Below are 41,734 nucleotides of genomic sequence, written 5' to 3'. Positions count from 1 at the left end.
TAATGGAGGAGCTAGATAATATCGGCAATACCACTTCATTTAACGGACAACAACTCCTAAACGGCACATTCTCAAACAAAGAATTTCAAATCGGTGCTTATTCAAACGAAGTAGTAAAAGCAAGCATTGGTGCTACGACTTCGGATAAGATTGGACTTACACGTTTTGAAAGCTCAAAACTCATCACTGCTGGTGGCAAGGTTTCACTTACATTTATTAATGTTGATGGCGTAAATAACGTAAAAGTCGCAGCTGCCGTAATCTCAACTGGTTTAGGTAACGGACTGGGCAAACTCGCTGAAAACATCAATAAGGTATCAAATGAAACTGGTGTCAGGGCTACTTACGATGTAACATTAAGAGGTAGTAAGGCAATAACCGCTGGTAACCTTTATTCAATCACAATCAATGGCGTAAAAATCGGCGACCTAGCTGTAAAAGACGGCGACAGCAATGGTGCCTTAGTAAATGCGATAAACTCAGTAAAAGACCAAACAGGCGTAGAAGCGTCAATAGATCCACAAGGCAGAATGGTGCTAACAAGTCGTGATGGACGTGCGATAAATATTACGGGTGGAGATAATGCAAAAGCGAAAAAGATAGGTGAAGCTCTCGGTATGCAAGGCAAAATTGCAGAACAACTTTCAAGCTCAATGTTTGTAGGTCGTTTAAACCTTGTAAGACTTGACGGCAGGGATATTAAAATTTCAGGTGGCAGTCAAGCAAATGGTGCGTATTCGGCTGCGTTTAGTCAAGACGGCGGCAACCAACAATCAGTTTCACTTCGTGATATCAGGGGACAAATAGACAAATCCGTTGCTGCTGCAATGGGATTTCAGCGTATGTCGCTATCTGATATGACTTCTAATCAATCAGCTGGCGTAATGACACTACGTGGTGCTATGGCAGTTATGAATATCGCTGAATCAGCACAAAAAACACTTGACTTCATTCGCTCAGACCTTGGATCAGTGCAAAATCAGCTTGTTGCAACCGTTAGCAATATCACGGTAACTCAGGTCAATGTAAAATCAGCAGAGAGTCAAATCAGAGATGTTGATTTTGCAGCTGAGAGTGCAAACTTCTCAAAAAGAAACATCCTAGCACAATCAGGCAGCTACGCAATGAGCCAAGCAAACTCAGTGCAACAAAACGTCCTAAAACTGCTACAATAACTACAAATTTCTAGCAAACTTTGGTTTGCTAGAAATTCTTTTCATTCTTAAAACCCAATTTTTATATATACTGGTTTTTGATAACAATTTTGCCTGAAATTTAAAAAGTGTTGTTTTTTAAAAGAATGTGGCTTTTAGAACAAGCAAAGCGGATTAGGGTTATAACTTGCAAACAAAATTTTGTTTATTTTGCAATAGAGCTTCGCTTGAAATTTAAAAAGTGTCGCTTACTCTATTTTAAGGGAGAAGGGGGCTTGAATTGCGAAGTCGCCCCCTTCTCCCTTAACAACCCTTATCCCCGACAACGCTTCTAAGGTGGCGAACATCTGCCGATTTTCAATCGGCGTTCGCAGGTTTAGATTTTTTACGTTTCAACATTTTTAAAATTTTAGTCTAAAAAAATATGCTGTTTTTTGAGAATTTTTGTGGTTTGAAGTAGAACTTTGCATTTTGTTAAGGGGGCTTCTTTTGCGTTCTACTTCTAGAACGAGCGAAGCGAAGTAGGGTCGCTCCCTTCTCCTTTGCCGTAACTCGCAGATCACAAAAATGGTATCGTAATACCATTTTTGTTGCTGTCTGCTCCACCTTCCCCACGACAACGCTCTTTCGTGCGAACACCTGCCGATTTTCAATCGGCGTTCGCTGGTTTTTATTTTTTTACGTTTTAGCATTTTTAAATTTTGTGTTTTTCGCAAAAAATTTCGCCATTTACCAAGTAAAAACGCTCTTTTATTGCTATGCTTTTGCAGGTTTTAACTGGCAACAAGTCGGCTTTTACGTTCTGGCGTTTTTAAAAATTTAAAATCCAGCGAGAAAATCCGCATAATTTTTCTAAATTTTAAAATTTTACTGAGTTATTAAATATATATTTACTATTTAGCTATATAATTTCGCAATTAATAAATTTTATTATAAGGAGAAAAAATGTTAGTTACAAAAAAAGCACCTGATTTTACAGCTGCGGCAGTTTTAGGCGATAATCAAATCAAATCAGATTTTAACCTATACAAAAATTTAGGCAAAAACGGAGCGGTCGTGTTCTTTTATCCAATGGACTTCACGTTCGTTTGCCCTAGCGAAATCATCGCATTTGACAAGAGATACGACGACTTTAAAGAGCGTGGCATAGAGGTTATTGCGGTTTCAACAGATAATCAATTCTCACACTTTGCGTGGAAAGAGACACCGGTAAATAAAGGCGGTATCGGCAATGTCCGCTTCCCAATCGTGGCTGACACAAATCACGCTATTTCACGTGGTTTTGACGTGCTTATTGAAGAGGTTGGCGTTGCACTTCGTGGTTCGTTCTTGCTTGATAAAGACGGCACAATCCGCCACGCAGTCGTAAATGACCTACCACTTGGCAGAAACATTGACGAGATGATAAGAATGGTAGATACAATGCTATTTACAAACGAGCACGGCGAAGTTTGCCCTGCTGGCTGGCACAAGGGCGATGCAGCTATGAAACCAAGCACAGCTGGTGTGGCTGAGTATCTTTCAAAACACGAAGGCGAACTATAAATTTTTAAGGCAGGATAACCCTGCCTTTTTTAATACTTCTTAAATAAAAATTTCAAAAGCAAAATTACATTATAATAAGCCAAAATTTTTCAAGGATAAAAAAATGATGTTCGTAAATGGCTTTTTTAACACCAAAATTTCTCTTTTTAACGAGCTTGAAGCCGATTTTTTAAAGGACGGATTGGAGTTTTGTAAGGAGGTTAGCTTTGAGCTTGATAGCGATGAAGTTACTATGTTTTTAAAGGATATCTATCTAGCCTTAGTTAGCGATGAGCTTGATAATTTAAAGCTAAAAGATGATTTTGAGGTGCTTGTAAGTAAAGCAAGTGGCGTTATTAGGCTACCCGAGCACGTTTTTTTAAATTTTCTCATTCAATACGCCAAAAAGAGCGAATTTGGCATTAGAGAGCTGGTTTTTAGGATTGATTTTATCATCAAAGGATTAAAGGCTAGAAAGGTCGTTTCAGCCCAGCCATCGGTGCTAAATTTAAACAACGATATGTTTTTTGAACACCCAATTAACACCTTTAAAAAGATAAAAGACCTAGAAAAAAGCGTTACATTTTTAAACCTTTATGACGGCGTAAATATCCAAAACGACGGCACGATCTTAAATATCGGCGAAGACAGCGTCACGCTACAAACGACGATAAATCAAATCCTAGCGATGAAGCAAGAGGGCAACGCCTACATTTTAAAAAACGACTACTTTTTAAAGCACATAAAGGCTGATATTAGCGATTTTAATCTCTCATCAAAAACGATTACGCTTACGAATTTTAAGCGTGTTGAAAAGATGAGTGCCAGCCTTAGAAAGCACCAAAGGGTGCATCCAAATAAATTTACAAGAGTCACGCTAAAAGGCGAAAACAGCGAACTTCTAGGCAACCTTTATGATATTTCAAAGGGTGGGCTTAGCGTGTTAAGCCAAGAGGACGTGAAATTTCATCCGCACGAAAATATCACGGCGACCTTTGAGCTTTGTGTGAGCGAGGATAACTGCGTTAAAATCACGCTTGATTTGACGCTAATCGTGCAGATAAGTCAGAACGGATTTATGCGTTATTGTATGCAAAATCGCAACCAAATCACGCCAGAGCTTGATAAATTCATAGATAAAAGGGTGCAAGACACGCTTGATGAGCTAAACGAACTTCAAAGCTCATACAGATGAGTGGCGAGCTTTGGCTAGGCACGAGCGAGAATAAGCCGTTTTTTTATAAAAGTAAAAATTTAACCACACACGCTCTAATCATCGGTATGACTGGCTCAGGTAAAACTGGGCTTGGTATCACGCTACTTGAAGAGATTTGTCTTAAAAATATCCCAAGCTTTGTCATTGACCCAAAGGGCGATATGGGCAATCTTTGCCTAGCGTTAAAAAACACCGATGAGTTTTTGACTTACACAAATGATAAAAGTAGGGCTGAAAATTTAGCAAATAGCCTAAGACTAGGGCTTAATGATGATTTAGAGCGAGTTAGCGAGTTTAAAAACAGCGTGGATTTTACCATTTACACGCCAAAAAGTAGTAGCGGGGTCGGCGTGGCACTCTTAGGCGATTTTGTGCCACCACAAAATTTAGATGATGAGGCGATGATAAATTATGTAAATTCGCTTACAAGCTCCATTTTATCGCTACTTTCAATCAACGCTGATGATGCGTCAAAAGAGCATATTTTAATCTCTAAAATTCTATCAAACGCCTTTGAAGAGGGCAAAACTTTAAGCCTAAGTGAGCTAATCTTAGCCATAAATGAGCCACCATTTAGTCAAATTGGCATCTTTGATATTGAGAAATTTTACCCAGCAAATGAGCGTTTTAAGCTTAGCGTTAGGCTAAATTTACTCATTGCAAGTGCAAATTTTAAAGCCTACACAAACGGCGAACGCCTAAACATAAAAAATATGCTTTTTAACGGCACGAAGGCAAAATGCAACATTTTTAGCATAGCCCACCTAAACGACAACGAGCGAATGTTTTTTGTTACGTTTTTGCTAAACGAAATTTTAGCTTGGATTAGAACCACAAGTGGCACGGACGAGCTAAAAGCGGTGCTTTATATGGATGAAATTTTTGGCTATTTCTCGCCAAATGCAAATCCACCCTCAAAAACGCCGATGCTCACGCTTTTAAAACAAGCTCGTGCTTTTGGGCTTGGCTGTGTTTTAAGCACCCAAAATCCAGTGGATTTAGACTACAAAGGGCTTAGCAACATAGGCACGTGGTTTATTGGTAGATTAATCACCGCTCAGGATAAAGAGCGTGTAATTAGCGGACTAAACGGCGATAAAACCGAGCTTTTTAGCCAAATTTCAAACCTAGAAAAAAGGCAGTTTTTAATAAAAAATATCCACGATGACGCCCTTAAAATTTTAAACACTCGCTACGCACTTAGCTACCTAAAAGGTCCGCTAACTGCCGATGAGATTAAAAATTTAATGAGCCAAAAACGCCAAAATTTTAGCCACAAAGATGAGCAAAATCAAAGACCGCTCATCTCAAACGAGATAAAACAGCTCTTTGCCAGTGATAAAAATGAGCTAAACGCCTATTTTTTAGGCACGGCAAGGGTTAGATTTTATGATACAAAGCTTAATATTGATACAAATTTAGACCTTAGCTTTTTAGGCGAGGCGTGTGAGAATTTTAGCTGGGATAATGCTAGTAAAAATCCAGAGCTAAATTTCACACAAATGCCACAAAATGCGACTTTTATGCCATTGCCAAGTGAAATTTTACGCCTTAAAAACACCAAAAATTTACAAAGTGATTTAAGGGATTTTATCTACCAAAACGAGGGACTTTATCTTTACGCCTCGCCTCGCCTTAACTCAAATCCGGGCGAAAGTAAGCAGGAGTTTTTAGCCAGACTAAGCCTTAATGATTCAAGCAAAGAACAAGAGGCGTTAGAGCAGAAATTTAAGGCTCAAAAAGCAAGGCTTGAAGATAAATTAGCAAGTGCAAGACAAAGACTTGTTAAAGAGCAAAACGACGCAAAAACAAGCACGATTGACGCTGTGGTTAATATCGGAGCTAGTTTGATCGGTGCATTTTTTGGCAAAAAGAGCGTTTCAAAAATCGCAACTAGCGTAAAAAGCACAAATCGCCTTTTAAAAGAGCGAAATGATGTCAAACTAAGCGAGGCTGGGGTTGATGAAATTTTGGCTCAAATTGATGATTTAGAGCGTGAATTTGAGCTAAAATTAGCTGAGATTAAGAGCAAAAATTTACAGATAAATCAGATAAAAATCGCCCCAAAAAAGAGCGATATTTTTATCCAAGATGTGGTTTTGGTTTGGATGTAGCTACTTTTTTGAGAGCTTGATTGCGTTTGCTAAATCGGCGATTAGGTCGTTTGCGTCCTCAACGCCGATAGCTAGGCGAAGTAGGTTTGGCTTTATGCCGATTTTTTCTTGAAGCTCGGCTGGATAAGACTCGTGTGTCATTGATGAAGGCTGACAAATCAGGCTCTCAACACCGCCAAGGCTCACTGCTAAATCAAATAATTTTAGCGATTTTGCAAATTTTTTGTAGTCGTAATTTTGATTTAGCTCAATTGAGATTAAGGCACCGATATCGCCAGCTTGGCTCTTTTGGACTTTTGCCTCATATTCAGAGCGTGAGCCAGCGTAATGAACAACATCAATGGCTTCGTTTGATTTTAAAAATTCAATGATTTTGTGCGTATTTTGCATCTGTCTATCAAAGCGAACGCTTAGGGTTTTTAGCCCACGAATGAGCGAATAAGCATCGGTCGGGCTTAAATTTGAGCCAAGCGTGTTTTTAATAAACCTTAGCTTTTCACCAAGTTTTTCATCATTTGTCGTGGCAATACCAGCGATAACGTCAGCGTGTCCGCCGATATATTTTGTAGCAGAATAGACCACGACATCTACGCCAAAGTCAAGCAGTTTTTGAAAATACGGCGTTAAAAATGTGTTATCAGCGACTACTAAAATTCCCTTTTTGTGAGCTAGCTCCACGATTTTTTTAATGTCAGTAACCCTTAAAAGCGGATTTGAAGGCGTCTCAACAAAAATCATCTTAACATCTGGCGTTAAATCATCTTCTGTGATTACATTTAAATCATCAACTAGCTCGTATTTTATGCCATTATCGGCAAAAATCGTGTGAGCGTATCTAAACGTCCCGCCATAGACATTGTTGTTTAAAAGCACCTTATCGCCACTTTTTAGCAGGTGAAATGCTGCCGTAGTCGCTGCCATACCAGATGAGAAGCTAATGCAACACTTAGCGCCCTCAATCTTTGCAAATAGTGTCTCAAAGGCGTCGGTTGTCGGATTTAAGCCGCGCGAGTAGCAAAATTTGCCAAACTCATCAAGCCCATCTTGTGCAAATGTGCTTGATAGATAAATCGGTGGCACGACAGCCTTGTGCTGGTCGGTGTGAGCCGAAATGCCTTTAACCAAAAGTGTGTTTAGATTCATTATCTCTCCTTAAAATTTCATCGCTGAAATAAAATTTACAATTCTATCGTTGTCGTTATAAAAAAACTCATCGCTCGTGCCATCAAAGATGATATTGCCCTTGTCTAAAAATAAAATTCTATCCGCCGCACGCCTTGCAAATTCCATATTGTGAGTTACGATTATGATTGAGCGTTGCTCTTTGCTTAGATCAAAAATCACCTTTAAAACCTCCGCTTCAAGCTCTGGATCAAGCGCTGATGTCGGCTCATCAAGCAGTAAAAAATATGGCTTCATCGCTAAGGCTCTAACAATAGCCACCCTTTGCTTTTGACCGCCTGAAAGCGTGGCTATGTAGGCATTTTCTTTTTGCGATAAGCCGACCTTTTTTAGCAAATTTCTAGCAGTTTCTACCGCTTCATCTTTTGGAATTTTTAGCACATTTATCGGTGCTTCAATGATATTTTCAAGCACGTTTAAATGTGGGAATAGGTTAAAATCCTGAAAAACCATACCAGTGTGGCTACGAAACGGCAACTTTTGTCGCTCTTTAATCGGTAGTGAAAAATTTAGATAAAATCCACGAAGATACATCTGACCGCTATCTGGGGTTTCAAGCAGATTGATACAGCGTAAAAGTGTTGATTTGCCAGAGCCAGAGCTGCCTAAAATCACCGTTGTTTGCTTGTCGTAAATTTCTAAATCTATATCTTTTAAGACGTGATTTTCGCCAAAAAATTTATTAATTTTTATAAGTTTTACTGACATTTTTATCCTAAAAATTTTGATGAGCGTTTCTCTAAATACGACTGCAAAAACGTAAGGGCTGTGCAGATGATTAGATACATAATCGCAACTAAAACATAGAGCAAAAACGGCTCAAATGTCCTTGCTGCAATGCGTTGAGCGACCATAAACATATCAACCATCGTAATTGAAGCAGCCAAAGATGTGTCCTTAACCAAACTTATGAATGTGTTTGAGAGTGGCGGGATTGAAATTCTCATCGCTTGTGGGGCAATGATTCTTCTTAAAACCATAAATTTACCCATACCAAGCGAGAGTGCCGCCTCCCACTGACCCTTTGGCACTGAAAGTATAGCCGCTCTAATCGCCTCTGATGCGTAAGCGCCGACATTTAGGCTAAATGCGACAATCGCCGCACTCCAAACGTCAAACTGAATGCCGACCTTTGGCAGTCCGTAAAATACGATAAAAAGCTGAACGAGCATAGGCGTGCCACGAAAAATCCAAACATAAAAGCCAAAGATTAGCTTTAAAATTTTAATCTTTGAAAGCCTTGCAAGTGCCGTGATAATGGCGATAATAAGCCCAAAGGCAAATGAAATAATGCTAAGTGGTATCGTGATTTTTGCCCCAGCTACCGCAAGTGGGATAATCGCCTCAAATATAATTTCAAATGCCCGTTCTATGACCTATCCTTTTTATTGTGAAATATCTTTGCCGAAGTATTTTATTGAAATTTCCTTTATTTTTCCATTATTTTGTAACTCTTTTATCGCTTCGTTGATTGCATTTACTAAATCTGTTTCGCCTTTTTTAACAAGTCCAGCCGAAAGTATCGCCTCATCGCCGTTTTTTGCGATTTTTATCGGCGCGTCTGGTTTTTGTTTTAAATAATCATAAAATGTAACATCATCATTTATCGTAGCGTCGGCTCGTTTTGTGATGATTAGCTCCACAGCCTTGCTAAAACCATCGGTGGTTACGATATTTGCACCATAGCTCTCGGCTAGTTTTGCCCAGTTGCTAGTGGCTGAATGAGCTGAGCTTTTACCCTTTAAATCGCTAAAATCCTTAATATCATCGTTGTCTTTATGAACGACAATGGCACTTCTTGATTTTATATATGGCAGGGTGTAGTCGTATTTTTTCTTTCTGTCTTCATTTATTGTTACTTGATTAAACACGACATCTGATTTACCAGCATCAAACGCCGCTAACATAGCGTCCCAAGGTGCTTCAACAAACTCAACCTTAACGCCCATTTTTTCGCCCACCGCACGAGCGACCTCCACATCATAGCCCACTAGCTCGTCCTTTTCGTTGTGATACGAAAATGGCGAATACGTGCCTTCTGTGCCGACCCTTAAAACGCCCTCTTTTTTGATACGCTCAAAGGCACTTTGGCTCTTTGCTTCATCGTTGCCACAAGCTACAAAAAATAGCGACACACTTGCTAAAAATAGCGTTTTTGCTAGAATTTTTAGTTTCATTTTTTATCCTTTTTATTTACGTTTACTTTACGTTTAAGTGATTTTAGCAAAAAGTCATTAAACTTGGCTAAAATTTTAAAAATTTTCTAACTTCATCGTTAATAAATTCTAAATCTCCGCTCTTTTTGTTTAAAAATGCCGAGCGGTTAAAGGTTCGCTGTCTTTTTGCAAGTTGAGCTGTGTGCGTAAAAATCAGCGTTTCAAGCTCATCTTGGCTTGAAATTTTACCGCTAAAAAACTCGCCACACTCCTTTAAGCCGATTGATTTAAGTGGCTTTAAATCGCTATCGTAATGCTCAAAAAGCCATTTTGCCTCATCAAGAAGTCCATTTTTTAGCATATTTTTGGTGCGAATTTCTATCCGCTCCCTGATTTTTGGCACGTCCCATAAAATTTCAAAGATTGAAATTTCGCCTAAAATCGGCTCTTTTGTGTTGTTTTTAAGCCATAAACTCGGCTTTTGGTCGCTAAATTTATAGATACAAAACCACTTTTGAAGGCGGTAGGTGTCATTTTGGCTAAATTTCGCCCCAAATTCCGGGTCAATTTGCCTGATTAGCTCGTAAATTTGGGCGTTATCTGGCGTGTCATATTTTGGCACATCTGGCGTTAGTCCGCTCATCATCGCCTTTAAATAAAATCCGCTCCCGCCGGTGATTATTAAAATTTTGCCTTGATTTTTGGCGTAATCTTTTGCTTGTTTGTAAATTTCAAAAAACCTGCCAACGCTAAAATTCTCATCTGGATTAATTAAGTCAATGCCAAAATGTTTAACGCTTTTTAAATCATCTTTGCTCGGTTTTGCACTTGCGATGTCAATGTAGCGGTAGATTGAGAGGCTATCAAGACTTAAAATCACGCCGTCAAATTCACGTGCAATTTGCAAGGCTAAGTCGGTTTTGCCACTTGCTGTTGTGCCGATTATGCAAAATTGTCTAAACATTTTAAACCCTTTAAAAATGAAAAATTATACTAAATTTAAAGAAAATCCGAGTAAAATCCGCTAAAAACTCTTGGATAAAAATGCAGAAATTTCTAAATTTATTAAAAGATATCAGCGATTTAATCGTTTTTAAACACTCAATTTTTGCCCTGCCGTTTATTTTTACGGCGATGATTGTGGCTAGTTTTGTTAAAACTAACTCGGCGTGGTTTGGTTTTAAACTGCTAGTTTTAGGCGTTTTGTGTGCTGTGAGTGCTAGAAATTTTGCGATGGCGTTTAATCGCTACGCCGATAGAGATATTGATAAGCACAACCCACGAACAGCCTCTCGCCCTAGCGTTGATGGCAGGATTGGAGCAAATAATCTGCTTATTTTTATCGCCCTAAATGCCCTTGTTTTCGTGCTTGTTGCGTATTTTATTAATGACTTGGCATTTTATCTTAGCGTGCCAATTTTAATCATTCTAGCTGGTTACTCAATTTTTAAGCGTTTTAGCCCACTTGCTCACGTGGTTTTAGGCGTTAGTTTAGGACTTGCACCCATTGCTGGGGTCGTGGCTGTTGCTAATGAAATTACGCTTTATTCGGTGCTTTTATCGCTTGGCGTGGTCTTTTGGGTGGCTGGATTTGACCTGCTTTATTCGCTTCAAGATTTAGAATTTGACGTTAAAAACGGACTTTTTAGTGTGCCTAGCATTTATGGCAAGGACGCTACGCTTTTTATCTCAGCCTTGTTTCACGCTCTTGCTGTGCTGTTTTGGCTACTTTTTTGCTGGGGTGCTGGGCTTGGTGGATTTGCCTATTTTGGCGTGGTGCTAAGTGGGGCGATTTTATGGCAAGAACACCGCATTGTAAGGCGTGATTTTAGCAAGATTGACAGGGCATTTTTCACGCTAAATGGCTATCTTGGCATTATGTTTTTCATCTTTGTTTTGGTTGATTTATTATGAGATTAGTCCCGGCTAGTTTAGAGATTGAATTTTCGCTTGATGATGATAAAAATGAGCAGTTTTTTATTGAGTTTAACTCAATGACAAGAAGCGAAGAGGACGCACTTGGAGCGTGGCTAAAACGTGCAAAGGCAAGGGGCGACACAAAGGAGAGCGACCAAGTGCTTTTAACACTTTTAATTGAGCTTCATCGCAAGATTGACGAGCTTAGCGATACGCTAAAAAATGAGCAAAAAAGCAGGATTAAGCTTGAAAATAGGGCAAAAATCACTGGCATTGGCTTTGAGGGCATTAGTATTGATGAGCCAAAATTTCAAAGTGGCAAGAGCTATTATGCTAGAATTTTAATGCCAATATTCCCAAAGCGAACGATAGCGATTTATCTAAATGCAATTGATGAAAAAACGGCAAAAATCACGATGATGCACGGCGATGATGAGAGCGATTTTAACGCTTATGTAACGGCACGTGAGCGCGTGATGATAAGACAAAACAGAGAGTAAAGGAGAGAATTTGGATTATATTTTATTTTTGGTGTTTAGCGTGATTTTAGCGGCACTTTTGGGCTTTATTTATCTAAAAGAGATTGAGACTAAAAAGAAATTTTCAAGGTTTGAAAAGGTCATTGAGGGTGTGATTCAGGAGAATTTTGCCTTAAAAAAACAGCTTTTATCGCTAACAAGCACAAATGACGGCAGCGTGGTGGATTTAAGCGTGCTTGAAAGACAGCTTGATGAGAAGATAGAGAGCCGTTTGAGCGAGAAAATTTTGCCACTTTTTAACTCGCTAAAAAGCATTGAAAGCACGATTGATGAGTTTCAAAGTGAGCAACAAAGCCGAATTTACAACCTTGAAGAACGCACCAGAGATATAAACAAAATCACGCCGCCAAGTATGCAAAGCGAGGAGGAGCAGATAATCCGCCTATTTAACGACGGCAAAAGTAGCGAAGTCATCGCAAAAGACCTAAGGCTTGGGATCGGCAGGGTTGAGTTTGTGCTAAAAATGCATAGGTTGATTTAGTTTTTAGCGTGATTAAGTGCGTTAAATTTGCGTTAAAATTGTGGTTTTTTGATAAAAATTTGTGCGGTTTTTGGTAGAAATTCGCTTTTTTTGGTGTTGCTTGCTGTGTTTTAGGAAATTTTGTGTTTGATTTGAAGTAGAACTTCGCATTTTGCTTTTAGAACGAGCAAAGCGAAGTAGGGCTGCTTTTGTTGTAACTCGCAAATAAATTTTTGTTACTTAAAAACGTAAATTTTTGACTTGGCTTGCAGTAGAACTTTGCATTTTATTCAGGGTGTCGCTCACTTTATTTTAAGGGAGAAGGGGGCTTGAATTGCGAAGTCACCCCCTTCTCCCTTAACAGCCCACAACCCCGACAACGCTTCTAAGGTGGCGAACACTTGCCGATTTTCAATCGGCGTTCGCAGGTTTATATTTTTTAAGTTCTAGCGTTTTTAAATTTTTAATTAAAAAGCAAAATTTACAAACTAAAATTTATACGGCTTTTATCACGAGAAAAGCGAAGTAGGGTCGCCCCATTCTCCATTTGCCATAACTCGCAAACAATCAAAACAATGTCGTAACATTATTTTGATTTTCGTTTGCTCCCCCACGACAACGCTCTTTCGTTGCTGTGCTTCGCACAGGTTTTAATTGCCGACAAGTCGGCTTTTTACGTTTTAAAATTTTAAACTAAAAATTTATGCTGTTTTTGATAAAAATTCACGTGATTTTTAGCAGAACTTTGCATTTTGTTAAGGTGGCTTTTTGTGTTTTGCTTTTAGAACAAGCAAAGCGAAGTAGCGTCGCCTCCACTTTTATAGCTCGCAGGTAACAACATTCTTTTATTATTGTGTTTTTGCAGATTTTACGAAATTTTAACCTAAAATGCCGTTTGCCATAGGTTTGGTGCTTTAAGTTACGCACACAGATAAAAAAACGGCAAACAAGAGCGTGGGTAAAAATCACAAATTTCGCGATGATTTTTGTGTTTTAAAATTCGTTACGATTTTACACATTTTTAGGGTGGGTTTTTGTGCGTTTTTTTGGTGATTTGGCTTAAAATTCAAAATTTTAGCCATTTTGCCGATAATAATTTTTACTAAATGACACAAGATTTACAATTATGTTGTAAATTTGTAAATATAAAATTTACAAAAAGGATAAAAAATGAATAAATTGTTAAAATATTCACAGGTCGCATTAATCGCAATTAGCCTAAGTGCCTGTGGCGGAGGCGGTGGAGGGGGCGGAGGCGGCCCGTCAGCACCCACAAATACCCCCGCTACCCCCCCCCATACCCCAAACACGCCACCTGATAATAACGCCAATTTAGGTGGCTCTGGCGGGTCAAATTCTGGTGGTAATTTAGGCGGTGGTTCTAGCGGTGGCACTGGCAGTGGGGGCAGTGTAGGTGGTGGCTCAAATTTCAGCGGTAGCAGTAACACCACTGCTAACACGACCCCACCAAATAATCAAGGTGGTGCCGTAACTCCGCCAAGTGGTGGCAACACAAACCAAACTCCACCAAACAGCAATCAAATCACGCCACAGCCACCGCAAAATTTACCAAAAGCAAGTGTAGAAAATTTACGCCCAGCCTTAATTTATTCAATAAACGATGAAGATAAGGTTATGAAAATCGGCGTTATAGACACCGATTTTGTTGAGCCAAGAAATGTCTATTTTAATTCACGAGACCCAAATAAAGATGTCGGCGACACCTACAAAGATGAAAATGGGCAAAATAGGCTAATCCTAAATGAGGGTAGCTATAAAAACGCCAACGGCATAAAAAATTCTCACGGCACACAGGTTTCTGCAATTATTGCAAGATATACCAAAAATATGCCAATTTATGGCTACACGGCAAAAAGCACCGACAAAGAGACCGCCGTAAGTGCTACAAATCAGGAATTTATGGACGCAGATGAGAGTAATGTGCGGATTATAAATAACTCTTGGGGTTCATTACAAGACCTAAAAAATCCAAGCAGTGCAGATGATTGGAGAAAAATACCAGCTGCAAAAAATGGATTGTTTGAATATATCGCAAAACAGGCATCTACAAATAGCATTATTGTTTTTGCCACTGGCAATGAAAATAAAGATTATGCTTCGCTTGAAAGCCACATACCAGTGATTTATAACGATATAAACGCTAGAAAGGGCTTTATTGCCGTATCGGCTACTACTTATAACCAAAAAGCACCTTATGCAAATAAGCTTGGCTCGTTGGCTAAGGTTTATGGCATATCAACGGATGGCAGACATACGCTATTTCAAAACACGCTTGGCGGAGAGAAAATTTGCGAAGGCACGTCCTGTGCTGCTCCAGTCGTATCAGCAGCAGCTGCTAATGTTTGGGAGAAATTCCCTTGGATGAGTAATCACTTAGTCGTTCAAAGCATACTCTCAACGGCAAATCAGCTTGGGCAGGGCGATAATGTAACGACCGAGCCACGAGATGACGTCGGCTGGGGCGTTTTAAATCAAGCAAGGGCTTTAAAAGGACCAGCTAGATTTGATAAAAGGCTTTTAGCCGATGATGAGAAAAACTTCGTAGTAGCCGACTTTAACTACCGAAACTACACAAAAACTAAAAACGGCTACACAGCAAAAGACCGCTTAACATTTTCTAACGACATAACTGGCGACGCTGGGTTTAAGAAAAAAGGCACTGGCATTTTATACTTTACTGGCTCAAATTCTTACACTGGCGAAACGATCGTAGAAAATGGATATTTGCAAATTGAAAAAGAGCTAACAAACTCAAAAGTAACGATCCAAAACAGCGGGACGCTAATCGCAAGAAACGACAACCAAAAAGTTACAATCGGCAACAACAACGGCTACACACTCACAAACAACGGCTCACTTGAAGTTTTCGGGCAGGGGCTAACGATAAATGGCAACTACAAAGCAGGGGCAAATTCACGCACAGCCATTGACATAAACACTGCCCAGCTTGAAGTAAAAGGCACAGCAGATATGGGGAATTCTCGCATTTTAGCCCACATAAATAAAGTAGAGCAAGTCCCACAAAACGGACAGCAAGAAAAGACAATTTTAACAGCTCAAAATTTAACAAATTACAGCAATTACTACACCATTTCAGACTACATAAATCCGTATATTAAGATTGATGAGCTAAAAACTGAGGGCAACCAAGTCAAGGTAAAATTCACAAGAAACAGCACAAATTACGTAGCAAGAGCGATAGCATTTAGCACGACAAGCTCGCTAAATACGGCAAATAACCTTGATACCGCTCTAAACGAAGTCGCTGCAAATTCCAGCAGTCCACTTAGTGCAAACGCCCTTTCTATCATCACGGCAACGCCATTTGCAATAACTCAAACCCTACAAACACTCTCGGCTGAAATTTACGCTTCAAGCCAAAACGCCCTGCTAAATCAAAACCACCAAATAAGCCAAAAAATGGCAACTCGCACCCTTAGCGATGAGAGCGGATTTTATAGCAGTTATGACTACAACCGATATGAAATTTCAAGGCAGGGTTTTGCTAGTGGTGATACAAAGAGCCATTTAACAAGCGTTGGCGTGGATAAAAGTGTTGATGATTTTAAATTTGGAGTTAATTTAAATCGTGGCGAGATAAAGTCAGAATTTACTAATCTTGCTGGTAGCTCAAAAATTACAACAAACGGCGTAAATTTCTACGCAAAAGCTGATTTTAGCGACTTTTATACGCTTTTTGGCACTGGCGTTACTTGGCTAGAAAATAGCGTCAAACGAAACCTAATCATCGCTGATGATGGCTCACAAATAAACGTAAAACAAAATGGTAAAATTTATAATCTCTACGCCGAGGCTGGATATAGCTTTGGCTTTTTTACGCCGTTTCTTGCTTACGAGCTAAATATGTTTAGGCAAAATGGCATTGATGAGGGGCAAAATTTTGGCATTAAAAGCGAAAAAACTTCAAACGACATCAGCTCATATTTAAGCGGAGTAAGGGCAAATTTTAACGCGCAAAATTTCAGCTTTAACGCCGCACTTACCTACATTTACACGCCAAATGCCGACTTTGACTTTAAGGCAAAATTCGTTGGTGGCAACAGCGACATAACGATAAAAGGCATAAATGTCGCCAAAAACCAAGTGGGGCTAAATTTTGGCGTGGGTTACTCATTTACGCCTAGTTTTGGGGTGTTTAGTAGCTATGCTTTAAATAAAGGCAAGGATACAAAGTCGCAAAATTTAAACGTGGGCGTGAAGTATAAATTTTAAACTTCACAAACGCCAAAAATAGGCTGAAATTTTTAGTCAATTTTAAAAATTTTAGCCTATAATGGCAAAAGGTTGTTTAAAAAAGGGAGAAAATGCTAATAGACGCACACGGCAGAGTTGTTGATTATCTGCGTATTTCAGTCACTCAGCGTTGTAATTTTCGCTGTAAATATTGTATGCCAAAGACCCCATTTGAGTGGGTACCAAAGGAGAATTTGCTCAGTTTTGAAGAGCTGTTTTTGTTTGTTAAGGTCTGCATTGATAGCGGTGTGAAAAAGATTCGCCTAACTGGCGGAGAGCCACTTTTGCGTAAGGATTTAGACCAGTTTATAAAGATGATAAACGACTACAAGCCAGATATTGATTTAGCCCTTACGACAAATGGCTTTATGCTTCGCCACTACGCAAAAAATTTAAAAGACGCTGGGCTAAAACGCATAAATATGTCGCTTGATAGCTTAAAGCCAAAAGTCGCGCAGCAAATCGCTCAAAAAAGCGTCCTGCACGAAGTTTTAGCTGGATTTGAGACGGCACTTGATGCGGGATTAAAGGTTAAGCTAAACACCGTTGTCTTAAAGGGCGTAAATGATGATGAGATCATTAATCTACTGGAATTTGCAAAATTTAAAAATTGCCAGATTAGATTTATTGAATATATGGAGAACCACCACGCAAACGATGAGCTAAAAGGGCTAAAATCAGATGAAATTTTAAGCATAATCGCTTCAAAATACGAGTTTAAAAAAGATGAGAAATTGCCAAATGCACCGGCTTCGCTTTACACACTAAATGATGGCTACACATTTGGCATTATTGATCCGCACAAGCACGATTTTTGCGAGAGTTGCAATAGAATTCGCCTAACTGCCGAGGGTTTTTTAATCCCTTGCCTTTATTTTGAAGACGCAATGAGTATCAAAGACGCCGTTAGAAAGGGCGATATTGTGGGGGCTAGTGAAATTTTACGCAAGGTTTTAGCAAATAAACCTGAGAAAAACAAGTGGGAGCTTGGCGAGAAAAACGAAACTTCAAGCCGTGCGTTTTATCAAACGGGTGGCTAATGCTTGAAATTGTTGAGAGTTTTTTAAGCATTCAAGGCGAGGGTAAATTTCAGGGGCGTTTAGCCATTTTTATCCGCCTTTTTGGGTGTAACCTAAACTGCTCCGGCTTTAATGTAAGTCAAAAATCGCCAAAAACGAATGAAATTTTAACTGGTTGTGATACAATTAGGGCAGTTTTTAAGTCGCATTTTAGTGCTAAAAAGTATAAAAGTGCCGATGAGATTATGAGCCTAATTTATCAAAAATGCGAGAATTTAAACGCAAAACCGATGATTGTAATTACTGGCGGAGAGCCGTTAATTCATCACAAAAATGAAATTTTGCTTGAAGTTTTAGAGCGTTTAATTAAGCAAAATTTCATCGTCCAGTTTGAAACAAACGCCACGATAAATGTTGATTTTACCAAATTTAGCATTTATAAAAAGTGCATTTTTGCAATGAGTGTAAAGCTAGAAAATAGCGGCGAAAGCAGAGCAAAACGCATAAAAGCACAGGCGATTAGGCAGATAGTTAAAAATGCGGACAGCTTTTATAAATTCGTGCTTCGTGGCGATGAAAACGAGTTAAATCAAATAGATGAAATTTTAAAAATCGCACAAAATGAGGTCTGGCTAATGCCAATGGGAGCTGATATTAAAGAGCTTGAAAAAAACGCCTTAAAAGTAGCACAAATGGCGATAGCTAGGGGCTTTTGCTACTCGGACAGGCTTCACATTAGACTTTGGGATAAAAAAGAGGGTGTTTAATGATTATTAGAAAAATGTTTAAATTTGAAAATGCACATATCGTTAGGGATTGTAGCTCAAAAAGGTGCAGGACTAGCATTCACGGACACAGCTACAAGGCTGAAATTTTGCTAAGCTCAAACTACCTTGATAACGCTGGTATGGTTTATGATTTTGGGCTGATGAAGCAAGGCATTAAGTGCATAATTGACAGCTTTGACCACGCCACGACGATATTTTCAGGCGACAATGATGAGTATAAAAATGACCTAAAAAAGCACTCAGAGCGTTGGATAGAAATCCCTTTAAATCCCTCTGCTGAGCAGTTTTGCAGGATATTTTTTGTCATCATTGATAGGCTATTAAGTGCCACAAAAATGCAAAACGGCGAAAGAGATGTAAAAATTCACAGCGTCATAATCCACGAAACCGACACCGGCTACGCCCAGTGCTTTAAAGAGGACGCTTATAACGCTAAAATGGGCGAGATAAATCTAAATGAAATCATCTTTTCAGAAGCGATAATTAGCGAATGGGAGGATAAAAAACTCTTTGAAAAGATAAAATTTAAAGATGAAATAGTAAATCCAAAGGACGTTTAATGGCTAAAATTTTTAAAATTCTCACGCTTTTTGTGCTATTTTTTAGCGCGTGTAGCGATGAAAAGCCACAAATCGTGGAGCAAAACGAAACAATCCCAGCCGATGTGCCAATCTCACAAAGCGAAACAAACACGACTATTGATGAAAATTTCCCACCAGAGCCGGTAATTGAGGGCGGACAATGAACGAAAACCTAGCCCCACTTTACGCACAAGTCCTGCCAATTCACAGCGGGATGATGCACCTGCTTTTAACGCTAGTTGCTATCTATCTCATACTCACGCAGTTTGGGCTAAACACCAAAAATTACGTGCTAAGAATTCGCTATTTTTTGCCAATTTATCACGCCATTTTAGCAGTCATCGTTTTTAGCGGACTTTTGCTTTTAACTGCCCTAAATTTTGGCGTTTCAGAGCGAGTTTTGCGTATGATTTTAGCTGTTATTTTACTAATCGCCCTAAGTGCGGTCGGCTTTAAACGGCTAAAAATTTACGCACGGCAAAAAGAGCTAGTTAAATTTAGAAAATTTGCTCTTTTTCAGGGCATTGCAGAGATTTTTTTAATACTTTTTGCAGGGCTTAGCTAATGCAATTTTTATACGATAAAAACGCTGGCGATGAGCGACTTTTGGTGCAAAATGAGCCGTTTTTGCACTTAAAGGCAAGGCGAGTTAAGGTCGGCGATAGACTTGAAGTCCGTAATTTAAAAGACGGCAAAAAATACCTTTATGAGATTAGGCAAATTGAGCGAAAAAGTGCCGATTTAGAGCTTGTTTTTGCTAGTTTAAATGAGCGTGAGAGTTACGATTTTAGCGTGGCTTGGGCTGTTGTTGATCCAAAAACGATTGAAAAAACCCTGCCATTTTTAAACGAGCTTGGAGTTGGCAAATTAATCTTTGTCTATACGAAATTTTCACAGGGCGATTTTAGGCTAGATTTAGAGCGATTTGGGCGAATTTGTGCGTTATCGTGTGAGCAGTGCGGGCGAGATAGTTTAATGGAGTTTGAAATTTATAAAAGCGTTGATGAGTTTTTGGCAAATTATAACAACGTTGCGATGATAAATTTTGACGGCGAAAGTTTAGAAAATTATAAAAATGAGCTACTTTTTATCGGTGCTGAGGGTGGTTTTAGCAGTGATGAGGTGGCTAAAATCAAGCGTAGTTTTGGGCTAAAAAGCAAAAATATCCTAAAATCACAAACTGCCATAACCGCTGTTGCTAGTAAATTTTTAGCCTAAATTTATATTTGTTAATGTATAATCACGCCTTACCTAAATTATAGCTTATAAAACACCAAAAAGGAAAGATTATGAAAAAAGAGATCCACCCAGAATACGTTGAGTGCGTTGTAACTTGTGCTTGTGGAAACACATTTAAAACAGCTTCAAACAAAAGCGAAATCAGAGTTGATATCTGCTCTGAGTGCCACCCATTTTTCACCGGTAGCGAAAAAATCGTAGATAGCGCTGGTAGGGTTGAGAAATTTAAGAAAAAATACGCTTTAAAATAAAATTTGATATATTTTATCCCCACGCCAATAGGCAATTTAAAGGATATCTCGCTTCACGTGCTTGAAATTTTGCGTGATTGCGAGATAGCACTTTGCGAGGATACAAGAGTTAGCAAATCCCTAATAAATCTATTAAACGAACGCTTTAATGCGGGTATTAAAATTAAAAATTTCATCTCACTTCACACGCACAATGAGAGTGAGTTTTTTAAAAATTTAGACGCCGATTTTTTTAGCAAAAATGTCGCCTACATAAGCGACGCTGGGATGCCAGGTATTAGCGACCCCGGCGTTAGTTTGGTTAGATACGCTTTAAAAAACGGCATTGAGTATGAAATTTTAAGCGGAGCAAACGCAGCACTCTTAGCAGTCGTCGCAAGTGGTTTGGTGGATAAAGAATTTACATTTTTGGGGTTTTTGCCAAACACCGGCAAAGATAGAGCCGCCGCAATCCAAAACGCCCTAAATAACGCCTATCCTTGCGTGATTTATGAGAGCCCAAAACGCATAACCTCGCTGATTGATGAAATTTTAAAAATTGATGAAAATAGGCAAATTTTTGCCATAAAAGAGGCGACAAAAAAATTTGAAGCAAAGTTTAAAAATACCCCAAAAGCCCTGCTAGATGAGTTAAAAAATGCAAATTTAAACGGCGAATGGTGTGTTGTCGTTGATAAAAGTCAAAATTTAAGCACACAAAAAATCACGATTGATGACATAAATCAATTAGAAATTCCACCCAAAATCAAGGCAAAATTGCTAAGTAAATTAACTGGCGAAGATGTCAAAAAAATCTACAATAAAATAATAAAATAAGTTAGTTTTTACTTGCTTTTTGCTATCATCACGAGATGATAATTTACGGAAAACAGCTATTTTTACACATTTTAGACAAGCACCCAAAAAAGATAGAAGAAATTTATCTTGCAAAAGAGTGCGATAAGGCGTTATTTTCACGTATTGCGCGTGTTGGAGTGAAAATTTTACGCATTGATAACCAAAAGGCACAGGCACTCGCTCACGGCGGTAATCATCAGGGATTTTTAGCCAAGGTTAGCGAGTTTAAATTTGCCGATGTTAGTGAGCTAAAAAAGCTAAATTTCATCGCTCTGCTTTGGGGGGTTAGCGATGTGGGCAATATCGGCGCTATCGTTCGCTCAGCCTACGCACTAGGTTGTGAAGGCATCGTGCTAGTGGCTAAAAATGTAAATGTAGAGGGCGTTTTACGCACCAGTAGCGGAGCTGCTTATGAGCTGCCAATAGCCGTTTTTGATGACGGACTTAGCCTTATAAATGAGCTAAAACAGGTCGGTTTTGGCATTTATGCCACAGCAAAAGGCGGTAAAAGCGTGAGCGAGATAAAATTAAAAGATAAAATCGCACTTTTAATGGGTAGCGAGGGCGAGGGACTGCCAAATAAAGCCACCCAAAAAGCCGATGAGTGCATTGGCATAAGGCTAAAAAACGACTTTGACTCGCTTAATGTAAGCGTTGCGTTTGCGATAATTTGCGACAGGATTATAAATGAATGATTTAAATATTTTAAAGGACGTTGGATTAAAAGAGGTCGCCAGAAAGACCCATATTCAGCCTGAATTTTTGCAATACATAATAGACAAAGACTATGAAAAACTCGTGCGTGTCAATGTCGCTGGATACATTAAAATTTTACAGCGTGAATACAGCCTTGATTTAAGCGAGTGGTTGGAGCAATACAACCAGTTTTGCAAAGAGCATAAAACAAGCGAAGCAGCAAAGGCGAGTGTCAGCCCAAAATTTGAGGTCTATACGCCAAACGGACACCACGCAAGACTATCTGGCAACTCGCTTGGTTGGCTACTTTGGCTTATCATCATCGTTGGTTTTATCATCGCTTCATATTTTTTTGACGCTCATAAATATATTGAGCAAATTCCAAACATCTTTGAGGATAAAAACCGAAGCGCGACCTACTCAGACGCAAGCGTCGTAAAAGAGGTGAGTAAAAATATCAGCATTTTTGATGAAAACAGCACTCAAAATGATAAAAATTTAAGCTTTGTAATCTCATTAGAGCCAACAAAACAGCTACAAAATATCTTAAATAAAGATGAAAATTTAGCCGAGCAAAACACAACACAAATCACAATAAAAACCGATGAAGTAAATGCAACAACCACGCAAGAAACACCGGAGATAAAAGCCGATGAAGCCCCAAAAATAGGCACTTTTGTGGCAAAGGGTAGCACCGCTTTAATCGTGCCAAAAGGCAAGGTTTGGCTTGGCGTGATTGACCTAAAAAATGGCAAAAAAACATCGCTAACCACACAAAAAGAGTATGAGCTAAATTTATCAAACGAAATGCTAATAGCTTGTGGCAACGGCAATATCGTGCTAAAAATCAACGGCGAAGATAAGAGCTTTGATCCGGGCAGAGCGGCTAGATTTTTGGTAAAAGATGGCGAAATTCGCTTTTTAAATTACGATGAATTTTTATCTTTAAATGGCGGTAAATCGTGGTAAAAAGGGCAGTAATTCTTACTTTGTTTTTGCTTGGTTTTGCATTTTCAAGCGAGTTTGTAACGCTAAATTTTAATGCCAAAAACGCAAACTCAAAGACGCTTTTAGTAAAAGCGATAAATTTAAGCCTAGATGAGATAAACGCAAGGGTCGCATTTATCAATGAATTTTCAAACGAGCCATTTTTTTACTCACTAAATCTTTGGCGAGATAAGAGCCTTGATTTAAATAAAATTTACGCAAATTTCATAAAACACGGCATAAAAATTTCAAATATCGCAAAAAGTCCAGATGTTTTTGACTTTACGCTTGACGCTAGAAATTTAAAAATTGCCATCTTAGAGCCAAAATTTAACGAACCAGTCGTGCTTGATAGGGCAAATTCTAGCTATTTTATAAACCTAAACAACGCAACAAAACTAATCATCACACCCACACAAAGTAGCGAGTGGCTAGCATTAATCAGGCTTTATGATGATAATCTAAATCAAATAGAGCTTATCCAAAAAGATAGCCCAGTGGCTAGATTAGAGCTTGATTTAAGGGGTGCAAGTTACGCATTAATTAGCGATAGCATTGATATAAACAACATTAAAGGCGGATTAACACTAAATTTCAAGAAGGAGTGAAATATGTTTGATGAGATTCGTTTTAACACAATTGAGCGTTTGCCAAATTACGTTTTTGCCGAAGTAAATGCCATAAAAATGGCAGCTCGTAGAAACGGCGATGACATAATTGACTTTTCAATGGGTAATCCAGACGGCAAAACCCCACAGCATATAGTTGATAAGCTCTGTGAAAGTATCGCAAAGGACAAGACGCACGGATATTCAGTCAGTGCTGGAATTTACAAGCTTCGCCTTGCAATTTGCAACTGGTATAAGAGAAAATACGATGTAAATTTAGACCCAGAAACCGAAGCAGTCGCTGTAATGGGCTCAAAAGAGGGCTTTGTGCATTTAGTCCAAGCTATCACAAACCACGGCGATGTCGCTGTCGTGCCAGACCCAGCCTATCCAATACACACACAGGCGTTTTTAATCTCTGGCGGTAATGTCGCAAAAATGCCCCTTGTTTATAATGAAAAATATGAGCTTGATGAGAATCGCTTCTTTGATGATTTGATTAATACATTTAAATACTGCTCGCCAAAGCCAAAATTTGTTGTCGTAAATTTCCCACACAACCCAACCACCGTTACAATCCAAAAGAGCTTTTATGAGCGTTTGGTCGCCCTTTCAAAAAAGGAGCGATTTTACATTATCTCAGATATTGCTTATGCTGAGCTTACCTTTGATGGCTATAAAACGCCAAGCATTTTTGAGGTTGAAGGTGCAAAAGATGTCGCCGTTGAGTGCTACACGCTTTCAAAAAGCTACAATATGGCAGGCTGGCGTGTCGGCTTTGTGTGCGGTAATAAACGCCTAGTTGCCGCACTTAAAAAGATAAAATCGTGGTTTGATTATGGTATGTTTACCCCAATTCAAGTCGCCTCAACAATCGCACTTGATAGCGAGCAAAACTGCGTTGAAGAGATACGCCAAACTTACGAAAAACGCCGAGATGTGCTAATTGACGCATTTAGCGGTGCTGGTTGGGATATAGTTAAGCCAAATGCGAGTATGTTTGTCTGGGCAAAACTACCAAAAGAGGCGGCTGGTATGGGGAGTTTGGAATTTTCAAAACAGCTTTTAACAAAGGCAAATGTTGCTGTTAGCCCGGGCATTGGCTTTGGCGAGGCTGGCGATAGCCACGTGCGTATTGCGTTAATTGAGAATGAAAACCGCATACGCCAAGCAGCAAGAAACATAAAAAAATATCTAAAAGAGATATAAATTTAGCAAAAAGAGTTTTAATGAACGTAGCAATTTTAGGTGTCGGAGTAGTTGGCGAGCAGGTCGCTAAAATTTTGGTGCAAAATGCCGAGCTTATCAAGGCAAGAAGCGGTAAAGAGATACGCCCAGTCATCGGCGTGGTTAGAAATTTAGACAAAAAAAGGGACGTTAGCATACCGCTTACAACGGACATTGACGCCGTTTTAGCACGCGATGACATTGATGTTTTTATTGAGCTTATGGGCGGTGTTGATGAACCTTACAGGGTCGTAAGCGAAATTTTAAAACGCAAAAAAGCGATCGTAACGGCAAACAAAGCCCTCCTAGCCTATCATCGCTACGAGCTTGAAAAGATAGCAAGCACCACGCCTTTTGGCTTTGAAGCAAGCGTGGCTGGTGGGATACCTATCATAAAAACCCTACGTGAAGGGCTTAGTGCAAACCATATCTTTGGCATTGAGGGCATAATGAATGGCACTAGCAACTACATTTTAACCTCAATGATGAGAGGTGGTGCTAGTTTTTCTGACGCCCTAAAAAAGGCACAAGAGCTAGGCTATGCCGAGGCTGACCCGACCTTTGATATTGGCGGATTTGACGCCGCTCACAAGCTTTTAATTCTAGCAAGTATCGCTTATGGCGTAAATTTAAAACCAGAGCAAATTTTAATTGAAGGCATTGATAGAATAAACAAGGCTGACATATTTTTTGCAAACGACTTTGACTACACCATAAAACTTCTTGGCATTGCAAAAAGGGGCGAAAATTCGGTTGAATTAAGAGTTCATCCAACGCTCGTGCCAAAGGATAAGATGATAGCTAAGGTTGATGGCGTGATGAATGCCATTAGCGTTAAGGGCGACGCCGTGGGCGAGACGATGTTTTATGGTGCTGGTGCTGGCGGTGCTGCAACGGCAAGTGCGGTCATAAGCGATCTAATAGACATAGCTCGCGGCGTAAATCCGCCAATGCTAGGCTACAAATCGCCACTAAAACCGCTCACGCTTTTAAACAGCGATGAGATAAAAACGAAGTATTATTTACGGCTAAGCGTTGATGACAGGCTTGGCGTTTTGGCAAAAATCACAAATTTAATGAGCGAAAATTCTCTCTCAATTGATAGCTTTTTGCAAAAACCACGCCAAAATTTAGAGCAAAACGAACCAGCCACGCTATTTTTTACCACGCATTTAAGCCGTGAAGCGGACGTTAAAAGAGTGATAAACCTGCTAAAAACGCAGGATTTTATCAAAGAAGAGCCATTTATGTTAAGGATTGAAGATTAGCGGATTAGCCTCGTATCTTTTTGGCAAAAGTAGCGAAGATGTTGCTTGTGCGTATTTAAACGAGCTTGGCTTTAAAATTTTAGAGCGAAATTTTTACTCAAAATTTGGCGAGATTGATATCATTGCCCTTGATAAAAGTGGGATTTTGTGCTTTATTGAGGTTAAGGCAACAAGTGGCAATTATGATGCGATTTTGCGTTTAACGCCCAAAAAATATGAGAAAATTTTAAAAACGATAGATTTTTATATCTTAAAAAATGGTCTAAATCACGATTTTGAGGTGGCATTTTTAGTTATTAATAAAGAAAATTTTGAGCTGATAAGAAATATTAGTTTATAAAAATTATTATTTAGATAAAATTTAAAAATTTTAATGTATAATGCGAACTTTAATTTAAACAAAGGAGAAAAAATGGGAAAATACATTGAACTTACGTCAGAGAATTTTGACATCGCAAAAGAGGGCGTTGCCCTAGTTGATTTTTGGGCGCCTTGGTGCGGACCTTGCCGAATGCTAGCCCCAGTTATTGATGAGCTAGCGGCTGATTTTGAGGGCAAAGCAAAGGTTTGCAAGGTAAATACAGATGAGGTGCAAGATTTGGCCGTTGAGTTTGGTATCCGCTCAATCCCTACGATTTTATTTTTCAAAAATGGCGAAGTCGTAGAGCAAATGGTCGGTGCTCAGTCAAAACAAGCCCTAGCGGACAAGCTTAATTCACTTCTTTAATGAAGGCAAGAAATAGAGGGAGTCTGCTCCCTCTAACTTACATTTTTGGCTCGTTCTTTGGAGCCGCTATGATAGCTGTGGTCTTTGCTTACAATAATTACCGCTTTTCGCAATATAAATTCATAGACTTCTCGCAACTAATTTTTTACCAAAAAAGCGAAATTTTCGTGCCACAAGATGAGCGTTATCTGCTCGTTTTATTTAGCTCAAACGGCACAAAACTATCTGAAATTTTGCCTAAAAATGGTAAAAATTTAAGCGTCATCGCCGTTGATTTTGCGCAAAAACGCCTTGATAGCAACGCCACGCTAAACTATGTAAGTGCCGATATAAACACCATTTTAAAGCTACTTTGGACGCTAAATATCAAAGAGCTACCAAGTAGCGTTGAAATTTTGCACCAAAAGGGCAAAATTTACAAACAAGACTCAAAAATATTTAAAGGATAAAAAATGTTAGATTTAGCAATAATTGGCGGCGGCCCTGCTGGGCTTAGCGCTGGACTTTATGCCACTCGTGGCGGACTTAAAAATGTCGTGATGTTTGAAAGGGGAGAGCCGGGCGGTCAAATCACTGGCAGTTCTGAGATTGAAAACTATCCGGGGCAAAAAAATCCGGGCGAGAGCGGATATGACTTTATGAGCACTTGGTGGGCTCAATGTAGCCATTTTGGGCTTATTCATCGCCAAAAAAGCGTCGTTCAAATCACACAAAATTCTGATAAAACATTTACGATTAAGCTTGAAGGTGGTGAGAGTGAAACCGCAAAAGCCGTCATCGTAGCCACCGGCTCAACGCCAAAACGCGCTGGATTTACTGGTGAGGATAAATTCTTTGGCAGGGGCGTTAGCACGTGTGCTACTTGCGATGGATTTTTTTATAAAAACAAAGAAGTCGCCGTGCTTGGCGGAGGTGACACGGCTGTTGAGGAGGCGATTTATCTAGCAAACATCTGCTCAAAAGTGCATCTAATCCACCGCCGAGATGAATTTAGAGCAGCTCCCGTGACGCTAGAAAAGGCACGCAAAAACGAAAAAATTGAGTTTATCACGAGTGCCACCATAAACGAAGCGTATGGCGATAACTCTGGACTGACCGGACTTAGCCTAAACACCAAAGACGGCGTTAGGGATTTAAAGGTGCCCGGCGTTTTTACATTCGTGGGGCTAAATGTCAATAATGACGTTTTAAGGCAAGATGACGGCTCATTTTTGTGCGAAACTGACGCAAATGGACAGGTTAAAGTGGATTTAAAAATGCGAACAAATATCGGCGGACTTTTCGTGGCTGGTGACCTTCGCATAGACGCACCAAAGCAGGTAATCTCAGCTGCTGGCGACGGCGCTGTGGCAGCACTTTCGGCGTTAAATTACATTGAGAATTTACACTAAAATTTGGAGCGAAATTTGATAGACAAAAGATATTTTAGATACGTTTTTGCGTTTTTTATGGCAGCCGTTATGGCGGCGATTATGTCTGGCGTTCTTACGTTTATTAATCTTGGTTTTGTTGAGAATTTCGCTCAAATTTGGTTTATTGGCTACCTAAAATCCTTCGTGGTAGCCTACCCTTGCGTGGTTTTTATCGCACCGATAGTGCAAAAACTCACACAAAAAATTTGCAAGTGATTTAAAAATTTCTCCTTTAAAAACAATCCCCACGTAAAAACCATAAAAAGTCACAAAAATATTTAACAGAAATTTAATCATTTTTTAAATAGGGGGGGGGTATAATTACGCCTTAAATTTCATACAAGGAAGGTAAAATGTTAAACAAGGTCGCAAATAAAATCGCCCTTATCATTTTGGTGCTATTAACGCTATCGTTTGGTGTTTTTGCAACGATAAGCTATCAGCAAAATAAAAACTCAATCATAGAGCTATCCGAAGATGCCAAGTCAGCACTCACACACTCGGTTCATATCTATGCTAGTGAATACATCGGAACTAGAATAGCAGCGGTTGAAAATTTTGTAAGCTTTATAAACAAAAATCCAGGGCTTATGCAAGATAGAGAGCTTTTAAAAGATAAGCTAATGACGATGACCCCATTTGGTGGGGATTTGGTAGAATTTATCATCGGTTTTGAGGATAATGGAGAGCTTTTTGACGCTGTTTTTAAACCAGGTGGCGCGGAATTTGCTAATTTTACAAAAGAAAAAGACAACTACGACGCAAGAACTCGTGGCTGGTATAGACAAGCTGTCGCAAAGGGCGGTCTAATCTTTACAGAGCCATACACCACAAGTGCTGGAAAATTTGCGCTAACCATATCTAAGCCTATCATCATAAACGGAAAGGTTGCTGGTGTTGCAGGAACGGATATCGTTATCTCTGATATGGGCGCTTTGCTTGAAAAGATGAAAAATAGCGAAAATAGCGTTGCAATTATAACAGATATCAATAGCAGAAAAATGTTTTATCACCCAAATAAAGAATACATTTTATCTACAAGTAGCCAAGCGACAGAAATAGTAACTAGCTTTATTGATAACTTTAATAAAAATGGTGATAACAGCTTTCACTACACAAACGTAAACGGACAAGAAGCTGTCGCTGCTTGTATGAAATATGACGTAGCAAACTGGCTAATCTGCTCAGCAAACCCGATGAGCGACTATGATGGAATTTTAAATGCCATATTTAAAAACCAAGCTCTTTTCTCAATCATCTTCATCATAGCCATAGTAGCCATACTAGTATTTGTAATATCAAGATCACTTAAACCCCTAGCTAACATCACAGACGGCCTAAATTCATTCTTTAAATTCCTAAACTATGAAGTAAAAGAGCCTTCACTTATAAAAGTAAGCACCAAAGATGAATTTGGAGTAATGGGCAACCTAGTAAATGAAAATATCAAAAAGATACAAGATTCAACAGCACAAGATGCACAAGCAGTAGCACAATCTGTATCAACAGCAGACGCAATAGGTAGAGGAGATCTAAAAGCAAGAATCACTCAGAACCCAGCTAACCCAAGCCTAGTAGAGCTTAAAAACGTTCTTAATAAAATGCTTGATACCCTTGAAGCTAAAGTAGGTTCAGACCTAAATGAAATTCAAAAGGTATTTGATAGCTTTAAAAGCTCAAACTTTATAGCTAGGATAGATAATCCTAGAGGAGAGGTAGAAAAGGTTACAAATGTATTAGGTGATGCAATAGCTGGAATGCTCCGTGACAACCTAGACAAAGCCGAAATCCTGCAACAAAAGGCGCAAATCCTAAGCGACTCTATGAAAGAGCTAACCGATGGTGCAAATTCACAAGCAAACAGCCTACAAGAAAGCGCGGCGGCAGTGGAGCAAATGTCAAGCTCAATGTCGGCAATTAGCCAAAAAACCCAAGACGTAATCCGCCAAAGTGATGAGATAAAAAATATCATCACGATAATACGTGATATCGCTGATCAAACAAATCTTCTTGCACTAAACGCCGCCATTGAGGCTGCACGTGCTGGTGAGCACGGACGTGGCTTTGCAGTCGTTGCCGATGAGGTGCGAAAACTAGCCGAGAGAACCCAAAAATCGCTTGGCGAAATAGAAGCCAACACCAACGTCCTAGCCCAATCAATCAACGAAATGAGCGAGTCAATCAAAGAACAAGCTGACGGCATAAATATGATAAATCAAAGCGTGGCTCAAATTGATAACCTAACTCGTGCAAATGTCGGCGTAGCAAACCGCACAAACGAAGTAACCGCCGAAGTTGATGATATGGCAAAAGCTATCGTCGCTGACGTAAGAAAAAAGAAATTTTAATTAAAGGGGCAATGCCCCTTTGCTAAACTCACGATTGTAATAAATCTTATCGGTAACGATAAAGCAAGGCTGTGAAGCCATAATGGCTGAAAATAGGATTTTAGCTATTTGTCGTGCTGTACTGTCGCTTAAAATTAGCTTTATTTCATCATCGGCTAAGTTATAAATTTCAAACTCTTTAAGGTCAATTAATATGATGGGTGCTATAGTTCCGTACCTAAGGTCGCAACAAACTAAAATACAAAACTAATATATTTTTGTATTTTTAAAAAAGTTGATTTTTATGTGAGATAATAATTATGGATAAAAAAGACATACACAAGAAAGCATGGGATGAGGCAACATTAACTAAACTAAATGTATTTGAGGTGTTATTGTTTGAATGGCTAAATATAGTATTAGAAGCAATTAAAAAATTTAATAATCATAAAGAAATTGCTATATATGACTTATGTTGTGGAGCAGGGCATGATATTGATGGCAAAGAGGGATCTCCATTAAAAATTATAAATATACTTACTAAAAAGATGTTGGATGGCAATATAAAGATCAATGTTTATTTAAATGACAAAGAAAATTATAAGATAGATAAATTAAAAAAAATTTTATAGCAAAAAACAATATTGATAAAAAGTTAATGAATAAGAATGTTTTTATTAATTTTTCGTCTTGCGATATCTCTGAATATAGCCTAAATAAAAATGCTTATTTTAATTTGATATTTTTAGATCAATATGGTATTGAACATTCACAAAAAATTAGTGAATTTATGAGCAAGGGGACTGATATTTTAATGTTTATATCATCTGCCAATATAAAAAGATTCAAAGATATGGATTCTTTTAAAAAATTTTTGGGTAATGATATAGGCAAAATTAGTTTTGAGGGAATGACAAACTACGAAACTCATAAAGTGGTAGCTGGATATTTTAAGCAGATGTATCCAAAATATTACATAGGACAATTTTCATTAGTAAAAGATAACAAAAATACAAATGGATTAATATTTTTCTCAGAGCATAGAAAAGGGCAAGAAAAATTTCTAGAGGCTGCGTGGAGAGTTGATCCGATAAATGGAGAAGGCAATAAAAATCTACATAATGATTTTGACAAGCAAGAAGGCTCTTTATTTTTTGATGAAAATTCTCCTACTTCAAAAATGGAAAACTATAAACAAGATTTAATAGAATTTTTAAAAGAATACAGAAGTAATGTAGAGATTAAATATTTTAGTTTAGATATGGGTTTTTTAACGAAACATACTACTCCAATACTCAAAGAGCTAGAGGCAAATAAAAAAATAGAAAGAACAGGTGGCAAAGAAAAAGCATTTTACTTAACTGAAGAAAATGAAAAAATTCAAATAAGGTTTAAACAATGAAACCAACAAAAATAGAATGGGCTGAAGCCGTGTGGAATCCAACCATTGGGTGCAATAAGGTAAGTAGCGGATGCAATAATTGCTATGCTGAAACAATGGCTAAAAGACTTCAAGCAATGGGGAAATGCAGACTATAAAGATGGTTTTCAATTTAAAATGCTAAAAGAAAGACTTAATGAGCCTAAAAATAATAAAAAACCAACACTTTATTTTGTAAATTCTATGAGTGACTTGTTCCATGAAAAGATGGAAATTTCTTTTTTAGACTCAATAATGGAAACAATAGTCCAAACGCCATATCATCAATATCAAATTTTAACTAAACGACCACATAGAATGAGAGAGTATTTTATAAATAAAAATATTCCTGAAAATGCATGGCTTGGAACCACAGTAGAATCGCACCAAGTCAAAAATCGAATAGATTTAATAAGAGATTTAAATGCCACTATAAAGTGGCTATCTTGTGAACCACTAATAAACGATCTTGGTAATCTAAATTTGGATGGCATAGACTGGGTTATAGTTGGTGGAGAAAGCGGTTTTAATGCTAGACCGATGAAGGAGGAATGGGCTATCAATATAAGAAACCAATGCAACAAACAAAATATAGCATTCTTTTTTAAACAGTGGGGAACTTGGGGTAGTGACGGAATAAAAAGAAATAAAAAAACAAATGGTTTTTTATTGGATGGAAAAATTCATAAAAATTATCCAGAATTAAAATCAGTATTGCAATTTTAAGTTTAGACAATTATTTACTCAACAATACAATAAAGTGTTAAAAAATCGCCCAAATTTGGATTACTATACGTAGTTTTTGTCATACTCATAGTATAAAAAATTACGCAAAAATTTGCAAATAATTAGCTATTTAAAATCAGCTTTATTTCATCATCGTTTAAGCCATAAATTTCAAAGACTTTTGCGTCAATTTCGTTTGAAATTTCATCTACTCTTTTTTCGTTTTGCTCTATTTTTTCGCTTATTTCTATTTTCTCAACGGCGTTTAATTTATCAAAATGCCTTTTAAATTTCTCATTTTGCGATTTTAAATTTATAATCTCATCTACTAAAATTTCAAACTCTTTTTCTTGCTGGGCAGATATTTTTGGGATTGGTAAATTTTGTATATTTTCTTTAAAATATCTCACGCTTTCGCCAAGTCCGCCACCAGAATAATAAAGTTTAAAAAACATTGCAACAACATCAGAATTTAAAAGTGAGCATATATACTTTAAATTCGTGCCGTTTATCATATAAATTGTGTTTTGCGTATAAAAATTTTCTTTATCAAAGAAAAAAGATGGTGTTTTGGCTATATCGCTATAAACAATCTTTTCTTTCTCAAATTCCGCCAAATACGCACAATTTCGCAAATTATACGGCGTTTTGCCTTTATCCGTTCGCTTTGAAAGGGCTGGCTCAAATTTATCAAAATGCGCTTTTAGGGCTGGATAGTCATCTATATTTATAGCAGGCGTATTTTCATAGCCGTTGTGCGTGTTGATTAGATAAATCCCAGCCCACTCATAGCTATATCTTTTGATATCGCGCCCTCTTAAAATCGGCTTGATAAGCTCTTTTGTGCGGTTTTTCTCATCAATGCTAAGGCAGGAATTTAAAATCTCATCTTTTGTATTCTCATCTATAATAAAGGCTTCGTTTAGCCCTGTTAAAATTCCACGATAGATATTTATATCCCACTCTTTTAGCGGTGTGCCGATGTGTTCTATCTTTTGTTTTAGGCTTAGCTCCGCTGGATTTAAAAAGTTAAATGCGTTTTTATTTAGCTCGTTTTGATTTAAAAGGCTAAAATCCTTTAAATTTGGCGAGTAAAATTTAAACGATATGGGCTTGGTTAATGCTTTAAAATGCTCTTGTAAAGTTTTAATTGGTTCATTTATTTTATTAATTTGTTCATTAATTTTGTTAATTGGCTCATTGATTTTATTTATAATTTCTTTAAAGTTAGGCAAATTGATTTTTGGTATTTGAAATAGTGAATTCTCCATAGTTTCTATATAAGATAGTATTTGCGTATCATTTGAATATTGTTGCTTTAAAGTTTTTATATTTTCTCTAAAACTACCAACTGTAACTTTACTTTTTCTTAGTATCGTTATACAACTATCAACGGCGGCGTCAGCAAAAATTTTTACGCCGTTAAAGTCGGCGATATCTGTGATTTGGGTGTTGTTTAATATAAACTCACGCAAATTTTGCCCATATTTTGCACGAAAGAATTTATTTGAGCAAATAAAGCCCAAAAGTCCGCCATTTTTAAGCGACTTTATACCAAGCTCGTAAAAATAGACAAACAGATCCGCCGTGCCGTTATAGACGCTATAAATTTCGCTAAGCTTTGGCTTTATATCTTTGATGCTCTCTTGCCTTACGTAAGGTGGATTGCCAATGACTACATCAAATTTAAAATCAAATGGAAAATTTAAAAGCGAGTTTGCCGTGATGATTTTATCGCTTAGGTTTGTTAAGGCTCTGCCCTTTTTTGCGGTTTTTAGCCAAAGCGAGAGTTTAGCTATCTCCACAGCATCAGCGTTTATATCAACGCCATAGAGGTTATGCTCTAAAATAGTCGTTTCTGTGAAATTTAGCAGGGTTATGTCTTTAAAATTATGCAAAGCGTTTTCAATAGCTCTGTGTTCGTTGATTAAAAATTCTAACGCCTTGTTTAAAAATGCACCGCTCCCACAAGCCGGATCAATGATTTTAAGATTTAGCAAAAATTCCTTGTATGCGTTTATGCTTTCAAGCGTTTTTAGCTCATCTTTGTTTGGCTTTTTGCCCTTTATCTCGCTAATTGCGTTAAAATCAAGATTTAGCTCAGCCTTTTTATCATCGCAAATTTTGCCAAGCGTGTTGCAAATAATAAAATCGGTAATAAACTCAGGCGTGTAAAAAATGCCATCTTTTTTGCGTTTTGACTTTGTGATATCAAAGCTCTCACCCCTGATTTTGGCGTTTAGCTCTTCAAGGTCGTTAAGCGAGCTTTCAAAGATATGCCCTAAAATATTTACGCTAATGTCGCTTAAAAAATCATAATCGCTTAAAAACTGCGCCTTTAAAACACAATCATCTATTTTTAGGCTATCAAGCCTTTCATCGCTCGCAAAAAGTCCGCCGTTATAGCGCGCTATGTCTAGTCTGTGACTGCCCTCGTTTATGGCGTTAAAGTAAATTTTATACATATCATAAAGCGAATAATCGGTAAATTTTTGCTCTAAAAACTCCTTTTCTATCTCAGCTATCGTTTTTAGTCGTAAAAGCCCTCTATCCTCGGCAAAAAGGATAAAGATAAAGCGGTCGCAAAGCTTTGATGTTAGGCTTAAAAGCAGGGATTTGTCGGTGTTTTGGTTGTTTTTGCAGATATTTTCAAATAAATTTAGGCGAAAGGCGCAAAAGTCTTTGTAAAATTTCTCGCTGATCTCTTTTTCAAAATTTGCAGATTTTAAGGCTAATGCTTCGCTAACGCCGCTTAGTAAATTCTGTGCCGATAAAATCGTGTGAAGCTTGATAAAATCACGCTTTGTAAGGTTAAATAGGTCAAAACTCTCAAAGGCGGTCTTTTTATCAATGTAAAAGCGTAGCTCTTTAAAGTTGCTTACGATGATAAATTTTGAGGCTTTGTGGCTGTTGTGGTAGTTAAATGCTTGCTCAACCGCTGAAAGGTCGCGGCTATAACGGCGATCTAAATCGCTGGTGGTGCAGTCTTTTAGCTCAATGACGCCAATGATTTTAGCGTCTGCCCCCCCCCCATTTAGCGTGATGACGGCGTCAGCTTTTTTGCCATCTGTCTCATTTTTCTTTTCACGCTCAATGTTAAAATCGGTCGGATTTGTCGTGTTTAGTGTGTATCCGAGCGATTTTTCAAATATATCTCTTAAAAATCCATCTTGATAAATTTCTTCTTTAAAGCCCTTAATTTGCTCGGCTTTTGCTTGATAAGCCTTAAAATTTTCGTATCGTTCGTTTATGATTTTTTCATCTTTTGCTAGTTCATTTAAAATTTTATCTTTAAAAATTGCCATTTTTTACCTTGAAATTTTAGTTTCGTATTTTAACGGATTTTAAATTAAAATATGTAATTTTTTAGTAAAATATCCAAAATTTTAAGGATTTTAATGGATACAATTCAGATTATCGTTTTGGCGTTAGTGCAGGGCATTAGCGAGTTTTTGCCGATTTCAAGCTCGGCTCATTTGGTGCTGGTGCCTGAAATTTTAGGCTGGGGCGATCAAGGTCTTGTCTTTGATGTTGCCGTTCATTTAGGCACTTTAATCGCCATTTTGCTCTATTTTAAAGATAGAATTTTAAAGCTCTTAGGCGATTTTTTTAGCTCCATAAAGGCGAAAAAAGCGGTCGGAGAGAGCACGCTTGTATGGGCTGTGGGATTTGGCACGATTCCTGCTGGAATTTTTGGCTTGTTGCTAAATAATTTAATAGAGCAATACGCAAGAAGCAGCGTAATAATCGCCGTTATGACCATAGTTTTTGGCGTGATTTTGTGGCTAAGTGACCGCAAAGGTGGCACAAAGGGCGAGGCTGATATCACTATAAAAATCGCCCTTATCATCGGACTAGCTCAGGCACTAGCCTTAATCCCTGGCGTTTCACGCTCTGGGGTTACGATGAGTATGGCTTTATTGCTTGGGTTTTCTCGTGTTACAAGTGCTGATTTTTCGTTTTTGCTCTCAATCCCTATCATCTTACTTGCTGGTGGATTACAAGCCGTTAAGCTTACTAAAATGGATACGCATATCGCTTGGGGCGACCTAGCACTTGGCGTGGCTGTAAGTGCACTGAGCGCGTATATCTGCGTAAAACTCTTTATGAGTTTAATCTCAAAAATGAGCCTAACGCCGTTTGTGATTTATCGTTTGGTTTTGGGTGTGTTTTTGCTGTGGTGGTTTTTGTAAAAACTCTTTAAAAATTTCAGCCCTTATGCCGTAAATTTCGTTTAAATTATGCGTATTTACGGCTTCATCGCTACTGCCTATCTTAAAAATCACGCCATTTTTTAAAAACAAAACCCTATCTGAAACAAATTTTGCGTGGCGTGGGTGGTGGGTGGTAAAACTATCGTTTTACCCTCGTTTTTTAGCCACTTTATCATCTCTAAAAGCTTTATTTGATTGCCAAAGTCAAGCCCATTTGTAGGCTCATCCATAAAGATAATCCTTGCTTCTTGGGTTAAGGCTCTTGCGATGTATGTAAGCTGTCTTTCGCCACCGCTTATCTTTGTGTATGCTTCGTTTTTTAGGTGTAAAATGCCTAATTTTTCTAAATTTCTAGTAGCTAAAATTTCATCACTTTTGCTAAAACTGCTAAAAATTGAGCCTTTGTGTAAAGCACCCATTAAAACAACATCAAAAACGCTGTATTCATATGCTGGATTTGAGCTTTGAGGTATGTAAGCAATTAGCCTTGCTAACTCCCTTTTTGTGTAGCTTTTTACGGGTTTTTATCAACTAAAATTTCGCCCTTAAAATCTAAAAAGCCAAGCATAGATTTTAAAAGTGTGCTTTTACCACTACCATTTGCACCCAAAATGCTTAAAATTTCACTGCTTTTTATATCAAATGTAATGCCTTTTAAAATTTCTTTGCTTTTATAGCTAAATTTTAAATCTCTAACTAAAATCATCTGCCCTTTACTCTCATTAAAATCACGATAAAAACAGGTATGCCAAAGAGCGAAGTTACAATGCCAATTGGTATTTCATAGCCTAAGATTAGTCGTGAGAAGTTATCACAAAATAGCAAAAATATAGCGCCAAAAATAGCAGAGTATGGCAAAACGGCTCTGTTGTTTGCCTCATAAATAAAACGTACGATATGAGGCACGACAAGTCCTATCCAGCCTATAATCCCGGCTATGCTAACGCTTAGTGCGCTAATAAAAGTAGCCACTAAAATCACGCAAATTTTGGTTTTAAAAACGTCTATGCCAAGGCTTTTTGCCTCGTCCTCTCCAAGACTTAAAGCGTTTAAAAATTTCGCACAAAAGCATAAAAACAATATGCCAAAACTCATCGGAGCTAAGCTTAAAAAAATCAAATCTTTTGGTACAAAAGATAGACTACCCATTAGAAAATATGTAATGCTTAGCAGTGTGTCGTTTGGGTCGGCTGCGTATTTTAGCACCGAAAGTAGCGATGACAAGAGCGATGAGCTTATCACTCCGCCAAGCACCAAAAGTATCACGCCCCTACCACGCTCATAAATTCCAGCTATTAAAAGTGCAACAACGACAGCTAAAAAGCCAAATAAAAATGTGCTAAGCTGGATAAAAATCGCATCTAGCCTAAAAAACATAGCAAGTCCTGCGCCAAATCCGGCTCCGCTTAAAACGCCAAGAATTGAGGGCGAAACTAGCGGATTTACAAAAATAGCCTGATAGGTAGCACCACAAATGCTAAGCGCTGCTCCGATGATGACACAGGCTAAAATTCGTGGCAATCTAACTTCAAAAATAAGCGTGTGTAAAATTTCGCGCTCTTTTAAATCGCCACTAAAATACTCCAAGTAATCACTAAGCAAAAAGCCGTATTTGCCAAGTGTGAGCGAGATTAAAACACAGATAACTAAAAGCAAAATATGAGCTAAAATTTTCACTTTATGCCTAGAATTTCTCTTGCTTTATCATCGCTAAGATTTATGTCTAAAAAAAGCTTGTAAAAATGCTTTGTTTCTTTTACCAAATCAAGATTAAACACATCTTTATAATTTAAATCTATAAGCCACCTAATGCCTAAAAATCTCATAAACGAAGGCGGTCTATCAAACTAGCTAAATGGCTCTCTTGGGATAAAAAACACCTTTTTGTTTTTAACAGCACTTAAAAGTTACCACTTTTTGTCATTAAAAATTTCATCAAAAAACTGCCTTTGATAAACTAAAATCACATCAGGGTTATAAGCTAAAACCTGCTCAAAACTCACGCCAACCCTGCCATATTCGCTTAAAATCCCGCATTTATGCACGTTTTGTGCCCCGCTTAGCTCAATTAAAATTGCGTGGGCTGAGCCTTCACACTCTGTTAAAAGCCCGTCCTTGCCCTGTGCGTAGTAAATTTGGGCTTTTTAAGATTGTTTTGTTTTATGTATGAGTTTAGCTCATTAGCCATTTTTAGGCTCTCTTTTGCGTAAGCAATAAGAGTATCTGCTCTGTCTTTTTTATTTAAAATTTGCCCTAAAATTTCAAAGCCAAGCACGTAATCATTAAGCGAAGTCGCCTCTAAAAAAAGCATAGGCTTTTTAAGTGTGCTAAAAATTTATTTCATTTTTAGCTGATTTTTTGAGCTTTTATTTACCAAAATAAGGTCTGGATTTAGCTTTAAAAGTATCTCGGCGTTTGGCATTTTACCCTTGCCAAAAAACCGCTAACAAATGGCTGGTTTAAAACCTGCTCTTTTAAATATGGTTTTTCGTAGTTGTTAAACTCAAAATTTACGCCACTAATTGCGTTAAAATCAATGGCGTAAAGCATATATAAAAGCGTTGGCGAACTGGCATAAACACGCTTTACTGGCTTTTGCAAAGCGTAATTGCTAGCAAAACAGCCACAAATTAAAATGGCTAAAAGCAGTTTTTTAAACATTTAAAACCCTAAAATTTATAATTTACATTTGCAAAAAATGTGCGACCCTCTTCTAAATAGCCATCTTGGTATTCGTAATTTTTATCAAACACATTTGAAATTCCAGCGCTTAGCTCAATTTTTTTAGCCGTTTTGTATGAGAGTTTAAGATTTGTAACGCCAAAGCCTGAAATTTTAGCGTCATTAACGTATCTGCCACTCACGCTTGAATACCTTGATGGGCTTAGCTCTTGGCTTATATAAAGGCTAAGATTTGGCGTAAAATAGATATCGGCGTAGATAAAGCCCTTGTGCTTTGGTAGGTTGTAAATTTTCTCATCGCTGTTTTTATATTTTGCGTTTATGTAGGTGTAGTTTGTGCCAAAATTAAACATTTCGTTTAGTGCATAGTTTGCGCTAAACTCAAAGCCAACGTATGTTTGTAACAACCTCAACCACTCCAAGCTCAAACTCTTGTGCTAAAACAAAACAAGCACAAGCGGATAAAAGCAGTGTTTTTCTCATCAAAAATCCTTCTAAATTTTATTTTTATATAGATTAAAAGCCATAAAATAGTTTTAAATATATAAAAACAATTTTGAAATAAAGATAAAAATTTAGGATTTATTTAATTTTGTTTCAATGATTAAAACGATGACAAAAAATATATTTTTATCGTTTAGTTTTGCGATTTTTCTAAGAGTTTGATACTCATCGTTAAATTTTACACCCTCGTTTTTTATGGTATTTAAAAGCAATTTTAAATTGATATCAAACGCCACGCTTAGGCTTTTTAGCGTGTGGTGTTCTAGGGCATTTACTAGACGCTCCATATTGCAAAATGACGGATTTTTGCGTTTTAAGATGATATCAAGAAATTCGTTTGTGAGTTTTATTAACTTTTTTCTTTTTAAAATTATGTGTAAAAAGGCGATTAAAAATAGGGTAATACCTGCGATTTTGTGGGCATTTAAAAGGTTTTGGGTGTAGTTTTCGTTTATGAAATTTAGCCTTGAGATTAAAAGCGTTAAAATAGCCAAAACTAGCAAAATGATGATTGAAAATTTATAAATTATTTTAACTTTAAGCATTCAAAACTCTCCTTAGTAAAGCGTCTAAACAGGCAGTTATAACAGCTCATTTCTTTCGTGCTAACAAAAGCTCACTATAATCGCTATCAAGCCTAAAATTATCGCAATTTTGTGCCATTAGCTCTGCCTTTTTATAATCAAATTTACCCCATAAAAACACACCAAAATCATCAAAAAATTTCACTAAAACGATCTTAAATTTTCTATATCAAGTGTGATGAAATTCTCACCCACTTTTTTAAGCAAAAGCGTGGCTTTATCATCTTTTACGATTAACTTAATTTTTAATTTTATTAAAACCACTTCATCGTGAGCAATTTATTTAAAATTCTCATCAACAACCTCATCAATAAAGCCAGTTTTTAAAAGCTCACAAACGCTTAATTTATCGGCATTTAGCTCAAATTTGCCCTTAACTCGCCCATCGTTTTTACTTAGCCTTAACCCAAGTGCGCTAAGTGCCCCCAATAACGCCAAAACCCTCGTTTTTTAGGGGTTTTAAGTAGATGTTTTGCTCTTTTGCTAAATTTATAGCTTCATCTTTTAAGATAAACTCACTTTTTGCCTTTTTGCCAAAATTTATAACCTTTAAAACGTCTTTAATCTTATCAAAAAATGCCACACAAAGCCCCGGATTTGAGCTTTTTGCACTCTCGTTTATTAATAAATTTGTAGCAAATTTTATCACTTCATCTTTTTCTTGTGTGTTTAAATGGGTGCTAAAACGTATTGAGCTATTGTGCGAAGTATAGTTTATACGCTAATCAAGCAAGAGTTGGTGGCGACTAATAAATGAGCATTTGTTAAAATTCTCATCTATATAATCAGCTATATTTTGTGCCAACATACTAGTTGATTTAACATAGCCTATCTCATCGGTATCATCTATACAAACGTATAAAAGTCGCCCCATTTGACATCCTAATATCAATATAAAAAAGTAATTTTACAGTTTTAAAATTTTAAAGAAGTTTAAGTCCGTGCCAAAAGGCACGGATATTAAATTAGCTTTGTAGCATCAATAATATTTAAATCAAGTCCAAGTGCTTTATTGTCAAGTCCAAGTGCTAAACCTACAAGCTGTGAAAGGTGGATTATTGGCTTTCTGATGCTTGAATTTTGAGCGTCTTGGTAGCGTT

At 37.8% G+C, this 41,734-nt stretch carries 51 protein-coding genes and 3 pseudogenes; 33 read left to right on the top strand and 21 right to left on the bottom strand.

The annotated features are described in order from the left end of the window. From NYG85_RS09720 to NYG85_RS09705, 4 genes are all read left to right on the top strand, one after another. Window positions 1-1,175: flagellin B (locus NYG85_RS09720; RefSeq protein ID WP_284938344.1), on the top strand; the 1,175-nt coding region annotated here is incomplete at its 5' end. Between the two features lie 924 nt (window positions 1,176-2,099). Next, complete coding sequence (locus NYG85_RS09715) at window positions 2,100-2,699, top strand: peroxiredoxin (protein ID WP_284938343.1); 600 nt, start codon at window positions 2,100-2,102, stop codon at window positions 2,697-2,699. A gap of 103 nt (window positions 2,700-2,802) precedes the next feature. Further along, entirely contained in the window at window positions 2,803-3,873 is a 1,071-nt protein-coding gene (locus NYG85_RS09710) for a PilZ domain-containing protein (RefSeq protein ID WP_284938342.1), read from the top strand. After that, entirely contained in the window at window positions 3,870-6,008 is a 2,139-nt protein-coding gene (locus NYG85_RS09705) for an ATP-binding protein (protein ID WP_284938341.1), read from the top strand. Before NYG85_RS09710 ends, NYG85_RS09705 begins: the two co-directional genes overlap by 4 nt. Here NYG85_RS09705 and NYG85_RS09700 read toward each other — a convergent pair whose 3' ends face one another. The 5 genes from NYG85_RS09700 to miaA all read right to left on the bottom strand — a co-directional run bounded on the left by NYG85_RS09700 (window position 6,009) and on the right by miaA (window position 10,310). Next, window positions 6,009-7,151: a trans-sulfuration enzyme family protein gene (locus tag NYG85_RS09700; protein WP_284938340.1), complete on the bottom strand. Its 1,143-nt coding sequence runs from the start codon at window positions 7,149-7,151 to the stop codon at window positions 6,009-6,011. Between the two features lie 9 nt (window positions 7,152-7,160). Further along, window positions 7,161-7,898: an amino acid ABC transporter ATP-binding protein gene (locus NYG85_RS09695; protein WP_284938339.1), complete on the bottom strand. Its 738-nt coding sequence runs from the start codon at window positions 7,896-7,898 to the stop codon at window positions 7,161-7,163. A gap of 2 nt (window positions 7,899-7,900) precedes the next feature. Beyond that, window positions 7,901-8,563, bottom strand: coding sequence for an amino acid ABC transporter permease (locus NYG85_RS09690; protein ID WP_284938348.1), 663 nt, complete (start codon window positions 8,561-8,563; stop codon window positions 7,901-7,903). A 12-nt stretch (window positions 8,564-8,575) separates the two neighbouring features. Further along, the gene (locus NYG85_RS09685; RefSeq protein WP_284938338.1) at window positions 8,576-9,367 is read right to left on the bottom strand and encodes an amino acid ABC transporter substrate-binding protein; all 792 of its coding nucleotides are present in this window, start codon (window positions 9,365-9,367) and stop codon (window positions 8,576-8,578) included. A 67-nt stretch (window positions 9,368-9,434) separates the two neighbouring features. Then, window positions 9,435-10,310, bottom strand: a complete 876-nt coding sequence (miaA, locus tag NYG85_RS09680; RefSeq protein WP_284938336.1) for a tRNA (adenosine(37)-N6)-dimethylallyltransferase MiaA — start codon at window positions 10,308-10,310, stop codon at window positions 9,435-9,437. Between the two features lie 80 nt (window positions 10,311-10,390). Between miaA and mqnP the strand changes: the two genes are divergently transcribed. The 28 genes and pseudogenes from mqnP to NYG85_RS09545 all read left to right on the top strand — a co-directional run bounded on the left by mqnP (window position 10,391) and on the right by NYG85_RS09545 (window position 32,650). Further along, window positions 10,391-11,260, top strand: a complete 870-nt coding sequence (mqnP, locus tag NYG85_RS09675; protein WP_284938334.1) for a menaquinone biosynthesis prenyltransferase MqnP — start codon at window positions 10,391-10,393, stop codon at window positions 11,258-11,260. Next, a complete protein-coding gene (locus NYG85_RS09670) occupies window positions 11,257-11,763 on the top strand; it encodes a hypothetical protein (protein WP_284938332.1) in 507 nt (168 codons plus the stop codon). The genes mqnP and NYG85_RS09670 overlap by 4 nt, the downstream gene beginning before the upstream one ends. Before the next feature lie 10 nt (window positions 11,764-11,773). After that, window positions 11,774-12,283, top strand: coding sequence for a DUF6115 domain-containing protein (locus NYG85_RS09665; protein ID WP_284938330.1), 510 nt, complete (start codon window positions 11,774-11,776; stop codon window positions 12,281-12,283). 1,149 nt (window positions 12,284-13,432) lie between these two features. Further along, window positions 13,433-16,516 (top strand): S8 family serine peptidase, encoded by a 3,084-nt coding sequence (locus NYG85_RS09660; RefSeq protein ID WP_284938329.1) that lies wholly within the window; start codon window positions 13,433-13,435, stop codon window positions 16,514-16,516. 92 nt (window positions 16,517-16,608) lie between these two features. After that, entirely contained in the window at window positions 16,609-17,577 is a 969-nt protein-coding gene (gene moaA, locus NYG85_RS09655) for a GTP 3',8-cyclase MoaA (RefSeq protein WP_284938327.1), read from the top strand. Further along, the gene (locus NYG85_RS09650) at window positions 17,577-18,323 is read left to right on the top strand and encodes a 7-carboxy-7-deazaguanine synthase QueE (protein WP_284938325.1); all 747 of its coding nucleotides are present in this window, start codon (window positions 17,577-17,579) and stop codon (window positions 18,321-18,323) included. Before moaA ends, NYG85_RS09650 begins: the two co-directional genes overlap by 1 nt. Then, window positions 18,323-18,904, top strand: coding sequence for a 6-pyruvoyl trahydropterin synthase family protein (locus NYG85_RS09645; RefSeq protein WP_284938324.1), 582 nt, complete (start codon window positions 18,323-18,325; stop codon window positions 18,902-18,904). Before NYG85_RS09650 ends, NYG85_RS09645 begins: the two co-directional genes overlap by 1 nt. Next, the gene (locus NYG85_RS09640; protein WP_284938323.1) at window positions 18,904-19,089 is read left to right on the top strand and encodes a hypothetical protein; all 186 of its coding nucleotides are present in this window, start codon (window positions 18,904-18,906) and stop codon (window positions 19,087-19,089) included. Before NYG85_RS09645 ends, NYG85_RS09640 begins: the two co-directional genes overlap by 1 nt. Further along, entirely contained in the window at window positions 19,086-19,490 is a 405-nt protein-coding gene (locus tag NYG85_RS09635) for a hypothetical protein (protein WP_284938322.1), read from the top strand. The genes NYG85_RS09640 and NYG85_RS09635 overlap by 4 nt, the downstream gene beginning before the upstream one ends. Next, window positions 19,490-20,143, top strand: a complete 654-nt coding sequence (locus NYG85_RS09630) for a 16S rRNA (uracil(1498)-N(3))-methyltransferase (RefSeq protein WP_284938320.1) — start codon at window positions 19,490-19,492, stop codon at window positions 20,141-20,143. The genes NYG85_RS09635 and NYG85_RS09630 overlap by 1 nt, the downstream gene beginning before the upstream one ends. Window positions 20,144-20,214: 71 nt before the next feature. Next, window positions 20,215-20,415 carry a 50S ribosomal protein L31 gene (rpmE, locus tag NYG85_RS09625; RefSeq protein WP_034968772.1) on the top strand — a complete coding sequence of 67 codons (201 nt, stop codon included), beginning with the start codon at window positions 20,215-20,217 and terminating at the stop codon, window positions 20,413-20,415. Window positions 20,416-20,418: 3 nt separating this feature from the next. Then, a complete protein-coding gene (rsmI, locus tag NYG85_RS09620; RefSeq protein WP_284938318.1) occupies window positions 20,419-21,231 on the top strand; it encodes a 16S rRNA (cytidine(1402)-2'-O)-methyltransferase in 813 nt (270 codons plus the stop codon). A 35-nt stretch (window positions 21,232-21,266) separates the two neighbouring features. Continuing rightward, window positions 21,267-21,947, top strand: coding sequence for a 23S rRNA (guanosine(2251)-2'-O)-methyltransferase RlmB (gene rlmB / locus NYG85_RS09615; RefSeq protein ID WP_284938317.1), 681 nt, complete (start codon window positions 21,267-21,269; stop codon window positions 21,945-21,947). Continuing rightward, window positions 21,940-22,917, top strand: a complete 978-nt coding sequence (locus NYG85_RS09610) for a phosphatidylglycerophosphate synthase (protein WP_284938316.1) — start codon at window positions 21,940-21,942, stop codon at window positions 22,915-22,917. The genes rlmB and NYG85_RS09610 overlap by 8 nt, the downstream gene beginning before the upstream one ends. Continuing rightward, complete coding sequence (locus NYG85_RS09605) at window positions 22,911-23,543, top strand: hypothetical protein (protein WP_284938314.1); 633 nt, start codon at window positions 22,911-22,913, stop codon at window positions 23,541-23,543. The genes NYG85_RS09610 and NYG85_RS09605 overlap by 7 nt, the downstream gene beginning before the upstream one ends. A 3-nt stretch (window positions 23,544-23,546) precedes the next feature. Further along, the gene (locus NYG85_RS09600; RefSeq protein ID WP_284938313.1) at window positions 23,547-24,752 is read left to right on the top strand and encodes an LL-diaminopimelate aminotransferase; all 1,206 of its coding nucleotides are present in this window, start codon (window positions 23,547-23,549) and stop codon (window positions 24,750-24,752) included. A gap of 20 nt (window positions 24,753-24,772) precedes the next feature. Beyond that, complete coding sequence (locus tag NYG85_RS09595) at window positions 24,773-26,038, top strand: homoserine dehydrogenase (protein ID WP_284938312.1); 1,266 nt, start codon at window positions 24,773-24,775, stop codon at window positions 26,036-26,038. After that, on the top strand, window positions 26,034-26,378 hold the full coding sequence (locus tag NYG85_RS09590; protein ID WP_284938346.1) for a YraN family protein: 345 nt from the start codon (window positions 26,034-26,036) through the stop codon (window positions 26,376-26,378). The genes NYG85_RS09595 and NYG85_RS09590 overlap by 5 nt, the downstream gene beginning before the upstream one ends. A gap of 72 nt (window positions 26,379-26,450) precedes the next feature. Then, window positions 26,451-26,765: a thioredoxin gene (gene trxA / locus NYG85_RS09585; protein ID WP_284938310.1), complete on the top strand. Its 315-nt coding sequence runs from the start codon at window positions 26,451-26,453 to the stop codon at window positions 26,763-26,765. Continuing rightward, window positions 26,765-27,214, top strand: coding sequence for a hypothetical protein (locus NYG85_RS09580; protein ID WP_284938308.1), 450 nt, complete (start codon window positions 26,765-26,767; stop codon window positions 27,212-27,214). The genes trxA and NYG85_RS09580 overlap by 1 nt, the downstream gene beginning before the upstream one ends. 3 nt (window positions 27,215-27,217) lie before the next feature. Then, window positions 27,218-28,156 (top strand): NAD(P)/FAD-dependent oxidoreductase, encoded by a 939-nt coding sequence (locus tag NYG85_RS09575; RefSeq protein ID WP_284938306.1) that lies wholly within the window; start codon window positions 27,218-27,220, stop codon window positions 28,154-28,156. A gap of 15 nt (window positions 28,157-28,171) precedes the next feature. Then, window positions 28,172-28,393 carry a DUF2798 domain-containing protein gene (locus NYG85_RS09570; protein WP_284938305.1) on the top strand — a complete coding sequence of 74 codons (222 nt, stop codon included), beginning with the start codon at window positions 28,172-28,174 and terminating at the stop codon, window positions 28,391-28,393. Window positions 28,394-28,530: 137 nt separating this feature from the next. After that, a pseudogene (locus tag NYG85_RS12200) lies at window positions 28,531-29,094 on the top strand (cache domain-containing protein); the annotation flags it as partial. A 1,044-nt stretch (window positions 29,095-30,138) separates the two neighbouring features. Further along, window positions 30,139-30,525, top strand: a pseudogene (locus NYG85_RS12195) (methyl-accepting chemotaxis protein); the annotation flags it as partial. 299 nt (window positions 30,526-30,824) lie between these two features. After that, the gene (locus NYG85_RS09560) at window positions 30,825-31,136 is read left to right on the top strand and encodes a hypothetical protein (RefSeq protein ID WP_284938301.1); all 312 of its coding nucleotides are present in this window, start codon (window positions 30,825-30,827) and stop codon (window positions 31,134-31,136) included. Between the two features lie 26 nt (window positions 31,137-31,162). Further along, entirely contained in the window at window positions 31,163-31,906 is a 744-nt protein-coding gene (locus NYG85_RS09555; protein WP_284938300.1) for a class I SAM-dependent methyltransferase, read from the top strand. Next, window positions 31,903-32,043, top strand: a complete 141-nt coding sequence (locus tag NYG85_RS09550; RefSeq protein ID WP_284938298.1) for a DUF5131 family protein — start codon at window positions 31,903-31,905, stop codon at window positions 32,041-32,043. The genes NYG85_RS09555 and NYG85_RS09550 overlap by 4 nt, the downstream gene beginning before the upstream one ends. Beyond that, window positions 31,991-32,650, top strand: a complete 660-nt coding sequence (locus tag NYG85_RS09545) for a DUF5131 family protein (RefSeq protein ID WP_284938297.1) — start codon at window positions 31,991-31,993, stop codon at window positions 32,648-32,650. The genes NYG85_RS09550 and NYG85_RS09545 overlap by 53 nt, the downstream gene beginning before the upstream one ends. A gap of 122 nt (window positions 32,651-32,772) precedes the next feature. Here NYG85_RS09545 and NYG85_RS09540 read toward each other — a convergent pair whose 3' ends face one another. After that, window positions 32,773-35,955, bottom strand: a complete 3,183-nt coding sequence (locus tag NYG85_RS09540; RefSeq protein ID WP_284938296.1) for an Eco57I restriction-modification methylase domain-containing protein — start codon at window positions 35,953-35,955, stop codon at window positions 32,773-32,775. Between the two features lie 93 nt (window positions 35,956-36,048). On the opposite strand from NYG85_RS09540, the gene NYG85_RS09535 reads away from it, so the two are divergent. Beyond that, complete coding sequence (locus NYG85_RS09535; RefSeq protein WP_284938294.1) at window positions 36,049-36,843, top strand: undecaprenyl-diphosphate phosphatase; 795 nt, start codon at window positions 36,049-36,051, stop codon at window positions 36,841-36,843. Here NYG85_RS09535 and NYG85_RS09530 read toward each other — a convergent pair. From NYG85_RS09530 to NYG85_RS09460, 15 genes and pseudogenes are all read right to left on the bottom strand, one after another. Further along, window positions 36,781-36,954 (bottom strand): hypothetical protein, encoded by a 174-nt coding sequence (locus NYG85_RS09530; RefSeq protein ID WP_284938293.1) that lies wholly within the window; start codon window positions 36,952-36,954, stop codon window positions 36,781-36,783. The genes NYG85_RS09535 and NYG85_RS09530 overlap by 63 nt on opposite strands. Beyond that, complete coding sequence (locus tag NYG85_RS09525; RefSeq protein WP_284938345.1) at window positions 36,945-37,337, bottom strand: ATP-binding cassette domain-containing protein; 393 nt, start codon at window positions 37,335-37,337, stop codon at window positions 36,945-36,947. Before NYG85_RS09525 ends, NYG85_RS09530 begins: the two co-directional genes overlap by 10 nt. Before the next feature lie 41 nt (window positions 37,338-37,378). Continuing rightward, entirely contained in the window at window positions 37,379-37,570 is a 192-nt protein-coding gene (locus tag NYG85_RS09520) for an ATP-binding cassette domain-containing protein (protein WP_284938292.1), read from the bottom strand. Further along, complete coding sequence (locus NYG85_RS09515; RefSeq protein ID WP_284938291.1) at window positions 37,567-38,541, bottom strand: FecCD family ABC transporter permease; 975 nt, start codon at window positions 38,539-38,541, stop codon at window positions 37,567-37,569. Before NYG85_RS09515 ends, NYG85_RS09520 begins: the two co-directional genes overlap by 4 nt. Further along, a complete protein-coding gene (locus NYG85_RS09510; RefSeq protein ID WP_284938289.1) occupies window positions 38,538-38,690 on the bottom strand; it encodes a hypothetical protein in 153 nt (50 codons plus the stop codon). Before NYG85_RS09510 ends, NYG85_RS09515 begins: the two co-directional genes overlap by 4 nt. 81 nt (window positions 38,691-38,771) lie before the next feature. Further along, window positions 38,772-38,909, bottom strand: a complete 138-nt coding sequence (locus tag NYG85_RS09505; protein WP_284938287.1) for a hypothetical protein — start codon at window positions 38,907-38,909, stop codon at window positions 38,772-38,774. A 56-nt stretch (window positions 38,910-38,965) separates the two neighbouring features. Then, window positions 38,966-39,175, bottom strand: a complete 210-nt coding sequence (locus NYG85_RS09500; RefSeq protein ID WP_284938286.1) for a hypothetical protein — start codon at window positions 39,173-39,175, stop codon at window positions 38,966-38,968. A gap of 86 nt (window positions 39,176-39,261) precedes the next feature. Next, window positions 39,262-39,525 (bottom strand): hypothetical protein, encoded by a 264-nt coding sequence (locus tag NYG85_RS09495; protein WP_284938285.1) that lies wholly within the window; start codon window positions 39,523-39,525, stop codon window positions 39,262-39,264. Between the two features lie 8 nt (window positions 39,526-39,533). Further along, window positions 39,534-39,953: a TonB-dependent receptor domain-containing protein gene (locus NYG85_RS09490; protein ID WP_284938283.1), complete on the bottom strand. Its 420-nt coding sequence runs from the start codon at window positions 39,951-39,953 to the stop codon at window positions 39,534-39,536. Window positions 39,954-40,121: 168 nt separating this feature from the next. Beyond that, the gene (locus NYG85_RS09485; protein ID WP_284938281.1) at window positions 40,122-40,595 is read right to left on the bottom strand and encodes a chemotaxis protein; all 474 of its coding nucleotides are present in this window, start codon (window positions 40,593-40,595) and stop codon (window positions 40,122-40,124) included. Between the two features lie 46 nt (window positions 40,596-40,641). After that, a complete protein-coding gene (locus NYG85_RS09480) occupies window positions 40,642-40,779 on the bottom strand; it encodes a hypothetical protein (RefSeq protein ID WP_284938280.1) in 138 nt (45 codons plus the stop codon). A 134-nt stretch (window positions 40,780-40,913) separates the two neighbouring features. Further along, complete coding sequence (locus tag NYG85_RS09475) at window positions 40,914-41,063, bottom strand: hypothetical protein (protein ID WP_284938279.1); 150 nt, start codon at window positions 41,061-41,063, stop codon at window positions 40,914-40,916. Beyond that, complete coding sequence (locus tag NYG85_RS09470; protein ID WP_284938278.1) at window positions 41,050-41,283, bottom strand: hypothetical protein; 234 nt, start codon at window positions 41,281-41,283, stop codon at window positions 41,050-41,052. The genes NYG85_RS09475 and NYG85_RS09470 overlap by 14 nt, the downstream gene beginning before the upstream one ends. Window positions 41,284-41,355: 72 nt before the next feature. After that, the gene (locus NYG85_RS09465) at window positions 41,356-41,508 is read right to left on the bottom strand and encodes a hypothetical protein (RefSeq protein WP_284938277.1); all 153 of its coding nucleotides are present in this window, start codon (window positions 41,506-41,508) and stop codon (window positions 41,356-41,358) included. Window positions 41,509-41,594: 86 nt separating this feature from the next. Continuing rightward, window positions 41,595-41,734, bottom strand: a pseudogene (locus NYG85_RS09460) (heterodisulfide reductase subunit B); the annotation flags it as partial.

Source organism: Campylobacter gastrosuis (assembly GCF_030249845.1).
Lineage (GTDB): Bacteria > Campylobacterota > Campylobacteria > Campylobacterales > Campylobacteraceae > Campylobacter_A > Campylobacter_A gastrosuis.
Note: the sequence above shows the minus strand (reverse complement) of the source record. Positions and strands in the feature narration are given on the sequence as shown.

What these genes read in the sequence shown, in the direction of transcription:
- NYG85_RS09500 (WP_284938286.1), bottom strand. Translation starts at nt 39,175, where the DNA reads ATGCTTTTTTTAGAGGCGACTTCGCTTAATGATTACGTGCTTGGCTTT.
- NYG85_RS09465 (WP_284938277.1), bottom strand. Translation starts at nt 41,508, where the DNA reads ATGGGGCGACTTTTATACGTTTGTATAGATGATACCGATGAGATAGGC.
- NYG85_RS09495 (WP_284938285.1), bottom strand. Translation starts at nt 39,525, where the DNA reads ATGTTTAAAAAACTGCTTTTAGCCATTTTAATTTGTGGCTGTTTTGCT.
- NYG85_RS09635 (WP_284938322.1), top strand. Translation starts at nt 19,086, where the DNA reads ATGAACGAAAACCTAGCCCCACTTTACGCACAAGTCCTGCCAATTCAC.
- NYG85_RS09600 (WP_284938313.1), top strand. Translation starts at nt 23,547, where the DNA reads ATGTTTGATGAGATTCGTTTTAACACAATTGAGCGTTTGCCAAATTAC.
- NYG85_RS09595 (WP_284938312.1), top strand. Translation starts at nt 24,773, where the DNA reads ATGAACGTAGCAATTTTAGGTGTCGGAGTAGTTGGCGAGCAGGTCGCT.
- NYG85_RS09545 (WP_284938297.1), top strand. Translation starts at nt 31,991, where the DNA reads ATGCTGAAACAATGGCTAAAAGACTTCAAGCAATGGGGAAATGCAGAC.
- mqnP (WP_284938334.1), top strand. Translation starts at nt 10,391, where the DNA reads ATGCAGAAATTTCTAAATTTATTAAAAGATATCAGCGATTTAATCGTT.
- NYG85_RS09705 (WP_284938341.1), top strand. Translation starts at nt 3,870, where the DNA reads ATGAGTGGCGAGCTTTGGCTAGGCACGAGCGAGAATAAGCCGTTTTTT.
- NYG85_RS09540 (WP_284938296.1), bottom strand. Translation starts at nt 35,955, where the DNA reads ATGGCAATTTTTAAAGATAAAATTTTAAATGAACTAGCAAAAGATGAA.
- NYG85_RS09520 (WP_284938292.1), bottom strand. Translation starts at nt 37,570, where the DNA reads ATGATTTTAGTTAGAGATTTAAAATTTAGCTATAAAAGCAAAGAAATT.
- NYG85_RS09650 (WP_284938325.1), top strand. Translation starts at nt 17,577, where the DNA reads ATGCTTGAAATTGTTGAGAGTTTTTTAAGCATTCAAGGCGAGGGTAAA.
- NYG85_RS09535 (WP_284938294.1), top strand. Translation starts at nt 36,049, where the DNA reads ATGGATACAATTCAGATTATCGTTTTGGCGTTAGTGCAGGGCATTAGC.
- NYG85_RS09640 (WP_284938323.1), top strand. Translation starts at nt 18,904, where the DNA reads ATGGCTAAAATTTTTAAAATTCTCACGCTTTTTGTGCTATTTTTTAGC.
- NYG85_RS09715 (WP_284938343.1), top strand. Translation starts at nt 2,100, where the DNA reads ATGTTAGTTACAAAAAAAGCACCTGATTTTACAGCTGCGGCAGTTTTA.
- NYG85_RS09645 (WP_284938324.1), top strand. Translation starts at nt 18,323, where the DNA reads ATGATTATTAGAAAAATGTTTAAATTTGAAAATGCACATATCGTTAGG.
- rlmB (WP_284938317.1), top strand. Translation starts at nt 21,267, where the DNA reads ATGATAATTTACGGAAAACAGCTATTTTTACACATTTTAGACAAGCAC.
- NYG85_RS09560 (WP_284938301.1), top strand. Translation starts at nt 30,825, where the DNA reads ATGGATAAAAAAGACATACACAAGAAAGCATGGGATGAGGCAACATTA.
- NYG85_RS09660 (WP_284938329.1), top strand. Translation starts at nt 13,433, where the DNA reads ATGAATAAATTGTTAAAATATTCACAGGTCGCATTAATCGCAATTAGC.
- miaA (WP_284938336.1), bottom strand. Translation starts at nt 10,310, where the DNA reads ATGTTTAGACAATTTTGCATAATCGGCACAACAGCAAGTGGCAAAACC.
- NYG85_RS09670 (WP_284938332.1), top strand. Translation starts at nt 11,257, where the DNA reads ATGAGATTAGTCCCGGCTAGTTTAGAGATTGAATTTTCGCTTGATGAT.
- NYG85_RS09610 (WP_284938316.1), top strand. Translation starts at nt 21,940, where the DNA reads ATGAATGATTTAAATATTTTAAAGGACGTTGGATTAAAAGAGGTCGCC.
- NYG85_RS09685 (WP_284938338.1), bottom strand. Translation starts at nt 9,367, where the DNA reads ATGAAACTAAAAATTCTAGCAAAAACGCTATTTTTAGCAAGTGTGTCG.
- NYG85_RS09575 (WP_284938306.1), top strand. Translation starts at nt 27,218, where the DNA reads ATGTTAGATTTAGCAATAATTGGCGGCGGCCCTGCTGGGCTTAGCGCT.
- NYG85_RS09710 (WP_284938342.1), top strand. Translation starts at nt 2,803, where the DNA reads ATGATGTTCGTAAATGGCTTTTTTAACACCAAAATTTCTCTTTTTAAC.
- moaA (WP_284938327.1), top strand. Translation starts at nt 16,609, where the DNA reads ATGCTAATAGACGCACACGGCAGAGTTGTTGATTATCTGCGTATTTCA.
- NYG85_RS09510 (WP_284938289.1), bottom strand. Translation starts at nt 38,690, where the DNA reads ATGAGATTTTTAGGCATTAGGTGGCTTATAGATTTAAATTATAAAGAT.
- NYG85_RS09700 (WP_284938340.1), bottom strand. Translation starts at nt 7,151, where the DNA reads ATGAATCTAAACACACTTTTGGTTAAAGGCATTTCGGCTCACACCGAC.
- NYG85_RS09630 (WP_284938320.1), top strand. Translation starts at nt 19,490, where the DNA reads ATGCAATTTTTATACGATAAAAACGCTGGCGATGAGCGACTTTTGGTG.
- rpmE (WP_034968772.1), top strand. Translation starts at nt 20,215, where the DNA reads ATGAAAAAAGAGATCCACCCAGAATACGTTGAGTGCGTTGTAACTTGT.
- NYG85_RS09695 (WP_284938339.1), bottom strand. Translation starts at nt 7,898, where the DNA reads ATGTCAGTAAAACTTATAAAAATTAATAAATTTTTTGGCGAAAATCAC.
- NYG85_RS09485 (WP_284938281.1), bottom strand. Translation starts at nt 40,595, where the DNA reads ATGCTTAAAGTTAAAATAATTTATAAATTTTCAATCATCATTTTGCTA.
- NYG85_RS09580 (WP_284938308.1), top strand. Translation starts at nt 26,765, where the DNA reads ATGAAGGCAAGAAATAGAGGGAGTCTGCTCCCTCTAACTTACATTTTT.
- NYG85_RS09550 (WP_284938298.1), top strand. Translation starts at nt 31,903, where the DNA reads ATGAAACCAACAAAAATAGAATGGGCTGAAGCCGTGTGGAATCCAACC.
- NYG85_RS09555 (WP_284938300.1), top strand. Translation starts at nt 31,163, where the DNA reads ATGAATAAGAATGTTTTTATTAATTTTTCGTCTTGCGATATCTCTGAA.
- trxA (WP_284938310.1), top strand. Translation starts at nt 26,451, where the DNA reads ATGGGAAAATACATTGAACTTACGTCAGAGAATTTTGACATCGCAAAA.